We start from the raw sequence: 55,052 nt of genomic DNA, 5'->3' as shown, positions 1-55,052 counted from the left end.
CATGAGCGAGGGTGGCGAAGTTGTCGTCAGCCAGCACCATCTGCGAAGCCTCCTGAGCTGCTTCGGTGCCCTTGATGCCCATGGCGATGCCGATATCGGCACGTTTCAGCGCGGGAGCATCGTTGACGCCATCGCCGGTCATGGCAACGCGTTGGCCGCTGGCCTGCAGGCGTTCGACCAGACGCAACTTGTGGCCTGGGTCAGTGCGGGCAAACACATGGGTGTCGGCCAGCCGTGCCTCCAGCGCCGCATCGTCGAGCTGGTCAAGCTCGGCGCCCGTCAGCGGCGCACCGCCGCCGAGCCCCAGGCGCCGTGCAATTGCACCTGCGGTGGCGGCATGGTCACCGGTGATCATCTTTACCCCGATACCGGCGCGGTGGCACTCGGCGATGGCGCGGATGGCTTCCTCGCGCGGTGGGTCAATCATGCCCACCAGGCCGAGCAGGATGAAGTCGCCGTCCAGGTCGGCATATTCCAGCTGGCTTTGTGGCCGTCCCAGCGGGCGCATGGCCAGGCCGATCATGCGCAAACCCTGGCTGGCACCTTCATCCAAGTGTCGTTGCCACAAGCCTGGATCGAGCGGTTTAGCGCTACCGCCCTGCCACTGGCGATTGCACACTTCCAGCAGACGCTCGGGCGCACCGATCATGTAGATCAGACCGTGGCCACCATGATCGTGGTGCAGGCTGGCCAGGCAACGCCGCTCGGAACTGAACGGAATGCTATCGACGCGGGGGAGATTGGCGACCTCTCGCTCCGGGTTCAGCGCCAGCTTGCCGGCCAGCGTGAGCAGTGCCGCTTCGGTCGGGTCACCGGTGATGCACCACTGTTCGTCGCGCAGATGCAGGCTGGCGCTGTTGGCCAGCAGGCCGGCGCGGGTCAACTCACGCAGATCATCGGCGCTGTCCAGTGCGCAGAGCTGGCCGTCGTCACAATACACGCTGCCTAGTGGGGCATAGCCGATGCCGTCGACCTGATAACGATGCTCGCCGGTGAATACCTGCTGTATGGTCATTTCGTTACGGGTCAGGGTGCCGGTCTTGTCCGAGCAGATGGTGGTGACCGCGCCGAGGCTTTCCACCGCTGGCAGGCGGCGGATGATCGCGCTGCGGTCGGCCATGCGGCGAACGCCGAGGGCGAGGATGATGGTCAGCACCGCCGGCAGGCCTTCCGGAATCGCCGCCACGGCCAGGCCGACGGCGGCCAGCAGCATGTCTTCACTGGAATAGTCGCGTACCAGGGTGCCGAATATGAACGTTATGGCTGCCAGGGCCAGGATGATCAGCGTCAGTTGCCGGGCAAAGCGCGCCATGTCCGCGAGCAGAGGTGTCTGTAGGCTTTCTACATGGCCCAACAGGTGATTGATGCGACCAAGTTCGGTATGTGCTCCGGTGGCTACCACCAGGCCCGTGCCGCTGCCGGCGCTGACCAGCGTGCCGGAGTAGGCCATGCTATCGCGGTCGCCCAGGCTGGCTTCGATGTGGACGGCGACAGTGCGTTTGTCTGCCGGCACCGATTCACCGGTCAGTGCCGCCTCCTCGATGCGCAGGTCGCGGGTTTCGAGAAGCCGCAGGTCCGCAGGAACCCGGTCGCCAGCTTCTAGCAGCACCAGGTCGCCCGGTACCAGTTCCTCCGCTGGGATGTGCAGCACCTGGCCGTCGCGGCGTACCCGTGCCTTCAGCGTGAGCATGTTCTGGATTGCGTGCATGGCTTGTTCGGCCTTGCCTTCCTGAACGAAGCCTACTGCGGCGTTGATCAACACCACGGCGAAGATCACGCAGCTGTCGACCCACTCGCCCAGCAGCATGGTCGCCACGCCTGCGACAAGCAACACATAGATCAGCAGGTTGTGGAACTGCAGCGCAAAACGCCGCAGCGGACCTTTGCCGGGGCGTTGCGGCAGGCGGTTCTGGCCATGCTCGGCCAGGCGCCTGGCAGCTTCGCCGCTGTCCAGGCCGGCAGGATGACTGGCCAGGCGCTCCAGGCTTTCGGCGGCAGGCAAGGCATGCCAGTGAGTGCGCGGTGGAGCGTTCATGGTGGCCTCCTGTCTGAAGTCTCGGCATCAACAGTAAGCCCCGGGCGGGAAGCCATCTTGACTCTCGTCAGCTCTGCGACAGATTCGTCAGCAAAGATTGCTATGGCTTTGCCGATGCTCCGGCTATCAGTAGGATCGGATTTTTACCCGCTGGAGAGCTGTGATGCGGCCGAAGATGGATGCCTGTCTGGATGCGATCAACCAGGTAGTGCTGGGCAAGGATCATCAGGTGCGCCTGGCTCTGACCTGTCTGCTGGCACGTGGTCATCTGCTGATCGAGGACCTGCCCGGCATGGGCAAAACCACCCTGAGCCAGGCGTTGGCGCGAGTGCTGGGGCTTTCCTACCAGCGCATTCAGTTCACCTCGGACCTGCTGCCGGGCGACATTCTCGGCACTTCGGTGTTCGATAAGGACAGCGGGCAGTTCGTCTTCCATCCCGGGCCGATCTTCGCCGAACTGGTGTTAGCCGACGAAATCAACCGTGCCACACCGAAGAGCCAGAGTGCGCTGCTGGAGGCCATGGAGGAGGGCCAGGTGACCATCGAGGGCGCCACACGGCCGCTGCCGGAACCCTTCTTCGTCATCGCCACGCAGAACCCGGTCAGCTCCGGCGGCACCTTTTCGTTGCCGGAGTCGCAACTGGACCGCTTCCTGATGCGTTTATCGCTGGGCTACCCGGCGCGGGCGGCGGAAAAGTCGCTGCTGCTGGGCGAGGCACGACGTGATCTGCTGCCGCGCCTGGAGCCGTTGCTCAATCATGCCGAGCTCGCCGCCATCCAGGCGCTGATCCCCCAGGTGCGCGCCAGTGATGCGCTGGTGGATTACGTCTTGCGCCTGGTCGAGGCGACTCGCAGCGAGCCGCAGTTCGCCTGGGGCCTGTCGCCACGCGCCAGCCTGGCGTTGTTGGCGGCCGCGCGGGCCTGGGCCTTCCTGGCCCACCGCGACTATGTGATTCCCGAGGATGTGCAGGCCGTGTTGCCGGCGGTGGTGGGGCACCGTCTGCGCGAGCGGGCCGACCCGGCCGGGCATGGCGGCGGCACGCTGGTGCAATGGCTGCTGCGCGAGGTCGCGGCAGTCTGATGACGCTCAAGTCTCGTTGGCGCAACTGGATCGCCCGACGCATTCCGGCCGCGTCGCAGGTTCAGCTCAACCAGCGGCGCATCTTCATCATGCCGGATCGGGTCGGGGCGGCCTTTAGCGTGCTGCTGGTACTGATGCTGCTGGCCGGGATCAACTACGAAAACAGCCTGGCCTACGGCCTGACCTTTCTGCTGGCGGCGATTTTCGTGATCGCCATCCTGCACACCTATCGCAACTTCAGCGGCCTGATCCTCAAGGCCGGTGCCAGCGGCGCGGTGTTTCTCGGAGAGCCGGCGCGTTTTCGGGTGCGCCTGGAGAGTGCCAGGCACCCGCACCAGGCCATTGCCCTGGGGTGGCCGGAGCAGCCTCTACAGGTTCAGGATGTCCCGGCAGGTGGCGAGAGCGAATGCGAGCTCGGCCTGCCGACCCTGCGTCGTGGCTGGCTTCGCCCGCAGCGCATGCGCGTGGAGAGCCGCTTTCCGCTGGGCATTCTGGTGGCCTGGAGTTGGGTCGACCTGGATCAGGCTGTGCTGGTCTACCCGCGCCCGCTGGAGGGTGACCTGCCCCTGGCTGCGGGAGGCGGCGACGATGACGAGGAAGAGGGACTTCGCGCCAGCGGGCAGGGCGCCGATGACTACCAGGGTTTGCGCAGCTATCAGCCGGGCGACTCGCGCCGGCGTTTGCACTGGAAGGCTTTTTCTCGCGGCCAGGGCCTGCTGGTCAAGGATTTCGCCGCATTGAGCGGGCGCGATCTGTGGCTGGATTTCCAGGCGCTGGGCGGCGACATCGAGGCGCGCCTGTCGCTGCTGTGTCACTGGGTGCTGCAACTGGATGCCCGCCAGCAGGCTTATGGCCTGCGCCTGCCTGGTTTCGAGCGTTCGCCGGACTATGGCGATACCCATCGCGAGGCCTGCCTGCGAGCCCTGGCGCTCTATGGAGAACGGCCATGAGCGTGGCGCCGGGGATTCCTCGCATAGCCCTGACCTGGCTGCTGGTGGCCCAGGTGCTGGTGATTTTGCCATTGCTGTTGCACCTGCCGCCCTGGCTTGCCGTGCTTTGGCTGTTCTGTGCCGGCTGGCGCGTGCAGGTGTTTCGCATGCGCGCCGGCTTCCCCAGCGGTCTGGCACGCGCGGGCCTGATGCTGGCCACGGCCGCGGGTGTGTTCCTGTCCCGTGGCAGCCTGATCGGTCTGGATGCCGGGGCGGTGCTGCTGGTCGCGGCCTTCATCCTCAAACTGGTGGAACTGCGCAACCGCCGCGATGCGCTGGTGCTGATCTTCCTCGGCTTCTTCGTCGTGGTGGTCGGCTATCTGTTTGATGACGGCCTGTTGCCGGCGCTGTATAGCCTGCTGCCGATTACCGCGCTGCTGGCGGCACTGATCGGACTGCAGCAGAGCAGCCTGGCCACGCGTCCGCTGGCGACGTTGAGGCTGGCTGGCACCCTGATGCTGCAGGCTGTACCGCTGATGCTGGTGCTGTTCCTGTTCTTTCCACGCCTGGGCCCGCTATGGAGCCTGCCGACACCGCAGCGGGGCATCACAGGCCTGTCGGACAGCATGGCGCCGGCCGATGTAGCCGAGCTCAGCCGCTCGCCGGAATTGGCCTTCCGCGCCAGCTTCGAGGGTGCGCCACCGCCGCGCAGCGAGCTGTACTGGCGTGCCCTGACCCTGGATCACTTCGATGGTCGGCGCTGGTCGCAGGGCTGGGGCGCACAGCAATCGGCCGCGCCGCAATGGCGCAAGCAGGGTGAGGCGTTGTCCTACAGCATCATCATGCAGCCCAGTGGCAAACCCTGGCTGTTCGCCCTCGATGTGGGGCAGACCAGCCTGGCCAATACCCGGCAAATGAGCGACTTTCGCTTGCAACAGTCGCGTCCGGTGCTGCAGAGCCTGATGTACGAAGTGCAGTCCTGGCCGGCCGCCGTGCGCGAGGAACAGCTGCCCAAGGGCGTCATGCGCAGCAGTCTGCAGTTGCCCAAGGACGGCGATCCGCGCGCGCGGCAATGGGCTGCGCAGCTGCGCCGCGAGCATGGCGACGACGAGGCGCTGGTACGGGCGCTGCTGCTGCACTTCAACCAGCAGCCCTACGTTTACACCCTCAGGCCACCGCCGGTGGGGCTCGACAGTATCGATGAGTTTCTCTTCCGCACCCGGCGCGGCTTCTGCGCCCACTATGCCGGTGCCATGACCTTCGTGCTGCGCGCGGCGGGCATTCCGGCACGGGTGGTGGCGGGCTACCAGGGTGGCGAGTACAACTCGTCAGCCAATTACCTGGCTGTGCGCCAGTACGATGCTCACGCCTGGGTCGAGTACTGGCTGGCAGGGCGCGGCTGGGTCAGCGTCGACCCGACGTTCCAGGTGGCGCCGGAGCGTATCGAGATGGGATTGGAAGAAGCCTTGGCCGAAGAGGATGGCTTTCTCGATGACTCTCCCTTTTCACCGCTGCGCTACCGCCATCTGGAGTGGCTCAACGAGCTGCGTCTGACCTGGGATAGCGTCAACTACAACTGGCAGCGCTGGGTGCTCGGCTATCGCAGCGAACAGCAGCTGGGGTTGCTGAAACGCTGGTTCGGCACGCTGGACTGGCAACGCCTGGCACTGGTACTCCTGGGCTGCGGCGCGGCGGCACTGGGGCTGGTAGCCTTGTGGTTGTTCAAGCCCTGGCGGCGCGAGCGCGATCCGTTGCAGCGACAGCTACGCCGTTTCGAGTCGCTGTTGGCCCGTTATGGCCTGCAGCGCGGCAAGGGCGAAGGCGTGCGTGACTTTAGCGCGCGGGCGGCGACGCTGTTGCCACGCCAGGCGCAGGCACTGGATGAATTTGCCAGGGCCTTCGAGGCACAGCGCTATGCCGGCGCTCAGGCCGAGCCAGAGCGGCTTGCGGCCAGCCTGAAACGCCTGCGCAGCGAATTACCCTGGCGGTCACCGGGAGGGAGAAAGGCATGAATGCATTCGACACTCGACTCAACAGGCGCATCATCGAGTTGCAGGTGCGTCTGTACGCCTGTGGTGCCCGCATGCAGGCGCGCACGGATGACGAGGCCCTGCATGAGCTGCGCATCGCCGTCCGCCGCTTGCGCAGCTTGCTGCGTCCATTGCGCCAGGAGCCGCTCTGTGCCGCGCTGGAGCAGAGCGCAGGCGCATTGGGCAAGGCCAGCGGTCCGCTGCGTGATCTGGAAGTCCTGGCGGCCGAGCTGCGCCGCCTGGGCCAGAGCGAGGCGGCGCAACGGCGTCTGGCCGAGCGTGACGACGGCTATGCGCAACTGCTCGCCGGAGTGCCGTTGCAGCGCCTACAGATCCGTCTCGACGACTGGCCTCAGGATTACCGCGATGCTCACCGTGATGGCCAATGGCAAGCCGGTGCCAAGCAGGTGCGCCGCAATCTGGCCAGGCAGGTACGCAAATTGACTGCCGCCTTGCGCGATCCGAACCATGACCGCCATCGCCTGCGCCTGCTGATCAAGCGCCTGCGCTACTGTGCCGAGGCCTGGCCGGCCTATAGCGAGCTGAACTCATCGACCCTGCGGGCCTTGCGTCAGGCTCAGGGCGCGCTGGGTGACTGGCACGACCATCTGCAATGGCTGCTTCGCGCTCAGAGTGAGGCGGATCTGTGGCCTTGCGTCCAACACTGGCAAATCAAATTGCTCGCTGCGGAACGACAGGCGGATGAGTGCCTGGCCGAATTGACCCTGAAACTTTCCGAGTCCTGAGCCCATTACAGAGCATTTCCGGCGCTGATTTGGCCGCATAGTCCCTCCCGTGTGCGACTGCTTTTCACTAAGCTTGCAGCTGCCTGAAAGGAGATTGCGCATGACCTTCGCTGAACTGATCCACGCCGTCCATACCCGCCCCCAGCATGTCGTCGTCCCGCCCTTGTGGGGCCAGGGTCGAGCGACCTTCGGCGGCCTGGTGGCGGCGATGCTGTATGAAGCCATGCGGCTCAAGGTGCCGGCCGGTCGCCCGGTACGCTCGCTGTCCATCACCTTCGTCGGCCCCATGTTGATGGGTGAGGCGGTGGCCTTCGAGGTTGAAGTGCTGCGCGAAGGAAAATCCGTCAGCCAGATGCTCGGCCGTGCGGTACAGAACGGCGAGGTGGTGGCCATCGCCCAGGGCAGTTTCGGTGCGTCTCGTCGATCTGCGGTCAAGGTCGAGGCCGAGCCGGCGCCGGCGATGAAGGCTGTGGAGGAGTGCCAGGAATTGCCTTATCTGGCTGGTGTCACCCCAGAGTTCACACGCTTTCTGGCCATGCGCTGGGGGCAGGGCGGCATGCCGTTCAGCAACACGCCGTCGCGCCATATGGGCGGCTGGGTACGCCTGCGCAGTGACGTGAGCCATGACCGGGTCAGCGAAGCACATCTGTTGGCACTGGTGGATGCCTGGCCGCCGGCGGTGTTGTCCCACCTGAAGTCCCATGCGCCGGGCAGCTCGCTGACCTGGACCATCGAGTTCGTCCATCCGTTACCCAGCCTCACCACCCACGACTGGTGCCTGTACCAGGCCGAGATCGAGCACGCTCTCGATGGTTATGGCCACATCGCGGCGCGGCTGTGGACCAAAGACGGCCAGTTGCTGGCGCTGAGCCGGCAGACCACCACGGTGTTCGATTAAGTCTCGATCTGTGGCAGGTCGAAGAAGGCTCGGGCCGTAGCCGTACTGTGCGCTGCCAGGCTCTCCTGGCTTTCGCCGCGGTGCAGTGCGACCTCGCGCAATACCTCACCAAGAAAGGCCGGCTCGTTATGCCCGCTCTTCGGTTTGGGCCGCAGGCTGCGGGGGAGCAGGTAGGGCGCGTCGCTCTCCAGCATCAGGCGCCCCGCGGGGATGTCGCGCATCAGCGGATGCAGGTGGGTGCCGCGGCGCTCATCGCAGATCCAGCCGGTAATGCCGATATGCAGGTCGAGATCGAGATAGGCATACAGGCTGTCCTTGCCGGCGGTGAAGCAATGCACCACGGCGGCCGGCAACTGGTCGCGGAACTGCCGGAGGATGGCGACCAGGCGCTCACTGGCATCACGCTCATGCAGGAACACCGGTAGCTGAAGCTCCACAGCCAGAGCCAGCTGTTCCTCCAGGGCCTTTTCCTGCTGCGGTCGCGGCGAGAAGTCGCGATTGAAATCCAGCCCGCATTCACCCACGGCACGTACTGGCGCTTCACTGAGCAGGTCGCGCAGCTGCCGGGCACTTTCTGTATTCCACTGGCTGGCGTCGTGCGGGTGAACCCCGGCGGTACTGAACAGTCGGCTGCCGGTTCCATCCAGTTCCTGGCAGAAATGCAGCGCTTGCGCGCTTTCCTCCAGACTGGTTCCAGTCAGCACCAGTTGGCAGACGCCGGCCTCATAAGCGCGGGCGAGCACCGCATCACGCTCCCGAGCCAGGCTGGGATGGGTCAGATTGACGCCGATGTCGATGAGTTGCATGGTGCTACCTCAGTGGTTGAGCCGGCAGCATAGCAAAGCCGGCTTTTTATCAATAAAACAATCAAATACAGATGCTTGCATATGTCTATTAATGCTCTTTGTCAGCATGAGCTGGCCATTTGAAGCACCTTGTGCGAGGCTCCGCGCCCCGCGCGCTGGAACCATCTGTCGGCGGGATGCTCTTAGTCGCTCGGGTCTGCTCATGACCCGGCGCTCCCCGGAGGCTGGATGATTCGCACGCTGCTTTTCTTGCTCTGCTGCCTGGCAGTGTTGCCGGCCCATGCCCGCCTCAGCGGCTTGGGCGAGCACCCGGCGCAAGTGAGCAAGCAGCGCGACCTGGCGCAGATTCGCAAGAGTGGCGAGCTGCGAGTGTTGGTCAACCAGAGCCGCAACAGCTCGGGCGAGGTCAAGGGGCAGGCCATTGGCGTTGAATATCACCGTCTGCGGGCATTCGAGCAGTACCTCAATCGCAATGCCCGCGATGGTCGCAACCTGCGCATGAAGATCATCCCCAAGGCCAAGGACCAACTGCTTGCCGCCCTGCAAAAGGGTGAGGGCGATGTGGTCGCGCCGGGGGAGCTGATCGATGTGCATCCCGGCATGGGCGTCAGTGCCAGCCAGGCCATTCGCAGCGATGTACCGCTGGTCGTGGTTGGCAACCGCAATAACCGGCATTACCGCAAGCTGGACGATATGGCCGGGCGCAGTCTGGCACTGCCGCTGGGCAGCGCCGCAGGTGAAGCGCTGCGCGAGGTCAACCAGCGTCTGGCGCAACGCAAGCAACCGCCAATCGTGGTGGAGTGGGCCGACAGCAGCCTGGCGGTGGAGGATGTGCTGGAGATGGTCCAAGCCGGTATCTATCCCTGGACCGCTGTCGAACTGCCGATTGCCGAGCGCTGGCTCAAGGTCATGCCCAGGCTGCGCATCGAGCGCCATCTGGTGCTCAGCAAGGCGGGGGAGATGAGCTGGTTCGTGCGGCGTGATGCGCCGATGCTGCGCGCCAGCGTCGACCGTTTTCTCGCCAGCTACCGTATGCCCGATGACGTGGATTCGGCCTTCCAGCGGGTCTATCGGCGCTCCTACAAGGTGCGCAATCCGCTGGGACAGGCAGATCGTCAGCGCCTGGAGCGGGTCAGAGCTGTGCTGCAGAAGCATGGCGAGGAGCAGAACCTGGACTGGCTGCAACTGGCCGCGATGGCCTACAAGGAGTCCACGCTCAATCCGGCTGCACGCGGAGCCTCCGGTGCTACCGGGCTGATGCAGGTCACCCCCGGCGCCGCGCGCAGCGTAGGGGTCGGCAATATCCAGGGGCTGGACAACAATGTGCTGGCGGCGACGCGCTACATGGCTCGCATCCGCCGCGAGTTCTTCGCCAGCCGCCAAATCGATGATGTCGAGCGCAGGGCTTTTATTCTGGCGGCCTACAACATGGGGCCGCAGCGGGTGCAAAGCCTGAGAGCTGAGGCGCGCAGGCGCGGCCTCAATCCCAACCAGTGGTTCTTCCAGGTCGAGCGTGTGGCTATGGAGAAAATGGGCCTGGGCGTCGCCAGCTATGTGAATAGCGTGAACAAATACTATCTTGCCTATGATCGTGAGCGCTTTTTGCTGGAGCCTGCCCGCGCAAAGAATAGGTAAATCGAATAATTCGATTTGAATTAGCGCAAAAATGCGCTTTTAGTATCGATTAATTCGAATAGCATGTGCCTCACCAACACTACTCACCTGAAGGACCTGGCACATGAACAACCTGATCAAATCCCTGATGTCTTCCTCCGCCGGTTACGGCATTACGTTGCTGCGCGTGGTGACCGGCCTGACCTTTGCCGCCCACGGCGCGCAGAAGCTATTCGGCTGGTTCGGTGGCTATGGCCTGGAGGGCGTAGGCCAGTGGATGGAGAGTATCGGTATCACGCCCGGCTACCTGATGGCCGCGCTGGCCGGTAGCGCCGAATTCTTTGGTGGCCTGGCGCTGGTCGTCGGTCTGCTGGTACGTCCTGCGGCGCTGTCGCTGCTGGTGTCCATGCTGGTAGCCATGTTTGCCGTGCACTGGGCCAATGGCTTCTTCATCACCAACAATGGCTATGAGTACGCCATGATCCTCGGCCTGATCAGTGCTGTGCTGATGATCGAAGGCGCCGGCAAGCTGTCTCTGGACCGTCTGATTTCGCGTCAATAACGGCAACCATGAATAAAAAGGCCCGCATTGCGGGCCTTTTTGTGCTCAGGGCTTTTCTCGGGCCTGGGCCAGTTGTTCGGCTGCATCCAGGCGCAGCCTTTCGCGCTCGTCGAAGCGCTCTTCGGCCAGGCGTTGCAGGGCTTTCTGTCGGTCTTCAACGCTGAGGCCGCTATTGGCTTCGAGTTCGGCCTTCGCCTTACGATAATCGCTGAGCCGTTTCTGCCACTGTTGCCGTTGCCGATCGAGCGACTCCAGGCGCTCGGTGGCTTCGGCACCGACCAGTTGCAGGCGCAGCTGGCGAATCTGCTCGCTACTACCACCATTGGCTTGCAAAGCAGCGGTTTGCTGGCGCAGCTCACTTTGTAATTGCGGCACCAGCAGCGCCTGCATGTCTTCCGGCAGGCCCGCGCGCAGCTGATCCAGTGCATTGGCTTTCTGTTCATCGCTGAGGTTGGCGTCGTGTCGAATGGCCAAGCGCTCAAGGGTGAACTGGTTGTAAGCCTCTTCCTGAGCGAAAAATGCCTGGTGTGCTTCGGCGCTGAACAGTCGCGCACGCAGGGCCTGCACGGCCTGCTCGCGCTGGCGCATGGCATCCAGGTTGGCCATTTGCGGCAGATCCTGCTCCAGCTGTATCAATTGGCGCTTGTAATCCAGGTACTGCGCCAGCAAGGCCAGTGCCTGGCCCTCGGCCGGCTCCTGCAGTTGGTGCTGAATGTAGGCTTGCAGTCGAGCGATGCTGGTGTTCAGGCTCTCCTCGCCATAGGCGCTGAGGAAATAATCGAAGATGCGCCGGATATCCATGCTGACCAGCAAGTTGCCACTGTCATCGAGGCGAAACTGGCCATCGACCTGGGTGCCGGCAAAGGAGGGCGGTAGCGGAGTATTGGCGACCGCCTGCGGCGCAGATGGGCGCGCTTCGGCGGTCGCTGCGATGGCAGTCTGGGCCTCGTCTTGAGCGCTGAGCATGGGCGCCTTGGCTTCAGGCGTGTGGCGCTCGAGCGGGTTGAAATAGAGGGTGGCGGCGACACTGGCCCCGATCAGCAGGGGCGTGGCGAGCAATAGCGCTTTGTTCACGGCGAGACTCGTCGAGTGGAAAGTGCTCGGGGCCCGCAGGCCCCGATATCTGGCTCAGAGGCCGGCTTGCTTGAGGCGGTTGGCTTGCTGGCGGTAGACAGTCACCGGATCGGTCTCGAACAGGCTGGTCAGGCCGAACACCTGATTGACCTCGTCGAGGTGGTTCATCCGGTAGTTATCGCGGATTACCTTGCCCAAGTGAGAGCTGCAGCGACCGACCAGACCGTCGTTTGCCTCATCGAAGGTCAGGGAGCTGGCACCCAGCAGTAGGTCGCTCACATCAAACACATTGGTCAGCGGACTGGTACCACTCCATGAGTAGTAGCTGACGCCATTGACCTTGTAGGCCCCTTCGCCACAGGCGCTGGTGGGAATGCCCTGTGGGTACTTGGCATTGAACGCCGCGGCGCCCTGGCTGTTGAGAGACTCGAGCGAGCCCAGGGCATTCTGCGGCGAGGTGCTGGCGCTGCCGGAGAGGAAGTTGATCAACGCGCCCAGGCCATTGACGATGCCAGCCAGCAGGGTCTCACCGGCCGAGCCCGGCGGAATCTGGCGGAGGAAATCTGCGGTGTCAGAGCCTTTGTGCGGCGCGCCGACACTGGTGACCGAAGCGACCAGGTCAGGCCGAATGGCTGCTACGTAGCGAACAGTTGGGCCGCCGTGACTATGGCCAATCAGATTGACCTTGCCTTTACCGCTGATGGCTGCGATTTCCTCGACCTGTTCGAGCAATTCCTCGCCGCGCAGCTCGGAAGTATTCAGCTGGCTGACTTCGGTGATGTACACGCTGGCACCATCGGAACGCAGTGCGGACGGAATGCCGTACCAGTAGTCGATGCCGAGGATGCTGTCGAAGCCGAGCATGCCGTGGGTCAGGACGATCGGGTATTTGGTCTTGGTGTAGCCGGTGGAGCCGAACAGGCCTGCTTCGACCTGACCCGACAATACCAGGCTGGAACCGAGGCAGAGGGCGAGCAGTGTTTTCTTGTTATTCATGGGGCGCTCTCGAACGGTGATAGGCAGTGATCCTCCATGCGCTTAGCCATCCGCTCCCATCCTGGAAGCGGAACTTCAGCGACATGGGGTTGGGCAGGATCTGTGCCAGAACCTGAGCATTTCGAACGATGGCTCTAAACGGGCGTTTGTGGCGCAAGCCGCGCAGTGGCAGGGCTCTATCAGCCGCTACGGGTGTTACCGAGAGAAACAGTCAGGCCAGTGGCCAGGTGTCGATCTGCTGATAACGAGGGCCGATCATCGCGGAGTTGGAGCTGAACAGCGCGAACCGATCAACGTGCCAGGCGAAGCTGAACGCTGCTGGACTGGTTGGCTCGGTGGCATGCCTAGCCAGTGTCAGATGCGGGCGATAGGTGCGTTGTTCGCGCGTGAATCCACACCGCTGCAGCTGCTCCGCAAGCGCCTGCTGCAGTTGCATAAGAGCCATGGGAGGGCGGCTGGGCGCCAGGTGCAGAAGCCCGTCGTTCCAGATATCCAGGCGATCCAGGCGCAACTCGAATGCGCGATGCCTTTTAGTGTGATCGGCCGCAGCGCGCAGATCTGCCAGACGGGTTGTGGCTTGCTGACCAAGAAAGGCCAGCGTCAGGTGCAGGTCATGCTCGTGCACCCAGTTGCCAGAGCAAGGGAGTTGCTGTCGCCAATCCTGGATGCTCCGGGCTTGTGCAGAAGACACGGGGATGGCGAAGAACAGTCGTAGCGACTCGGGCATGCGGCCTCCTGGCTTGACAGAGCGGTGCTGGCGTTTCTAGCATCGCACCCCATAGCGCCGATTTAAGAGCAACTTGCGGGGCGCTGCCCGGTTGGGTGAATACCGCTAAAGCGCTGGCCGGTGTCGCCTCCCACCGCAGTCCGGCGGGACTATGAGGCTGAGACTGTATAAACATGAGTTGCCCACGCGCCCATCTGCATTTTTCCCCCTTGCCGCATGCCGCGGTCAATCGCCATCCCCATGTGCTGCTGGTTGGCAATCAGCAACCCAATCTGTTGAAAAACCTGGAAGGCTGGCCCAAGCACTGGCCGGCATCGCGCAATTTCCTGATCCGTTTTGTTGCCCCGTTGGCACAGCAGCTTGCAGCCATCCCAAGCGACAGTTACGACCTGGCGGTGGTTGGCCGCGAGTCCACGGTTGTGGATGCCGAGTTGATCGGGCAGTTGGTGCGGGTGGCCCGCCAGGGCGTGATCAACCTCAGGTAATGGCTGGATAGTCGATGGCGGTGATATAGAACGCCTGCTCACCGCCTGGGGTGTTCACTTGTACTTCAGCATCCAGCGCCTTGCCTACCAAGGCGCGGGCCAGCGGCGAGTCGATACTGATCAGCCCCAGCTTGAGATCGAGCTCATCCGGGCCGACGATGCGGTAGCGCACCTCGTTACCGTTTTCATCTTCCAACGTGACCCAGGCACCGAAGTAGACCTTGTTCGGGTCGGCGGGGCGACTATCGACAACCTTGAGGTTTTCCAGGCGCTTGGTGAGGAAGCGAACGCGACTGTCGATCTCGCGCAGCATCTTCTTGCCGTAAATGTATTCGGCGTTCTCCGAACGGTCGCCCAGGGCGGCGGCTTCACTTACGGCCTGGGTCACTTGAGGACGACGCACATGCCACAGCTCATGCAGCTCGGCGCGCAGGCGCGCCTCGCCTTCAGGAGTGATCAGCGGTGTTCCGGCGGTGCGCGGTGGACGATAACGGCTCATGGTACTGGTTGGTAGCAAAAGGGTTGGCCATTCTAGCAATGACCCTATTGCCTCACACCTCGCGCAGCACGGTCAGTGGCGATGCGTTCAAGGCCTTGCGCGTGCCCCAGAGGCCGGCTGCGCCAACCAGCAGTGCGCCGATCAGTGGCAAAACCAGCAGCCAGGGGTGCGGTTGCCACTGCAGATCCAGTGCATAGCGATAGAGCAGGAAACTGGCCAGCTCGCAACCCAGAGCCGCCAGCAAGCCACTGACGGCCCCCAGCAGGCCGAACTCGGTACGCCTGGCCTTGAGCAGCAGCCGGCGTTCGGCACCCAGGGCGCGCAGTAGAGCGCCTTGGCGCAGGCGCTCGTCTAGGGTCGCCTGCAAGCCGGCGAGCAATACGGCAATGCCGGCTGCCAGCACGAACAACAAGACGTACTCCACTGCCAGGCTGACCTGCGCCATGATGCTGCGCAGTTGTTCCAGCAGGGCCTCGACCTGCAGCAGGGTGACGGCAGGGAATTCTCGCGCCAGTTCGACCAACTGGCGTTCGCTCTGTGGCGGCAGGTAGAAACTGGTCAGGTAGGTGGCGGGCAGGTCTTGCAGCGTACCGGGCTGGAAGATCATGTAGAAGTTCGGCTGGAAGCTGTCCCATTCGACCTTGCGCAGGCTGCTGACTTGAGCCTCGCGCTCGATGCCACCGACATTGAAAGTCAGCCGATCGCCCAGTTGCAGTCCCAGGCTTTCGGCCAGTTTGGACTCAACCGAGACCCCCGGTAATTGCTCCGTCTGCGCGCTCTGCCACCACTGGCCGGTCAGGAGCGTATTGCCTTCCGGTAGGTCTTGTGACCAGGTCAGACTGAGATCGCGGCTCACCGCGCGCTCGCCCTGACTCTCCTTGCTGACGATGCCTTGCACCGGCTCGCCATTAATCAGGGTCAGGCGTCCGGCAACGATGGGGTAGAGCGGCAGCGCGTGTGTGGACAGGTCTTCGAGACGGGCGGCGAAGGCGTCTTTCTCGCCAGGCAGGACATTGAGCGCGAAGTGATTCGGTGCCTGCTCGGGTAGCTGGTTTTGCCATGTATCCAGCAGTTCGCCGCGCAACAGGGCGATCAGCGCCATGGCCATCAGAATCAGGCCAAAGGCCAGTGATTGCCCTGCAGCGGCCAGCGGGTGCCGAAGCAGCTGGCCCAGCCCCAGGCGCCAGGGTAGGGCTGCGCGTGCCAGAAGCTGGCGTAAGCCCTTGAGTGCAAGCAACAGCAGGCCACCGAGTAGCAGTGTGGCGATCAAGCCGCCGCCCAGCAATGCCAGGGTCAGTTTCCAATCCAGGCTAAGGCGCCACATGATCAGGGCCAGCGCCAAGAGCGCAGCGCCATAGACCAGCCAGGAGCTGGGCGGCACCGGTAGCAGGTCACGACGCAGCACCCGCAGTGGCGGTACGCGACCTAGTGCGGCCAGCGGCGGCAAGGCGAAGCCTGCCAGTGCCACCAAACCAACAGCGATGCCGGCCAGCGCGGGTGTAAGCCCCCCCGCGGGCACGCCCGGCGGTAGCAAACCTTGCAGCAACTGGAACAGCACCAGTTGCCCCAACCAGCCGAGCAGGGCGCCGCAAAGGCAGGCCAGCAGACCCAGGATGGCCAGTTGTAGGCCAAAAAGCCCAAGCGTTTGACGCCGTGAGAGGCCGAAGCAGCGCAGCAGGGCGCCAGTGTCGAAATGGCGCACGGCGAAACGGCTGGCAGATAACGCCACCGCGACGCCAGCGAGGAGTACGGCCGCCAGGCTGGCCAGATTCAAATAGCGCTCGGCGCGGCCCAGAGCGCCACCGATTTGCCGGTTACCGTCGCGGGCATCTTCCAGGCGCTGATGAGGCGCGGCGCCGTCTTCCACGATTTTTCGATACTCGGCCAGAAGCTGGGCATCGCCGCGCCAAAGCTCGCGAAAGCGCACACGACTGCCCGGTTGCACGACGCCGGTAGCCTCCAGATCGTCCAGGTGCATCAACACACGGGGTGTCAGGCTGTAGAAGTCGCCAGCTCGGTCTGGCTCATGGGTCAGTACCCGACTTAGGCGCAAGGGTAGGTTGCCGACTTCGATAGTGTCACCGACTTTGAGGTTCAGGGCCGCAAATAGACGAGCCTCCGCCCAGGCCTCACCCGGTTGCGGACCGGAACTCACCTGCTCGGCAGCGTAGGGCTCGGCGGCACTCTTCAGCTCGCCCCGTAGTGGGTAACGGCTGCTGGCTGCCTTGACGCTGGCCAGCTGAATGCCCTGGTCCGTGGCGATGACACTGGAAAACTCCACGACCTGGGCGTGAGCGAGGCCAAGTCGCTTGCCAGCTTCGATCTGCTCGGATGCTGCTGGGGAACTACCGCTGAGCACCAGGTCGGCACCGAGAAACTCTGTCGCGCGTAGCAGCATGGCGCCATTGAGACGAGCGCTGAAGTAGCCGATGGCAGTACTGGCGGCGACGGCGATCAGCAACGCGAAAAAGAGTACGCGCACTTCGCCGGCACGTGTCTCGCGCAATAACTGACGCCAGGCCAGGGGCAACAGACGAGGGTTCATCAGGGCTCCACGCAGTCGATCAGACGACCGGCTTCAAGCCGAATCATGCGCCGGCAGCGGTGCGCCAGGCGCTCTTCATGGGTCACTAGAACCAGAGTCGTGCCACGCTCCTGGTTGAGCTGGAACAGCAGATCGCTGATGTGCTCGCCCGTGTGGCTGTCGAGATTGCCGGTAGGCTCGTCGGCGAACAGAATCACCGGGTTTGCGGCAAACGCTCGCGCAATGGCCACACGTTGCTGCTCACCGCCAGAGAGTTGGCGAGGGAAATGGCTCAGACGGTGGGCAAGTCCGACCCGTTGCAGCAGATCGCCGGCCCGCTGGCGGGCATCGACGCGGCCTTCCAGTTCCAATGGCAGCATGACGTTTTCCAGTGCGCTGAGGTTGTCCAGCAACTGAAAGGACTGGAACACGAAGCCAACCTGCTCTGCACGTACCTGGGCGCGGCGGTCTTCATCCAGTGTGTGCAGGGCATTACCGGCCAGTTCGATTTCACCGGAGCTGGGCAGGTCGAGACCCGCCAAAAGGCCGAGGAGGGTGGATTTACCTGAGCCGGAGCTGCCGACTATGGCCAGACTATCGCCGGCCGCCAGCTCGAACGAGAGATCCTGCAGGATGGCCAGCTCGCCTTCCGTGCTGGGAACCACTTTGCTAAGGTGCCGCGCAGAAAGAATGCTTGCGCTCATGGAGAGTCCAATGCGTGCGATTTGGATGAGTGGTGCACTGACACTGATGTTGTGGGCTCAGAGCGCACTGGCCGGCACCGTACTGGTCGTTGGCGATAGTATCAGCGCGGCTTTGGGCCTGGATACCCGAGTGGGTTGGGTCTCTTTGCTGCAGGAACGTCTGGATGACGGCGGCTTCCAGTATCGGGTTGTGAATGCTTCGATCAGTGGCGAAACCAGTGCTGGCGGGCTCTCTCGCCTGCCAGCACTGCTTGCGCAACACTCTCCAGAAGTCGTGATTATCGAACTGGGCGGCAACGATGGCTTGCGCGGTCAGCCACCTGCGCAATTGCAACAGAATCTTGCTTCCATGGCTCTTAAGTCACGCGAAGCCGGCGCCCGCGTACTGCTTCTCGGCATGCAGCTGCCGCCCAATTATGGTCAGCGCTACACCCAGGCATTTGCCCAGGTATATAAAGATGTGGCGAGTAGTCAGCAGCTGGCATGGGTGCCGTTTTTCCTAGAGGGTGTCGGCGGTGTCCCGGGAATGATGCAGGCTGATGGTATCCATCCCACGGCCAAGGCTCAGCGGCGATTGCTGGATAACGTTTGGCCCAGCCTGGAAGACTTGCTCTGACGCTTTCCCGCCTCCAGCCTTTCAGCTATCGTGGCGCCCCTGCTCCGGAGCTCTGAATGCCGCGCCATCCCTGGTCCCTGTATGCCTATCACCTGGTTGTCCCTGACGACCAGCTTGATCTGTTCGCTTGTCGTGAGGCCAGGGTCCACTTGGTGGCTCGCCAGCTCGAGTTGGGCGAGTTTGCCGATAGAACGCTTTGCGGAGGGTTGCTGCCGGCGGCGCCAGTAATGCGTGAGCTTGATCGTCATGAGTTGCGTGACAAGCGGCTGTGCCCGGTCTGTCGGCAGATACTCGATGCTCAGCGGCGCGGTGAGCGGCCAGTCTGGCCACCAGCCTGAGCCCTCCCTGCCTTTACGGGAGCCGTGTACAATCGCTCTCTACATTTCCACCGCTTTGCCAGCAAGGATCTATTGATGTTGCCGCGTGCCCGTTTACTGTGCCTCGCCAGCCTACTCTGTGCTGGCTCTGCTGCTGCTCTTGAGTTGCCCATGCCGCCACCTGGCGAGGATATTGTTGGCCAGGTTCAGGTCGTCAAGGCGCGTTACGAGGACACGTTCGCTGACTTGGGCTCAGCCAATGATCTTGGCTATCTGGAAATGGTCGCAGCAAACCCCGGTGTCGACCCCTGGTTGCCGGGAGAAGGCGCAGAGATAATTCTGCCCACTCGCTTCATTCTGCCGCCGGGGCCGCGTGAAGGCATTGTTATCAATCTTGCTGAGTACCGTCTTTACTACTTTCCCAAAGGGCAGAACGTAGTTCATACCTTCCCCCTCGGAATCGGTCGTGAAGGCTGGGGCTCACCTATTGCCAATACCTCGATTATCGCCAAAACCCCCAACCCCGGTTGGACGCCGCCGGCTTCCATTCGTGCCGAGCATGCAGCGGAAGGCGATCCTCTGCCTGCCTATGTACCGCCAGGCCCGGACAACCCGCTGGGCCCGTTCAAATTTACCCTGGGCACGCCCGGCTACCTGATTCATGGTTCCAACAAAAAGTTCGGCATTGGCATGCGCGTCAGTCACGGCTGTTTCCGTATGCTCAATCACAATGTGCTCGAACTGGCCAAAATGGCACCCGTAGGGACCTCCGTGCGCATTATCAATGAGCCCTACAAGTTCGGTATCAGTGGTGGGAAGATCTATTTGGAGGCTCATGAGCCGCTGAGCGATACCGGCGAGGCTTCAATCGTGGACAAGCACACTGCGGTGATCAATACGCTGCTCAAACGCGACGATGCTGTAGGCAGCATGCGTCTCGACTGGGACATGGTGCGCGAGGTAGTGGCGGCCGAGGATGGCTTGCCGATTGAGATTGCCGTCCCACAGCAGTCTTTGGTCAGCCAGGACGTACCTCTCGATATCTAACCTGCAAAACTCAAAGGCCCGCCGAAGAGGAGCACTCTCGGCGGGCCTTTTTGTTGGCGTAATAAAAAAGCCGACCCGGAAGCCGGGTCGGCTTTTCAAAGCCTGAGCAAGGATTACTTGCGGCTGGCTTTTTCCAGCATGCGCAGAGCGCGCTCGTTGGCTTCGTCAGCAGTCATCTGAGCTTTCTGAGCGGCAGCCAGAGCCTCGTCGGCTTTGCGGTAGGCTTCGTCAGCACGAGCCTGAGCGCGGGCAGCAGCGTCTTCAGTAGCGGTCAGACGAGCTTCGGTTTCTTTGGATACGCTGCTGCAACCGGTAGCCAGAACAGCGGCCAGGGCCAGAGCGGAGAGTTTCAGAGCGTTGTTCATCGTATTCCCCTTAAGGTGGACTTTCCATGAAAGGCAATTTCCCGAACGCGGGAAATTAGCCGGGCACATACTACCCGTTACTTTTAGTAAGTAAACTGAGCCGACGCAAGTCGGAGAACTTTTTTTTCAGGCGTACAGGATTACGGATCTCCGCTGTTTAAAAAACATACAATCGGGTCGCTTGATACCTTTGGTCGCGCCCTCTAGAGCGCATGGCTAGCCTAACGCCAGCTTGTTAAGATCCCGCCGCACCTACGCTCACCTAATAAGGATGTTTGGATGTCGAAGCTCATCAAGTGGGGTTTAGTACTTGTTCTGGCGATTGCATTGCTGATCAAGGTCTCCCTCTGGTTATCGGTGCGTTCGATCATGAATGATGCGGTGGCCAAGCTCTCACCCTTTATGCTGATCAGCTATGAGGGGATTACTTCATCGTTCGATGGGAGGGTCGGTGTAGAAGGGCTCAAAGCTCGCCTGCCGATGTTCGATGATGAAGTGCGTGTCGCCCATGCCGAACTGAAGTTCGACGGACTGCGAAGTCTGCTGGCATTCAAGGAAAAACTGGCCGAAGGCAAGTTTCCGGAGCAGATGGCGGTCAATCTCAAAGGCCTTGAAATTGATGTGCATGGTCCGCTGATGGAGTTGATCCACAGCGCACCACAGGAAAGAAATCTGTACTCAGCCTTGTCCAGTGCGGCTTGTGGTCGCTCCAGCATCATTGGCGTCGATGAGTTGCTGGATATGGGCTATCGGACGCTGGAAACAGACAGCCACTTCTCTTATCTCTTTCAGCCTGGCGCACAGACGCTGACGTTCAGTTTGAACGCCGATACCCGTGATATGGGGGATTACCGCATCAGTCTATCGCTGGCCAACATGTCGGATAAGCCTGGTGATTTGCGCGCGAACCCGCCACGGGTGTCGAGCATTACCCTGGAGTTCAATGACAACCAGTACTTGCGCAAGGTCAATGAATACTGTGCGGCCAAGCTTGGTCAGTCGAAGGCTGAATACCTACAAACCGCTATCGATCATTTGGACAGCTCTTTACGAGCCCAGCGCATAGCCCTGGATTCTGCCCTTCTGGATGCTCTGAAAAATTACTACGCAGACCCGCAGGCACTGCGCATCGAGCTTGCCCCAAGCGAGGGAGCAGCTCTGGATGGCCTGCAGTTTTTCGAGGAGTCAGATGTAATCGCTATGCTGCGACCTGTCTTGTTGGTCAATCATCAAGCCATATCGCCACTGACCTTCACCTGGGTTGAGCCCGCCAAAGTCGCTCGGATGGATCCAAACGAGCTGGTCAGAGCTGAAACTCAGCCAGAAAATAACCAGACGCAGTATGAGTTCGTCAGAGTCGACAGCCTTCGCGATCATGCGGGCAAACGGCTACAGTTCATTACTTATGACGGCACTTACTACCAGGGTGTGCTGCACAAGGTAGAAAACGGCAAGGTTTATCTCAGTGTCCAGTTTGGAACTGGGTCTGCTGAAATGTTTCTTCGCCTGGAAAAGATAGATAAGGTACGGGTTCTGCTGTGAAAACCGTTGAGGAGATGAAATGAGCGCGGGGCTGTCCATTCACCACGATCAGGCTGGCCATCAGTTCGAGACTGTTGTCGATGGTCATCGTGCCTATCTGGCCTATATGGATCTGGGCAAGCAAACGCTCGATATCTATCGGACTTTCGTGCCCAACGCTTTGCGCGGACAGGGTATTGCCGCCGCACTGACCGAACAGGCTCTGGAGTACGCAGAGTCCATGGGGTACACGGTCATTCCGTCCTGCTCCTACGTGGAGCGCTACCTGGAGCGCCGTCAACGGCACCAAGCTAAGCATTGATAAAGCGTCAGACAAAAACGCCGGGCATAGCCCGGCGTTTTAGTTTTGCTTCCAGAGTCAGGCGCGCTGACGAGCCGGCAGCACATCCTTGAGTTTGCCATGCATGCTGCGCAGGGTCTTCTCCGTGGCATCCCAGTCGATGCAGGCATCTGTGATGGAAACCCCGTATTTGAGATCGCAGAGATCCTTGGGGATAGACTGATTGCCCCATCCCAGATGGCTCTCCACCATCAGGCCGACGATCGAGTTGTTGCCTTCAAGAATCTGGTTGGCCACGTTTTCCATGACCAGTGGCTGCAGTGCCGGATCCTTGTTGGAGTTGGCATGACTGCAGTCGACCATGATGTTCGGGCGAATTTTCGCCTTCGCCAGCTCCTGCTCGCAGACTGCAACGCTGACCGAATCGTAGTTGGGTTTGCCGTTACCACCGCGCAGTACAACGTGACCATAGGCATTGCCCTTGGTGGTGACGATGGAGACGCCGCCTTCCTGATTGATGCCGAGGAAGCGGTGCGGGCTGGACACCGATTGCAATGCGTTGATGGCCACTGTCAGGCCGCCGTCGGTTCCGTTCTTGAAGCCAACGGCCGAGGACAGACCGGAAGCCATTTCCCGGTGTGTCTGAGACTCGGTAGTGCGGGCGCCAATGGCAGACCAGCTGATCAGATCCTGCAGGTACTGAGGGGAGATCGGATCCAGTGCCTCGGTGGCAGTTGGCAGCCCCATCTCTGCCAGGTCAAGCAGAAGCTTGCGACCAATATGCAGGCCGTCCTGGATCTTGAATGAGTCGTCCAGGTAGGGATCGTTGATCAGGCCTTTCCAGCCGACTGTGGTGCGCGGCTTTTCAAAGTACACACGCATCACTAGAAACAGGGTGTCAGACACTTCAGCGGCGAGAACCTTCAGGCGCTCGGCGTACTCATGAGCAGCCTTGATGTCGTGGATGGAGCAGGGGCCCACCACGACAAAAAGACGATGGTCTTTGCCATCGAGGATGTCACGGATAACCTGGCGGCCATGGGCGACAGTGCGCTGGGCTGCTTCGGTCAGGGGGATTTCGCGCTTGAGCTGCGCCGGCGTGATCAGGGTTTCGTTGGAGGAAACGTTGAGATCGTCAATCGGTAAATCAGCCATCGTGGTACTCGTCAGGTCACGGGAGCCGAGCGCCTCTGGCGGGCGAAATCTGTGGGCGCAGCGGGGGACGGGAACCTTAACGCGTTCAGGGGCCGCTAGACAATGGCCGCACTAATGGAAATGGCCCTGAGGGAAGTCGGCAGCGTGCATCGAGATCCATTCACGGGCAATGTTTTCGAGCTCAAGTGAACAGCCCATTTCCTGTTCACGCTGATGACGATAGTGCTCGATCTGGCAGACCTGTTCGACCATTCGGGCACGAAACAGGGTTTCTTCATCAATAAAGGCAATGCCCACCAGATAGCCTTCACTGAGCTTGCGGCACCAGGCGACCACACCCGGATAGCGCGCTTGTTCGCCGAGCAGAGGGATGCGCAACTCCACTGCCGTGCCTTTGCGAAAGCCTTTCTCGGAATTGCATGCCACTCCGCCCAGGCTGATATTGTGTAGCCGCTGCCGGGGCAGAAAAGCATGTTTACGCTGAACCAGTTCTACCGGCATATCGCTTGGGTGACGCAAAAAACGTCGCATTTCGAATACTCCGGATGCCATGCCTTTGACATCACTGACGAACAGTATAGTGCCCAGTCTCGAACTGACAGATTTCGACGCCGACCGCCTATTGTTGGATCTGCCAGGGAGAAGCCTGCTCATATTTACCAGCATAGGCTGTGCCAGCTGCCGCTGGGCCCGGCTAAAGCTACCGACCATGCCGTTAGCGGTTGATCGCTTGTGTTGGGTGGACGCCGCTGAGAACGGCGGCTTGGTGCAGCGCTATGGTGTGTTTCATCTGCCCAGCCTGTTTCTGATCGAGCATGGCCAATTTCTTGGCGCTATCGCCTCCCGCTTGTCTCCAGACGGTCTCTCTGCAGCTCTGGAGCTGGCACAAACCCGAGAACCTGAGGAGTTGCCCTGATGCAGGATTCACGTCGGCCGCGTATCGGAATCATTGGCACGGGTGCCATTGGCGGCTTCTACGGCCTGATGCTGGCGCGGGCTGGTCATGATGTGCACTTTCTGTTGCGCAGTGAGTACGGCGTGATTGCCGAGCGCGGCCTTCAACTCAACAGTGCCGTTCACGGCCAACTGCATCTGCAACCTGTGCAGGCCTGGAATAGTGCGGATGACATGCCGCTATGCGATTGGCTGCTGGTCGGTGTTAAAACCACGGCCAATGCCGAACTTGCACCGCTCATTGCCCGCCTGGCAGCAGCCAACGCGAAAGTCGTGTTGCTGCAAAACGGCTTGCAGGTGGAGGAACAACTGCGACCGCTTCTACCTGACTCGCTGCATTTGCTGGGTGGGCTGTGCTTCATCTGCACGCACCGTAGCGCCCCTGGGATTATCGAGCACCAGGCATTGGGCGCGGTCAATCTGGGTTATCACTCCGGCCCGGATGCATCATCGGAGACTGCTCGGAGCCTGGTAGAGGAGGGCGTCGCTCTGTTTCGTTCGGCAGGCATCGAGTCCACGGCGATGGATGACCTGACCAGCGCTCGCTGGCAGAAGCTGGTCTGGAATGTGCCTTATAACGGCTTGTCGGTGTTGCTTGATGCAGGCACAACGAGGCTGATGGCCAATACCGATAGCCGCCAGCTGATCGAAGACCTCATGCAGGAGGTGATGCAGGGCGCTGCCGCTTGCGGATACAGTTTGCCGGCCGACTATCCCCGTCAGCTTCTGACGGCCACGGAGCGCATGCCCGACTATCTGCCGAGCATGTACCATGACTTTACCCATAAGCGTCCCCTGGAGCTTGAGGCTATTTATGCCGCGCCCTTGGCTGCGGCCGCCGCGTCCGGGTGTAAGCTGCCCAAAATGCGCATGCTGCTGCAAGCGCTGCGCTTTATCGACGCAAGCTGAGGTGCGCATGAGCAAAGGGCTTGGTGACAAACTGGTACTGGCGATCTCTTCTCGGGCGCTGTTCGACCTGAGTGAAAGCCATCGAGTCTACGAAAGTGAAGGCGTCGAAGCTTATCGCCAGTATCAGATCGATCACGAAGATGAGGTGCTGGCTCCGGGGGATGCATTCCCCTTGGTGCAGAAGCTACTCGCGCTCAATGCCCAGTTGGAGTTGGCACGCGTAGAAGTTGTGCTGGTGTCACGCAACAGCGCCGACACCGGCCTGCGGGTGTTCAATTCGATCCAGCATTATGGCCTGGGGATTTCCCGGGCGGCGTTTGTGGGTGGGCGCAGTCCTTACCCCTACCTGGCGGCGTTCGGCAGCCACCTGTTCCTTTCCACTCACGCAGAGGATGTGCGCAGCGCTCTGGATGCGGGCTTTGCCGCCGCAACCATTCTGTCCGGGGGCGCGCATCGTGCGGCCAGTGCCGAACTGCGCTTCGCGTTCGATGGTGACGCGGTGCTGTTCTCTGACGAGTCCGAACGGGTCTACCAGACTGGCGGACTGGAGGCCTTCCAGAGTCACGAGAAGGCTTCTGCGCGCGAGCTGCTTGGTGGCGGTCCTTTCAAGCCTTTCCTCTATGCCCTGAATCGCCTGCAGCGGGAGTTTTCCGAGGACCTTTGCCCTATCCGCACGGCCCTGGTTACCGCGCGTTCCGCTCCAGCCCATGAGCGGGTCATTCGCACCCTGCGTGAATGGGATATTCGCCTCGATGAGTCGCTGTTCCTTGGCGGCCTGGACAAGGCAGCCTTTCTCGAAGCCTTTGCGGCCGATGTGTTCTTTGATGACCAGCCAGGCCATTGCGAGAAAACTCGCGAGGTGGTGGCCACCGGGCATGTGCCCCACGGTGTGAGCAACGAGTTGCAGCCTTAAGCCAACGTCTGGCGCTGCTAAGCTCTCAGCAAGGCCGCTACTGGGATGCCTGGGAGGCCATCATGTTGCGCTCGATTCTCTACGCTACCGACCTGGGACTGTATGCGCCTTATGTGCTGCAGCACGCACTGTCCCTAGCTCGGGCTTTCAATGCCGAGTTGTATGTTGTGCATGCTGTTGAGCCGCTAGGGTTGTTCGCCGAGTCGGTCCTGCAAACCTATCTGGATGAAAGCACGCTGCAGGAGTTACGCAGCAAGGGGCTTGCCACCGTGATGGCCAGCATTGAGCAACGTGTGCTGGAAGGCTTCTGCGACGAGATGGGGGAGGCGCATCAGGACATGCAGATGATCCGTAACGTACGGGTGGCGCAAGGCGATCCGGCACAGGTGATCCTGGATGAAGCCCGGAAACTAGGGGTCGATCTGCTGGTCGTAGGGAGTCATAGCCACGGCGCTGCTCAGGACATTCCACTGGGTAGAACGGCTGCGCGCCTGCTGCAGCTTTCAGAGACGCCGGTGTACTTGGTGCCCATGCTGCAACATCGCTAAGTACGCCTGTTGGCAGTCGTTAGACGAACGGCATGCATGGCTCTGGAAATCGTCTAGTTTTATATTTCAAACCATAGATATGGTTATATGGCTGTGCTGTGAAATTCAGCCAGCGACTATCTGCTTTGAGGGACACCTATGAAGCTGCAGCAATTGCGCTACATCTGGGAAGTGGCGCACCACGATCTCAACGTCTCTGCCACCGCGCAGAGCCTCTATACCTCGCAGCCAGGCATCAGCAAGCAGATCCGACTGCTCGAAGACGAGCTAGGCGTCGAAGTATTTGCCCGCAGTGGCAAGCACCTGACCCGTGTCACGCCGGCCGGCGAGCGGATCATCACCACCGCAGGGGAAATCCTGCGCAAGGTTGAGAGCATTAAACAAATTGCCCAGGAGTTCTCCAACGAGAAGAAAGGCACGCTATCCATCGCCACCACCCACACACAGGCACGCTATGCGCTGCCTCCGGTCATCAGCAGCTTCATCAAACAGTACCCGGAAGTAGCGCTGCACATGCACCAGGGGACGCCGATGCAAATCGCCGAGATGGCGGCAGATGGCACTGTGGATTTCGCCATTGCTACCGAGGCGCTGGAGCTGTTTGGCGATCTGGTCATGATGCCGTGCTATCGCTGGAACCGGTGCGTGATCGTGCCGCAAGGACATCCGCTGACCAAGCTGCCGAAGCTGAGCCTGGAGGCCTTGGTGGAACACCCGCTGGTGACCTACGTGTTCGGTTTTACCGGTCGCTCCAAGCTGGATGAGGCCTTCAGTCATCGTGGCCTGACGCCCAAGGTGGTGTTCACTGCGGCCGATGCAGACGTTATCAAGACCTATGTGCGCCTTGGGCTTGGCGTGGGTATCGTGGCGCGCATGGCGGTAGACGAAAAGCTCGACAGTGACCTGGTGGTACTCGACGCCAGCGATTTGTTCGAAGCGAGCGTGACCAAGATTGGTTTCCGTCGCGGCACCTTCCTGCGCGGATTCATGTGCGACTTTATTGAGAAGTTTGCCCCGCACCTGACGCGAGAAGTTATGAGCAAGGCCGTGCAATGTCACAGCAAGGGCGAGTTGGACGAGCTGTTTGAGGGGGTGGACCTACCCACCTATTGATTGCAAAAAAGAGCCCGGCAATGCCGGGCTCTGACTTTCAACTCTTGGCAATCACGTTGCCGGCGTGCAGACCGCACTCTTTCTGAGTTTCCTCTTCCCACCACCAACGTCCTTCGCGTTCATGCTGATTGGGCAACACTGGGCGTGTGCAGGGTTCGCAGCCAATACTAATGAAGCCGCGCTCATGCAGGCTGTTATAAGGCAGTTCGAGCATGCGGATATAGGCCCAGACCTCTTCGCTGCTCATCTGTGCCAGCGGATTGAACTTGTACAGCGGCTTGTCCTGCGTGGAGAAGGCGCTATCGACTTCGATGACGTTTACATGGCTGCGGGTGCCGGGGCTTTGGTCGCGGCGCTGGCCGGTGGCCCAGGCGGTGACCGTACTCAGCTTGCGCTTGAGCGGCTCGATCTTGCGGATGCCACAGCACTCGCCGTGGCCATCCTTGTAGAAGCTGAACAGGCCTTTTTCGCGCACGAACTCCTGCAACTTATGCGCGTCCGGGCTCATCACTTCGATGGATATGCCGTAGTGCTCGCGGACCTTTTCGAGAAAGCGATAGGTCTCCGGGTGCAGTCTGCCGGTGTCCAGCGTGAATACCTTGACCTGCTTATTGAGCTTCCAGGCCATATCCAGCAGGACCACGTCTTCGGCACCGCTAAAGGAGATCCACAGATCATCGCCGAAGTGCTCGAAGGCCAGCTTGAGAATGTCCTGAGGGGATTTGTTGGCGTAGCTCGCTGCCATTTCGGCGGCATTGAAAGTTGGGCTCATCGGGCAGGCTTCCTGGTCGGCGGCGCTGAAGCGCTCTGTGGCCGGCGATGTTAACAAAGATGCCGATATGCTGATAAATAACTAAATAGGAGTTCGACTACTGCTCTCCGATATAAGCGACGCGTTGCGCAGCCTTTGGGGACTCGCTAGAGTGCCGGCTCTCTTCTCTCAGACTGCTAGGAGTCGCCCGTGGAAATCGCCTGCCTCGACCTCGAGGGTGTACTGGTTCCGGAAATCTGGATCGCCTTCGCCGAAAAAACCGGAATCGAAGCGCTCAAGGCCACTACCCGGGACATTCCCGACTACGACGTGCTCATGCAGCAGCGCCTGCGCATTCTCGATGAGCATGGCCTGAAGCTGAAGGATATTCAGGAGGTCATCGCCACGCTTAAGCCGCTGGAAGGCGCTGTCGAGTTTGTCGACTGGCTGCGCGAGCGCTTCCAGGTCGTGATTCTGTCCGACACCTTCTACGAGTTCTCCCAGCCGCTGATGCGTCAGCTGGGCTTCCCGACCCTGCTGTGCCACAAGCTGATTACCGACGAAACCGATCGTGTTGTCAGCTATCAGCTGCGTCAGAAAGACCCCAAACGCCAGTCGGTCATCGCCTTCAAGAGCCTCTACTACCGGGTGATTGCCGCAGGTGACTCCTACAACGACACCACCATGCTCAGCGAGGCTCACGCCGGCATTCTGTTCCATGCGCCGGAAAACGTGATCCGCGAGTTCCCGCAGTTCCCGGCAGTGCACACCTATGAAGACCTCAAGCGCGAGTTCATCAAGGCATCCAATCGTGAGCTGAGCCTGTAAGGCTTCGCTCAGACAAAAAGCCCGCTGCGATGCGGGCTTTTTTGTGGCGGATATGGGTTACATGCCTTCGAGGGTTCTGAGTAGTACCTGGATCTTGGTCAGCGACTCCTGGTACTCGGCTTGCCAATCCGAGTCCGCCACGATGCCGCCGCCGCCCCAGCAACTGACTACGCCATCCTTGATCAGCAGGCTGCGAATGGCGATGGAGCTGTCCAGTTCGCCACGTACATCAAGATAGAGCAGGGAGCCACAGTAAGGGCCGCGGCGTGTGGGCTCCAGTTCATCAATGATTTGCATCGCGCGGATCTTGGGGGCACCCGTGATGGAGCCGCCGGGAAAGCTACTGGCCAGTAGATCCAGTGCATCCTTGTTCGGTGCCAGCTCGCCGGTAACTGCACTGACCAAATGGTGCACGTTCGGATAGCTTTCCAGCGCGAACAGCTCTGGCACCCGAACCGAGCCGATCCGACAGCTGCGGCCCAGGTCGTTGCGCAGCAGGTCAACGATCATCAGGTTCTCGGCGCGATCCTTTGGGCTGCTCAGCAGCGCTTCGGCATGTACGCGGTCGTCATGTGCGGTGATTCCGCGCGGGCGTGTGCCCTTGATCGGGCGGGTCTCGACACGGCCCTGGCTGACCTTGAGAAAGCGCTCCGGCGACAAACTGAGGATGGCATCGCCGTTTTCCAGGCTCAGAAAGCCAGAAAAGGGGGTGGGGCAGGCCTGGCGCAACTTCAGATAAGCAATCCACGGATCGCCGCTGCAAGGTGCCTGGAAGCGCTGCGCATAATTCACCTGGTAGCAGTCACCAGCTTTGATATAGGCCTGTATACGCTCGATAGCCTGCTGATAGGTTCGGTCATCTTGATTGGCTTGAAAGGGCTGCTTGAGGTGAAACCCGGCAGAGTCCGCCGCAGGGGCTGCATCAAAAAGCTCAATCAGTCGTTGCCGTTCGGCAGGAGGTAGCGCTGGATGGAACATGAGCTGACAGGTCTGACGCTGGTGATCGCTGATCAGGGCCCAGGTGTAGAGGCCGAGCTGTGCTTCAGGCAGTTGCAAATCGTCGACGGCGTGTTGAGGCAGAGCTTCTAGATGACGGCCGAAGTCATAGCTGAGGTAGCCCAGCAACCCGCCGGTAAACGGCAGCTCGCAACCGCCAGGCGCCTCGCCATGCCCAAGTTGGTTCAGTCCATGACGTAGCCGCTGGAAGAAGCCTTGCGCAGTCTCTCCATCAGTCACCTGGAAACGCTCCTGCGGCCAGGCGCTGATCAGGTCGTAACGCCCGCGCTCGGCGTAGGGGCGACCTGCATCCAGCAGTATGGCGCCCGGAGCGTGGCGAACTCTGGCGAAATAATCGGCAGGGTCGGCACGATAGGGGAGGCGATGAAGCTGGCAAATGCTCATGGCGGTTAACTATGGGAGGGTGTGGCGATTGTAGGTGGATGTTGACGTCGCCATGCAACGAAAAAAGCCCGGCCTGGGCCGGGCTTTCTGTCTGCACGACTTTAGTCGTTCTTGCTCTTCACGTGGCCGAACAGTTGCTGGGAAAAGTGCACGCGCTCTTCCGCCGTTTCCTGCTTGCCGGTTTTGGCCAGTTCGGCGAGATGAGCCTCGACGGCGTGAGCGCGGTGGGTCAGGCCGCAGTCATTGGCGATCTGGATATTCAGACCCGGACGGGCATTGAGCTCCAGGATCAATGGGCCTTTCTCGACATCCAACACCATGTCGACACCGATATAGCCGAGGCCACAGAGCTCGTAGCAGCCGGCCGCCAGCTTCATGAAGCCGTTCCAGTTCGGTAGCTGTACGCCATCAACCGAGTTGGTGGTGTCAGGATGTTTGCTGATCTTGTTGTTCAGCCAGGTTCCGCGCAGGGTCAGCCCGGTGGCCAGGTCTACGCCGACGCCGATGGCGCCCTGATGCAGGTTGGCCTTGCCGTTGGACTGGCGGGTCGGCAGGCGCAGCATGGCCATGACGGGGTAGCCCATCAGCACGATGATGCGGATATCCGGAACGCCTTCGTAGCTGATGCTCTTGAAGATCGGGTCCGGAGTCACCCGGTACTCGATCAGGGCGCGGTCTCGATGCCCACCCAGGGAATAGAGGCCCGTCAGAATGCTGGAAATCTGGTGCTCGATTTCCTCGTGACTGATGATCTTGCCCGAGACCGTCTTGAAGCGATCCTCGAAACGGTCGGCAACCACCAGGATACCGTCGCCACCGGCGCCCTGGGCAGGCTTGATCACGAAGTCACTGCGGCCACCGATAATCTCGGAGAGCTTGTCGATCTCTTTTTCGGTGGAAATGATGCCGTACATTTCCGGCACATTGATGCCGGCAGCCAGCGCACGCTCCTTGGTGATGATCTTGTCATCCACGATGGGATACAGGTGACGCTTGTTGTACTTGAGCACGTAGTCCGCGTTGCGGCGGTTGATGCCCATGATGCCCTTGGCTTCCAGAGCCTTCCACGTCTTGATCATGCCAAACATGGCTCAGTCCTTCAGAAAGGCTTTGAAGCGGAACAGTTCGGTCAGGCGGTAGCCGCGGTAGCGACCCATGGCCAGCATAAAGCCCACCAGAATCAGCAAGACAGCCGGGAAGGTAAAGACGAAGTAGCTCAGTTCCGGCACGCTCATCAGCAGGTGCGCCAGCGAAGCGGCAAACAGGGTGCCGACGGCGACCTTCATGGCATGGCTGCCACCGCGCTCTTCCCAGGTGATGGACAGGCGCTCGATGGTCATGGTCAAGATGACCATCGGGAACAGGGCGACCGAAAGACCGCGCTCAAGGCCCAGCTTGTGGCTGAACAGGCTGATGGTGGCAATCAGCACCACTACGAAAGTGAGCACGACAGACAGGCGCGGCAGCATTTGCAGCTTCAAGTGCTCAAGGTAGGAGCGCAGCATCAGGCCCAGTGCGGTAATGATGGTGAAGAAGACGATGCCGTAGCCCAGCTGCATTTCGCGGAAGGCGAGGGCGATCAGCACCGGGGTGAAGGTGCCCAGGGTCTGCAGGCCTACCAGGTTGCGCAGCACCAGGATCACCAGCACGCCGATGGGGATCATGACCATGATCATGAAGGTCTGCTGGGTCTGGAGCGGCAGGCCGTACAGAGAGTATTCGAGGAAATCGACGTCAGTGTTTTCGTCGGTGAGCTTGGCCAGGCGGATGGCGTTCATCTCGCTGTTATTCAGGGTGAAGCTGACCTGTGCCTTCTTGCCGCCATCGATACTGATCAGTGGCTCGTCACCGGTCCACCACACCACGCGATCGGCCGGCAGGCCCTGCTGGCCGGTTTCAGGATTGAAATACAGCCAGTTCTCGCCATTGAAACTACGCAGCCAAAGCTCCGGGCTTTGCTGGATCTCGGTGGCCAGGCGAATGGTATGTACGCGCTCCATCGGCACATGCGCGATGGACAGCAACAGGTCGATAACCTTGGCCTTGTTGGCAGAGGATGCATCGCCGCCAAGCAGTAGCTTCACGTTGTCATCATTGACATTGTTAACACGTTTGATGGCTTCGCTGATGAAGGTTTCAACATCCGCAGAATGCTGACGGATAGGGGCTAGCAGGGCTTCGGCGGCAATTTTCTCTGCGCCTTCCACTTCGATGCTGTCGCGGAAAATAGGGCCTTTGGCCTTGGCGGGCTCACCGCTGTAGCGCTTGGTCAGCACCAGGCGGTAGTAGAGGGTTTGTTTGCCGTTGGCACGTCGAGCCGACCAGGTCAGCTTGCGGTTGCCGTCGACGCGGTTGACGCTCACGCCATAATTATTGGAGATGAAACTCTCATTGAGGCTCACGTAGTCCTGGTTAAGCGGTGGCACGAACATCTGCACCTTCACCGGCTCACGCGGATTGGCCTGAAATTCGACCTTGGCGTCGATATTCCACAGGTCGTCAGTCTCATCTTCGGTCACCGGAATGCCGAGGATGAAGATCTGGTATGCCGTGATCAGAACGCCCAGCGTCACCAGCAGGGTGATGAGGACTTTCAGATGCAAAGTGAGAGAGCGCATGAGAGTTACTCGGCAGAGTTTGCGTCAGAGGAGCAGCCGGGTTTGCCGGCAGCGTATTTGAGGCTAGGGTCGACTACTGCATCCAGGCGTTTGAGCGCCTCGGAACCGATCAGCAGCGGGTACTGGAACGCACTGCGGTCGGTCAGGTTGACCTCTATAGTGTGATGGGTTTGGCCCATGCATACAGATAATTCAATCACCGGGCGGGCGGTGTAGCTCTTCCCGCTTTCCGCATCATAGTCGCCAGCACGACGCTTGATTTTGCTGATTCGAGCCAGTGGTCGCTCAATAGGTTGCTCGTGAGCATCATCGATCGCCAGGTAAAAGCGTACCCAAGTCTCGCCATCGCGCTTGAAACGCTTGATATCACGAGCACTCAGCGAGGCGGTCTTGGCACCGGTATCGAGTTTGGCGGCCACTTCAAGATTGAGGTCGTCCAGCCGGACATATTCATTCAGGCCATACACAGTCTTGTCGGCAAAACTTAGGCCGGGAAGAAGGCTGCAGCTGAATAGGAGGACGGAGGGCTTGAGTCGCATAAATCCTTGTACGGTCGCGTCGTCGGGCGGCAGCGGGCAAACAGCCGGCAGATGGAGTCTAGCAGGCTCGGCGCAATGATTGGCCGGTAGAAGCGGGCGGCATTCTAGCATGGGCTTTTTCTGGCTTAACAGCGGCTTAAGAGCGTTTCTGCAGGTTGTTTAAGCGGTTGTGTGTTCGACCGAGCCCTGGCAAATTGTTGACAATGTTAGCCTTGAGATTGACCTAAATCGCTCGAGGGCGTATTTTTTCACCATCAAATGCTTAGCGTGTCGACAATATGCTCGAGAACCTCGAAATCGACAAAATCAGCCCGGATGATACGGAAACCCTTTCCGAGCATGTGTTCCGCAGCATCCAGGCGGCTATCGTGCGCGGAGATATTGCTCCCGGCAGCAAGATCTCCGAGCCCGAGCTGGCGCGTACCTATGGCATCAGCCGCGGCCCGTTGCGCGAGGCTATTCACCGCCTGGAAGGTCAGAAGCTGCTGGTGCGCGTCCCCCATGTGGGTGCGAGGGTCGTGTCACTGAGCCATGCCGAGCTGATCGAGCTCTATGAAATACGTGAGTCACTGGAAGGCATGGCCTGCCGCTTAGCCGCCGAGCGCATGAGTCACGCTGAAATTGGAGAGCTGCGCCGCGTGCTTGACCTGCATGAGCAGGACGCCGCCTTCAAGGCCGGCGTCGGTTACTACCAGCAGGAAGGCGACTTCGACTTTCACTACCGCATTATCCAGGGCAGTGGCAATCAGACCCTGGCGCGCATGCTCTGTGGCGAGCTGTACCAGCTGGTGCGGATGTATCGCCTGCAGTTTTCCGCGACCCCCAACAGACCGCATCAGGCCTTTGCCGAGCATCATCGCATTCTCGATGCCATTACCGAGCGTGACGGCGAGTTAGCCGAGCTGCTGATGCGCCGGCATATCGCCGCCTCCAAACGCAATATCGAACGTCACTATCTGGCCGCGCAACAGGCCGGGCAGGGCGCCGCTCCTAAACCATCGAAATCCCGAGGTGAGTCATGACCCAAGCCACTCCCGGCCAGCGTTTCCGCGACGCCATCGCCAGCGAACATCCGCTGCAGGTGATCGGTGCGATCAACGCCAACCATGCGTTGCTGGCCAAACGCGCCGGTTTCAAGGCCATCTATCTGTCCGGTGGTGGTGTGGCAGCCGGCTCCCTGGGGCTGCCAGACCTGGGGATCAACACGCTCGATGACGTACTCACTGACGTGCGCCGCATCACCGATGTCTGCGACCTGCCGCTGCTGGTCGACATCGACACAGGCTTCGGCCCCAGCGCCTTCAATATCGAGCGCACTGTGAAGAACCTGATCAAGGCCGGTGCCGCCGCCGCCCACATCGAGGACCAGGTTGGCGCCAAGCGCTGCGGTCACCGTCCAGGCAAGGAAATCGTCTCCACCGAGGAGATGGCCGACCGCGTCAAGGCCGCTGCCGATGCCAAAACCGACCCCAACTTCTTCCTGATCGCCCGCACTGACGCGATCCAGGCCGAGGGCGTGGATGCCGCCATCGAGCGCTGCCTGCGCTACGTCGAGGCCGGCGCCGATGCGATCTTCGCCGAGGCGGCCTACGACCTGCCGACCTACGAGCGCTTTGTGAAAGAGCTGAATGTACCGATCCTGGCGAATATCACCGAGTTCGGCGCTACTCCGCTGTTCACTCGCGACGAACTGGCCTCGGTCGGCGTGGCCATCCAGCTCTACCCGCTGTCCGCCTTCCGCGCCGCCAACAAGGCTGCCGAGGCTGTCTATACCTCGATCCGCCAGAACGGTCACCAGAAGGATGTTATCGACATCATGCAGACCCGCATGGAGCTGTATGACCGCATCGGCTACCACGCCTTCGAGCAAAAGCTCGACGCACTGTTCGCCGCGAATAAAAAGTAATCGAGCCTTAAAAAGAACAAGACTGAGGAGACTCCGATGAGCACGCCTGAGACCACCGGCTTCAAACCCAAGAAATCCGTAGCCTTGTCCGGCACCGCCGCCGGCAACACTGCCCTGTGCACCGTCGGCCGTACCGGCAACGACCTGCACTACCGCGGCTATGACGTGCTCGACTTCGCCAACCGCTGCGAATTCGAGGAAATCGCCCACCTGCTGGTCCACGGCAAACTGCCCAACGTGGCCGAACTGGCTGCCTACAAGGCCAAACTGAAGGCCCTGCGCGGCCTGCCGGCCGGCGTGAAAGCCGCCCTGGAGCAGCTGCCGCCGTCCGCCCACCCGATGGACGTGATGCGCACCGCCACTTCCGTGCTGGGCTGCCTGTCGCCGGAGAAGGAAGACCACAACCATCCGGGCGCCCGCGACATCGCCGACAAGCTGATGGCTTCCCTGGGTTCGGCCCTGCTGTACTGGTACCACTTCAGCCACAACGGCAAGCGCATCGACGTGGAGACCGACGACGACTCCATCGGCGGCCACTTCCTGCACCTGCTGCACGGCGAGAAGCCCCGCGCATCCTGGGTGCGCGCCATGCACACCTCGCTCAACCTGTACGCCGAGCACGAGTTCAACGCCTCGACCTTCACCTCGCGCGTCATCGCCGGCACCGGCTCCGACATGTACTCCTGCATCACCGGCGCGATCGGCGCGCTGCGTGGTCCGAAGCACGGCGGCGCCAACGAGGTGGCCTTCGAGATCCAGAAGCGCTACGACAACCCGGACGAAGCCGAGGCCGACATCCGCGCCCGCGTTGAGCGCAAGGAAGTGGTGATCGGCTTTGGCCACCCGGTCTACACCGTGGCCGACCCGCGCAACAAGGTGATCAAGGAAGTGGCTCGCGAGCTGTCCGTCGAGCAGTCCAACACCAAGATGTACGACATCGCCGAGCGCCTGGAAACCATCATGTGGGACATCAAGAAGATGTTCCCCAACCTCGACTGGTTCAGTGCCGTGAGCTACCACATGATGGGCGTGCCCACCGCCATGTTCACGCCGCTGTTCGTCATCGCGCGCACCGCAGGCTGGTCCGCCCATGTCATCGAGCAGCGCATCGACGGCAAGATCATTCGCCCGAGCGCCAACTACACCGGCCCGGAAGACCTGAAGTTCGTCGAACTCAAGGACCGCAAATAAATGAACAAGCTCTACCGTGAACGCCTGGCCGGCACCGACCTGGATTATTTCAACGCCCCTGCGGCGGTGGAGGCGATCCAGGCCGGCGCCTGGGCCAAGCTGCCCTACACCAGCCGCGTGCTGGCCGAGCAACTGGTGCGCCGCTGTGAGTCGGAGCTGCTGACGCCCGCTTTGGAGCAGCTGATCTACCGCAAGCGCGATCTGGACTTCCCCTGGTACCCGGCGCGCGTGGTTTGCCACGACATCCTCGGCCAGACCGCGCTGGTCGACCTGGCCGGCCTGCGTGACGCCATCGCCGAGCAGGGCGGCGACCCGTCCAAGGTCAACCCGGTGGTGCCAACCCAGCTGATCGTCGACCACTCGCTGGCCGTGGAAGCGCCCGGCTTCGACCCGGATGCCTTCGAGAAGAACCGAGCCATCGAAGACCGCCGCAACGAGGACCGCTTCCACTTCATCGAGTGGACCAAGACCGCGTTCAAGAACGTCGATGTGATCCCGGCCGGCAACGGCATCATGCACCAGATCAACCTGGAGAAAATGAGCCCGGTGATCCAGGCGCGTGGCGGCGTGGCTTTCCCCGACACCTGTGTCGGTACCGACTCGCACACCCCGCACGTCGATGCCCTGGGCGTGATCGCCATCGGCGTCGGCGGCCTTGAAGCCGAGACCGTAATGCTCGGCCACCCGTCGATGATGCGCCTGCCCGACATCGTCGGCGTCGAGCTGACCGGCAAGCGCAAGCCCGGCATCACCGCCACCGACATCGTCCTGGCCATCACCGAGTTCCTGCGCAAGGAGCGTGTGGTCGGCGCCTATGTCGAGTTCTTCGGCGAGGGCGCGGACAGCCTGTCGATCGGCGACCGCGCGACCATCTCCAACATGTGCCCGGAATACGGCGCCACCGCCGCGATGTTCTACATCGACGGCCAGACCATCGACTACCTCAAGCTCACTGGCCGCGAGCCGGAGCAGGTCGCGCTGGTCGAACGCTACGCCAAGACCCTGGGACTGTGGAGCGATGCGCTGAAGACCGCCGAGTACGAGCGCGTGCTGAGCTTCGACCTGAGCACCGTGGTGCGTAACCTGGCCGGCCCGTCCAACCCTCACAAGCGCCTGCCGACTTCCGTCCTGCAGGAGCGCGGCATAGCCAGCGAAGCCCAGCTGGCCGCGGCCAAGGCCGAGGAAGCCCAGGGTTTGCTGCCGGACGGCGCGGTGATCATCGCCGCCATCACCAGCTGCACCAACACCTCCAACCCGCGCAACGTAGTCGCCGCCGGCCTGCTGGCGAAGAAGGCCAACGAGCTGGGCCTGGTGCGCAAGCCCTGGGTCAAGACTTCCTTCGCCCCGGGTTCGAAAGTCGCCAAGCTGTATCTGGAAGAAGCTGGCCTGCTGCCGGAGCTGGAGAAGCTCGGCTTCGGCATCGTCGCCTACGCCTGCACCACCTGTAACGGCATGTCCGGTGCGCTGGATCCGGTGATCCAGCAGGAAATCATCGACCGCGACCTGTATGCCACTGCCGTGCTCTCCGGTAACCGTAACTTCGACGGCCGTATCCACCCCTACGCCAAGCAGGCCTTCCTGGCCTCGCCGCCGCTGGTCGTGGCCTACGCCATCGCCGGTACCGTGCGTTTCGATATCGAACAGGACGTGCTGGGCACCGACAAGGCCGGTAACCCCATCACTCTGAAGGATTTGTGGCCGAGCGATGAGGAGATCGACGAAATCGTCGCCTCCAGCGTCAAGCCGGAGCAGTTCAAGCAGATCTACATTCCGATGTTCGACCTGGGCAGCGTGCAGGAGGCGGAAAGCCCGCTGTACGACTGGCGCCCGATGTCGACCTACATCCGCCGTCCGCCGTACTGGGAAGGCGCCCTGGCTGGCGAGCGTACCCTCAAGGGCATGCTGCCGCTGGCGATCCTGCCGGACAACATCACCACCGACCACCTGTCGCCATCCAACGCCATCCTGATGGACTCGGCCGCCGGCGAGTACCTGCACAAGATGGGCCTGCCGGAGGAGGACTTCAACTCCTACGCCACCCACCGCGGCGACCACCTGACCGCGCAACGTGCGACCTTCGCCAACCCGCAGCTGGTCAACGAGATGGCCGTGGTCGACGGGCAGGTGAAGAAGGGCTCGTTGGCCCGCGTCGAGCCGGAAGGCAAGGTCATGCGCATGTGGGAAGCGATCGAAACCTACATGAACCGCAAGCAGAACCTGATCATCATCGCCGGTGCCGACTACGGTCAGGGCTCGTCCCGCGACTGGGCGGCCAAGGGCGTGCGCCTGGCCGGTGTGGAAGTGATCGTGGCCGAAGGCTTCGAGCGCATTCACCGCACCAACCTGGTTGGCATGGGCGTGCTGCCGGTCGAGTTCAAGCCGGGTACTACCCGACTTACGCTGGGCCTGGACGGCACCGAGACCTATGACATCAAGGGTGAGGTATCGCCGCGCTGCGATCTGACCCTGGTGGTCAACCGCCGCAACGGCGAAGTGGTCGAAGTGCCGGTGACCTGCCGCCTGGACACCGCTGCCGATGTCAGCGTGTACAAGGCCGGTGGCGTGCTGCAGCGCTTCGCCAAGGACTTCCTCAAGGGCGAGGTCGCCTGAGGTCAGGGCTGAAGCCCCCTATCCCGATGGGAGAGGGGGCTTGTCCACTGCCGGCTTGTAATCCGGGGATAGCGGTGTCTCAGATTCCCCGGATTTCATCCGGGCTACTTCCATCATTCAGCCAGGACGCAAGCATGGCTCATCAACCCCAGATCAGAGTTCCCGCTACCTATATCCGGGGTGGCACCAGCAAGGGCGTGTTCTTCCGCCTGCAGGACCTGCCGCAGAGCTGCCAGGTACCGGGCGCGGCCCGCGACCAGCTGTTCATGCGCGTGATCGGTAGCCCCGACCCATACTCGGCGCATATCGACGGTATGGGCGGTGCCACCTCGTCGACCTCAAAGTGCGTAATCCTGTCCGAGAGCAGCCAGCCCGATCACGACGTCGACTACCTCTATGGCCAGGTTTCCATCGACAAGGCCTTTGTCGACTGGAGCGGCAACTGCGGCAACCTATCGACTGCCGCCGGCGCCTTCGCCATCCATGCCGGCCTGGTCGATCCGGCGCGCATTCCCGAGAACGGCGTATGCGTGGTGCGTATCTGGCAGGCCAATATCCAAAAAACCATCATCGCTCATGTGCCGGTAACCGCTGGCCTGGTCCAGGAAACCGGCGACTTCGAGCTGGACGGGGTGACTTTTCCGGCGGCTGAGATCGTGCTGGAGTTCCTCGATCCGTCCGATGATGGCGAGGGTTCGATGTTCCCTACCGGCAATCTGGTCGATGACCTGGACGTACCAGGCGTCGGCACCTTCAAGGCGACCATGATCAGCGCCGGCATCCCCACCGTATTCGTCAACGCCGAGGACATCGGCTACCAGGGCACCGAGCTGCGCGAGGCCATCAACGGGGATCCAGCGCAGCTGGCACGTTTCGAGCAAATCCGCGTGGCCGGCGCACTGCGTATGGGTCTCATCAAAACGCCGGAAGAGGCGGCCACCCGCCAGCACACGCCAAAGATCGCCTTCGTGTCCCCGCCCAAGAGCTACCGGGCTTCCAGCGGCAAGCAAGTGGATGCCGGCGAGGTCGATCTGCTGGTGCGCGCGTTGTCCATGGGCAAGCTGCATCACGCGATGATGGGCACCTGTGCAGTGGCTATCGGCACAGCGGCGGCCATTCCCGGCACTCTGGTCAATCTGGCTGCCGGCGGCGGCGAGCGTGAGGCAGTGCGTTTCGGCCATCCATCCGGCACCTTGCGAGTCGGGGCTCAGGCTCGACTGGTCGACGGCGAGTGGACGGTAACCAAGGCAATCATGTCGCGCTCGGCGCGGATCCTGATGGAAGGTTGGGTGCGCGTGCCGGGCGATTCATTCTGAATCTCAAAAGCTAGAAAAGGCTCGAACTTAGCGAGCCTTTTCTCATTGAATCAATGGATTACAACGTTTACTTAAAGCGACGCTCAACACCTTTTTCCACCAGAATCTTGGCGGAGATCTCTTCGACGGAGAAGTGCGTTGAATTGATGAAGGGCATGTTTTCGCGACGGAACAGGTTTTCCACCTCGCGCACCTCGAACTCGCACTGGGCAAAGCTGGCATAGCGACTATTGGGTTTGCGCTCATGCCGAATGGCAGTGAGGCGATCTGGGTCGATAGTCAAACCGAACAGTTTGTGTTTGTAGGGCTTGAGTGCGTTCGGCAACTGCAGGCGCTCCATGTCTTCTTCGGTCAGCGGGTAATTGGCTGCGCGAATGCCGTATTGCATGGCCATGTACAAACAGGTTGGCGTCTTGCCGCAGCGTGAGACCCCAACCAGGATCAGGTCAGCCTTGTCGTAATAGTGGGTACGGGCGCCGTCATCGTTATCCAGGGCAAAGTTGACGGCCTCGATACGCTCCATGTAATTACTGTTGCTGGCGATGGAATGGGATTTGCCTACCGAGTAAGAGGAGTGCTCGTTCAGTTCGGCCTCCAGTGGCGCCAGGAAGGTCGAGAAAATGTCGATCATGAAGCCTTCGGACTGAGCCAGAATGTCGCGAATCTCATGATTGACCACGGTATCGAAGATAATCGGCCGTGCGCCATCCTTCTCGGCCGCATTATTGATTTGCTGTACCATGGCGCGCGCCTTGTCCACGCTGTCTATATAGGGGCGTGTGAGCTTGGTGAAGCTGATGTTTTCGAACTGGGCCAGCAGGCTCTGGCCCAGGGTTTCGGCCGTAATGCCAGTGCCGTCAGAGATAAAGAAAGCGGTTCGTTTCATTTGCGCCAAAGGCCTTAAGTCAGGAGCGATTCTTGGCTATCATAGGCCCCCTTTGCCGGGCCCGTACTGGCTGGCATTGTGACTTATTTCCTTGCGGCAAGGCCAGGCTGGCCGGGCCAAGTACAGTGGAGAGTTCACCTTGGTTGAGTACGTAGTTTCCCTCGATAAGCTCGGCGTCCACGATGTGGAGCATGTAGGGGGCAAAAACGCATCCCTGGGCGAAATGATCAGCAACCTGGCAGGTGCAGGCGTCTCGGTTCCCGGTGGTTTCGCCACTACCGCCCAGGCCTACCGTGACTTTCTTGAGCAGAGCGGTCTGAATGACCGCATCCATGCCGCTCTCGATACGCTGGACGTGGATGACGTCAATGCCCTGGCCAAAACCGGCGCGCAGATCCGTCAGTGGGTCATGGAGGCCGAATTCCCCGAGCGCCTGGATCGCGAAATCCGCGAGGCCTTTGCTCTCATGGCCGTGGGGAACGACAACATGGCTGTCGCCGTGCGTTCTTCGGCTACCGCAGAAGACCTGCCTGATGCCTCTTTTGCCGGCCAGCAGGAGACTTTCCTGAACATCCGTGGCGTGGATAACGTGATTCGCGCCGCCAAGGAAGTGTTTGCATCCCTGTTCAACGATCGCGCCATTTCCTACCGCGTGCACCAAGGCTTCGATCACAAGCTGGTCGCCCTGTCTGCCGGCGTGCAGCGCATGGTGCGCTCGGAAACTGGTACCGCCGGCGTGATGTTCACCCTGGACACCGAATCCGGCTTCCGCGACGTGGTATTCATCACCGGCGCCTACGGTCTCGGTGAAACTGTGGTGCAAGGGGCCGTCAACCCTGACGAGTTCTACGTTCACAAATCCACCTTGCAGGCTGGGCGCCCGGCGATTCTGCGCCGCAACCTGGGGAGCAAGGCGATCAAGATGGTCTATGGCGACGAGGCCAAGGCTGGCAAGTCGGTGAAAACCGTGGAAGTGGACCGCGCTGACCGCGCGCGCTTCTGCTTGACCGACGCCGAAGTCAGCGAACTGGCCAAACAGGCCATGATCATCGAAAAACACTACGGCCGCCCGATGGACATCGAGTGGGCCAAAGATGGCGACGACGGCAAGCTGTATATCGTCCAGGCTCGTCCCGAAACGGTGAAGAGCCGCGCTAGCGCCACCGTGATGGAGCGCTACCTGCTGAAAGAAAAAGGCACCGTACTGGTAGAAGGTCGTGCCATCGGTCAGCGCATCGGCGCCGGCAAGGTTCGTGTGATCCACGATGTATCCGAAATGGACAAGGTACAGCCGGGCGACGTGCTCGTCTCCGACATGACTGACCCAGACTGGGAGCCGGTGATGAAGCGCGCCAGCGCCATCGTCACCAATCGCGGCGGTCGTACCTGCCACGCGGCGATCATCGCTCGTGAGCTGGGTATTCCGGCCGTGGTCGGTTGCGGCAACGCCACCCAGGTGCTGCAGGATGGCCAGGGCGTGACCGTGTCCTGCGCCGAAGGCGATACCGGCTTCATCTTCGAAGGCGAGCTGGGCTTCGATATTCGCAAGAACTCGGTCGATGCCATGCCCGAGTTGCCGTTCAAGATCATGATGAACGTCGGCAATCCGGATCGCGCTTTCGACTTCGCCCAGCTGCCCAACGAGGGCGTGGGCCTGGCCCGCCTGGAGTTCATCATCAACCGCATGATCGGCGTGCACCCCAAAGCGCTGCTGAATCACGCGGCACTGCCGGCAGAGATCAAAGAGAGCGTCGACAAACGCATCGCCGGCTACGACGATCCGGTCGGTTTCTATGTCGAGAAACTGGTCGAGGGTATCAGCACCCTGGCCGCGGCCTTCTGGCCGAAGAAGGTCATCGTGCGCCTGTCGGATTTCAAATCCAACGAATATGCCAACCTGATTGGCGGCAAGCTGTACGAGCCGGAAGAAGAAAACCCGATGCTCGGCTTCCGTGGCGCTTCGCGCTACATCAGCGAATCATTCCGCGACTGCTTCGAGCTGGAATGCCGTGCGCTGAAGAAAGTACGCAACGAGATGGGCCTGACCAACGTCGAGATCATGGTGCCGTTCGTACGCACTCTCGGCGAGGCCAGCCAGGTTGTGGACCTGCTGGCGGCCAATGGTTTGGCCCGCGGCGAGAACGGTCTGAAAGTCATCATGATGTGCGAGCTTCCCTCCAACGCACTGCTCGCAGATGAATTCCTCGAGTTCTTCGACGGCTTCTCCATTGGCTCCAACGACCTGACTCAGCTGACCCTGGGCCTGGATCGCGACTCCGGGATCATCGCGCACCTGTTCGATGAGCGGAATCCGGCCGTGAAGAAGCTGCTGGCCAATGCGATTGCCGCCTGCAACAAGGCTGGCAAGTACATCGGCATCTGTGGCCAGGGGCCGTCCGACCATCCGGATCTGGCCAAATGGCTGATGGAGCAGGGCATCGAAAGCGTCTCCCTGAACCCGGACTCGGTCCTGGAAACCTGGTTCTTCCTGGCCGAAGGCCAACAGGCCTGAGCGCAAGCCCGTCAGTAACAAGGGCGGGGTTCAACCCGCCCTTTTTTGTGCGTGATCGAAGATGCAAAGCAGTAGCGATCTGTTTCCCGTTGCCCTGGTGGCTGCCGAGTTGCGTGGCGACCTGAGCGAAGATGTCTATCGGCTCAAGCCGGGCAACAGCCCTGACCCATCGGTGGAGCTGGCGCTGACCCGCCTGGGGCTGGCTAGCCAAGAGAGCCGTGGCGCCCCCGTCATTTTGCTGCATGGCAGCTTTTCCAATCGACGCTTCTGGTATTCGCCTCGCGGCATCGGGCTGGGCGCCCATCTGGCGCGCAACGGTTTCGATGTGTGGATCGCCGAGATGCGCGGACATGGTCTGTCGCCCCGCAATCAGGCGTACAAGCACAACACGGTGGCCGACTACGCCCGCTATGATCTGCCCGCCATTGCCGCGTTTGTTCGCGAGCAGAGCGCGCAGGTGCCGCACTGGATCGGCCACTCGCTGGGCGGCATCACCCTGGCGGCGGCATTGGGAGGCGGCTATCTGGACCAGCACAGCGCCGCGTCGACAGCGTTGTTCGGTAGCCAGATCAGCCGCATCTACTGGCCGCTCAAGGTGCCGCCGGTAGAGTGGTGCAGCCGCCTGTTGCTCAAAGGCTTCCATCACGTGTCCGGCTCGCGCTTCAAACGCGGCCCTGAAGACGAGCCCATCGGCCTGGCCCTGGAAAGCCTGCGCTGGCACCGCCTGTTCGGACGCTTCGGCGATGCTGAGCGGGACTGGTGGGCAGGATTGGCGGAAAGCCGCGTTCCCTTGCTGGCCGTTGCGGCGGCGGGCGACCTACAGGATCCTACCTGGGCCTGCCGTAAGCTCTACGAGCAAGTCCATGCCGAACCACGCCGCTTTCTAGAGCTGGGGCGTGCCAAGGGTTTCAGCAGCGACTTCGGTCACGTCGAGATGCTGGTCAGCAAGGAGGCGCAAGCCGAGGTCTGGCCGCTGGCAGAATACTGGCTGCGGAACCTAGAGCTACCAGCGGAAGTCCTGGCTAAAGGCGACTGAAACCCAGGCGAACAGCTCTAGCCCGCTTGCGGGCAGTCGTTAGCGCCGCCATGCTGAGCGACATGATCTTTCACGTTTCCCACCAAAGGAGTTTTGCCATGCATTACGTCACCCCCGACCTGTGCGATGCCTATCCGGACCTGGTTCAAGTCGTCGAGCCAATGTTCGCCAATTTTGGCGGCCGCGACTCCTTCGGTGGCGAGATCGTCACCGTCAAATGCTTCGAGGACAACTCGCTGGTCAAATCCCAGGCCGACCAGCCGGGGCAGGGCAAGGTACTGGTGGTGGACGGCGGCGGCTCTCTGCGGCGTGCGCTGCTCGGTGACATGATTGCCGAGAAGGCCGCCAAGAATGGCTGGGAAGGCATGGTGATCTACGGTTGCGTGCGTGACGTGGACGTACTGGCACAGACCGAGCTGGGCGTACAGGCGCTGGCAAGTCACCCCATGAAAACCGATAAGCGCGGCCTCGGCGACCTCAACGTGGCAGTCACCTTCGGCGGCGTGACCTTCAAGCCGGGTCACTATGTGTATGCCGACAACAACGGCATCATCGTCTCGCCCGAACCGCTGAAGATGCCGGAGTAAGGCCGTACCACCTCTATGAGCGAGCAGATGCAAGCACACTCGGGCTTGGTCCAGGCGCTAGTGCTGGACGGCCGAGGCGGCGCACGCCATGTCGCCTACGATCAGCTGACGGATTTGCGTCTTGAAGAGACGGAAAGCCTCTGGCTGCACTGGGATCGCGGTCATCCGCAGACTGCCAGCTGGCTGCGCGAGCACAGCGATCTCGGCGAGTTTGCCTGCGATCTGCTACTCGAGGAAAACACCCGTCCCCGCCTGCTGAACTTACCCGACAATCGCCTGCTGCTGTTTCTGCGCGGCATCAACCTCAATCCCGGCGCAGAGCCCGAGGACATGGTGTCGATGCGCATCCACGCGCAGGCGCGCCGGGTGATATCCCTGCGCCTGCGGCCATTGCGCGCCACCGAAGAGCTGATCGCTCAATTTCAGCGCGGAGAAGGGCCGTGCAACGCTGCGGACCTAGTGCTTGAGCTTGCCTACCAGCTCACCGCGCGGGTTGAGGGGGTGCTCGACGAACTGGCTGACGAACTGGATACCGAAGAAGAACGCCTGGATGTCGACGAGCGCTATGTGCCGGACCATGACTCCATTCTGCACTTGCGCCGGCGTTCCGCAGGGCTGCGACGCTTTCTGGCCCCGCAGCGCGAGCTCTTCGCCCAGTTGGCTCGAAACGGTTTTGGCGACGTGGATCAGTGGAACGAGCTGAACAACCGACTCACACGCTATCTCGAAGAGCTGGAAATGGTCCGCGAACGGGTAGGCCTGGTGCTGGAGTCCGAAGACCGGCGCATGAGCGATAAGATGAACCGCACCATGTACCTGCTGGGCATCATCACCGGGCTGTTTCTGCCAATGAGCTTTCTCACCGGCCTGCTAGGTATCAATGTGGGCGGTATCCCCGGCAGTGAGAACGAGCATGGTTTTTTGCTGACTTGTGGTTTGATCGTTGCGTTGATCGTCTTCCAGCTCTGGCTTTTCCGCCGTCTGCGCTGGCTGTGAGTGTGACCCGTGGCGATATGGCCGCGTCTAGGCAACAAATTCGTGCGAGGTGTGCATGTACGATCCCTTTGAAGAGTCCCTGCGCGATTTGCTCAAGTCGTCATCGGTGGAACACGATGACGACGCAGCCCTGGGGCGTGTACTCAAGACCGCCAATCGCCAGGTCGGCGTTGGCGATTTGTTCGTGCTGCTCGGTCGCGGCCTGGAAGCCGCGATGATCGCGCTCAACAACGGTTCCGCCCATCTGGCACCTGTTTCCCGCCGTACTCGCCCCGCAAACAAGGCTGACTGAATATGGAATTTGATCCCTGGACTCAAAGTCTCGTTAATGCCATGAGCTCGGTGTGGGCTCCGATCGCCGGTTTCATTCCGCGATTCTTCGGCGCCTTGGTGGTCGTGCTGCTCGGTTTCGTGGTCGCCAAACTGCTGGATACCCTGTTATCCAAACTCCTGGCCAAAGTTGGCCTGGATCGTCTGATGGCTGGCACCGGCCTCAACAAGATGCTTTCCCGCGTAGGTATCCAAGTACCGGTATCGGTGCTGATTGGCAAAATTGTCTACTGGTTCATCCTGCTGATTTTCCTGATCACCGCAGCCGAGTCGCTGGGGCTCGACCGCGTGTCTTCCACCCTCGACGTGCTGGCCCTGTACCTGCCGAAGGTGCTCGGCGCAGCCGTGATCATGCTCGCCGGTGTCTTGCTCGCGCAGCTGGTCAGCAGCCTGGTACGGGGTGCAGCCGAGGGCGTGGGCCTGGAGTATGCCGCTGGCCTGGGCCGGATTGCCCAAGGCCTGGTCATTATCATCAGTATCTCGGTTGCCATCGGCCAGCTTGAGGTCAAGACCGACCTGCTCAACAACGTGATCGCCATCGTGCTGATTTCCGTTGGTCTGGCCATGGCGCTGGCACTGGGTCTTGGCAGTCGGGAGATCGCCGGTCAGATACTGGCTGGCATCTATGTACGAGAACTTTATGAGGTCGGGCAACAAGTAAAAATCGGCGAGGTCGAAGGGCAGATCGAGGAGATAGGCACCGTCAAGACGGTCCTGCTAACCGAAGAGGGAGAGCTGGTTTCGGTTGCCAACCGTACCCTGCTCGAACAGCGCGTCAGCAGCCGCTGAGGCGCCAACCCTGCTAATGTATGCGTCCAGCGCTGCCCGCGTTGCGGGTTGGCGCTGTCATTGATCTGACCAGTCGGCACGAGTCGTTTTGAACAAGGCCCAATCGCTTCCTACGCGGTATGACCCACGCGAGCTCTCGGACGAGGAGCTGGTGCAGCGCGCTCACGTCGAGCTATTCCACATCACCCGTGCTTATGAGGAGTTGATGCGGCGTTACCAGCGCACGCTCTTCAATGTTTGTGCGCGCTACCTGGGTAACGACCGTGATGCGGACGATGTTTGCCAGGAAGTGATGCTGAAAGTTCTATATGGTCTGAAGAACTTCGAGGGCAAGTCAAAGTTCAAGACATGGCTATATAGCATCACTTATAACGAGTGCATTACTCAGTACCGTAAAGAACGCCGCAAGCGCCGACTCATGGACGCGTTGAGTCTGGATCCGCTTGAAGAAGCTTCCGAAGAAAAAGCACCCAAACTCGAAGAGAAGGGCGGCTTGGATCGCTGGCTGGTACATGTCAATCCAATTGACCGGGAAATTCTAGTTTTACGTTTTGTTGCAGAGCTAGAGTTCCAAGAGATTGCTGACATCATGCACATGGGCCTGAGCGCCACCAAAATGCGCTACAAACGCGCCCTTGATCGCTTGCGCGAGAAATTCGCTGTCGAAAGCGAAACTTAATACCTGTTATTCACTCTCACTGCAGTGCGACTCATCGCCTCGTATCACAGCAGTGTGTGGATTTGTTACACTTGCTACCGAATTGTTCCCAGCCGCCGGCTTGGCAATTCAATCGTCTTTTTAGGGGATTTACGGATGAAACTGAAAAACACCTTGGGCATTGTCATTGGTTCGCTAGTGGCTACCACCTCTTTGAACGCTCTGGCCCAAGGCCAAGGCGCTGTTGAAATCGAAGGCTTCGCCAAGAAGCAGTACTTCGACAGCGCGCGCGAATTCGACAACGACGGCAACCTGTTCGGTGGCTCCATCGGTTACTTCCTGACTGATGATGTCGAACTGCGCCTGGGCTACGACGAAGTACACAATGCTCGTGCCCAAGACGGCCGCGACATCAAGGGCTCCAACACTGCACTGGATGCCCTCTATCACTTCAATGCACCGGGCGACAGCATTCGTCCGTACATCTCCGCCGGCTTCTCTGATCAGAGCATCGGCCAGAATGGTGCTAGCGGTCGTAATGGTTCCACCTTCGCCAATCTGGGCGGTGGCGCCAAGATGTACTTCACCGAAAACTTCTACGCACGTGCTGGCGTAGAAGCGCAGTACAACATCGATCAGGGTGACACCGAGTGGGCGCCTAGCGTTGGTATCGGTTTCAACTTCGGCGGTGGTTCCAAGCCTGCTCCGGTAGTCGAGCCGGCTCCGATCGTGGAAGAAGTGCCGCCGACCCCTGAGCCGGTTGAAACTGTCCGCGTTGAGCTGGATGTGAAGTTCGACTTCGACAAGTCCAAGGTCAAGGAAGAAAGCTACAGCGACATCCAAAACCTGGCTGACTTCATGAACCAGTACCCACAGACCACTACCACCGTAGAAGGTCACACTGACTCTGTGGGCACTGACTCCTACAACCAGCAGCTGTCCGAGCGCCGCGCGACTGCTGTTCGCGAAGTGCTGGTTAACCAGTACGGTGTAGGTGCCGATCGCGTTGACTCGGTGGGTTACGGTGAGTCCCGCCCGGTTGCTGACAACGCCACTGAAGCCGGCCGCGCAGTCAACCGTCGTGTTGAAGCTGCCGTAGAAGCTCAAGCCAAGTAACGGCGAAAGCGATGTAAAAAACCCGGCTCTGGCCGGGTTTTTTATTGTTCGTCATAAAAGCATCTCGCCTACGTCATAAGCCCGCCATCGTCCTGCGTTGCAATCGCGCTAAATGGCAGAGGGTCGATCGTATGCGGCTGAGCGTGGTGGGTGCAGGATATGTCGGGCTGGTCACCGCAAGCTGCTTCGCGGAAATGGGCAATCACGTCGTGTGTATTGAGCATGATCCCTTTCGAGTCGCTCGGCTGAGCAGGGGGGAGATACCAATTTATGAGCCTGGATTGGAACCCATGCTCAAAAGCCATCTGGCCAGTGGGCAGCTGAGTTTTACTGCAGATATGGCGGAGGGGGTGCGTGGAGCATCGGCCATTTTTATCGCAGTGGGAACGCCCACTGGAGAGGATGGCTCTGCTGATCTCAGTCATGTGCTGGCAGTAGCGGAACAGTTGGGGCAGTGCCTGACGTCTGCCGCCCTGATCGTGGACAAATCCACCGTGCCAGTGGGCACGGCGGAACGGGTTGAGCAACGCATCAACCAGCGTTTGGGCGAGCGGGGAATGAAGTTTCGGATCAGGGTTGCAAGCAATCCGGAGTTTCTCAAGGAAGGGAGTGCCGTCGAAGACTTTATGCGTCCTGACCGAGTCGTGCTGGGCTGCTCTGATACCGCCAGCAGTGAGCTTCTACGCCGTCTGTATGCTCCATTCTTACGCAACCATGAGCGCGGCTTGCAGATGAGTGTTCGGGCCGCAGAGTTCACGAAATATGCGGCTAATGCTTTTCTTGCGACCAAAATTTCGTTCATGAACGAAATGGCAGGGCTCTGTGCTCGCCTTGGTGTCGATATCGAAGATGTACGCCGTGGCATTGGTAGTGATCGGCGAATAGGCACTCACTTTATTTATGCGGGGTGTGGCTATGGCGGATCCTGCTTTCCCAAGGATGTGCGTGCACTGATCAGGACCGCAGAGTTACAAGGTTTCGAACCCGCCATTCTGCGCGCCGTAGAAGCGCGCAATGCTCTGCAGAAAACGCTGTTGCTTCAGGACTTGCGAGAGCATTTCAACGGTCACTTCCAAGGGCGGGTCGTCACCCTTTGGGGGCTGTCTTTCAAACCCGGCACAGATGATTTGCGTGAAGCGCCTAGCCTGGTGCTACTCGATGCGCTCTTGGCGGCCGGCGCCAGAGTCCAGGCCTGCGATCCTGTTGCCTGCAGTGGCGTGGCCAAACGTTATGCAGATGAACTGGCTAGCGGGCAGTTGAGGCTGGATGAGTCACCTTACGCCATGGTTGAAGGCGCTGATGCGCTGGTACTGGTGACCGAATGGAAACAGTTCCGGCAGCCGGACTTCGCTCGAGTGCGCAGGTTGATGCGCATGCCGGTGTTGTTCGATGGTCGCAATATTTACGATCCGTCAGAAATTGCTGAACAGGGCTTTCTTTATCGTGGGGTAGGGCGACCGCAGGCCGGTCATTGTAAGGCCAGTGCGGCGTGATTAGACTGGGCGGCACTTTTTGCTGTGCAATCGCAAGGAATCCCATGATCAAGAAATGCCTGTTCCCAGCCGCCGGCTACGGCACGCGCTTCCTTCCCGCTACCAAAGCCATGCCCAAGGAAATGCTGCCTGTCGTGAACAAGCCTCTGATCCAGTATGGTGTTGAAGAAGCCCTGGAGGCTGGTCTTACAGAAATCGCCATGGTCACTGGTCGCGGCAAGCGCGCCCTGGAAGACCATTTCGACATCAGTTATGAGCTTGAACATCAGATTCAGGGTACGGACAAGGAAAAGTATCTGGTCGGCATTCGCCGCCTGATCGATGAGTGCAGTTTTTCCTATACCCGTCAGGTCGAAATGAAGGGCCTCGGTCACGCGATTCTCAGCGGCCGTCCGCTGATCGGGGACGAGCCCTTCGCCGTGGTGCTGGCCGACGACCTGTGCCTCAACCTCGAGGGCGATGGTGTACTGCAGCAGATGGTCAAGCTTTACAACCAGTTCCGCTGCTCCATCGTTGCCATTCAGGAAGTGCCGAAGGAAGAGACCTTCAAGTACGGCGTGATCGCTGGCGAGATGATTCGTGACGACATCTTCCGCGTCAACAGCATGGTCGAAAAACCCAAGCCGGAGGACGCACCTTCCAACCTGGCAATCATCGGCCGCTACATCCTGACCCCGGATATTTTCGACCTGATCGAGAAGACAGAGCCGGGCAAGGGAGGGGAAATCCAGATCACCGATGCGTTGATGAAACAGGCCCAGGATGGCTGCGTGATTGCCTACAAGTTCAAGGGCAAGCGTTTTGACTGCGGTGGCGCAGAGGGCTACATCGACGCCACCAACTTCTGTTTCGAAAACCTGTATAAAACCGGCAAGGCCTTCTGAATCAGCGCGATCGAGCGAAGCCACCTGCGGGTGGCTTCGTTGTTTCAGGGAATAGGCATCGCCTCTGACCCCGGCCCCAGTGGCTGTCCATAGCTGAACTCTACGTAGTTACCGGCCGGGTCGCGCAGGCCGCAGTAGTAGCCCACCGGGTAGGGCTCAGAGCGGGGCGGCCAGATTAAACAGCCGGCCTCTGCCGCCCGTGCGGCTATTTCGTCGACTGTTTGCCGGCTTTCCACTGCGAACCCGAAGTGACTGTAGTCATCCCCTGCCAATTGCCGGTCTTTGCCTCCGGGCATGATGACAAAGATGAATTGGTGTTCCTTGCCTGGCTCGGCCATCCAGACGATCTTTGCGCCCTTGCCTGCACGTTCGTGGATAACCCGCATGTTGCAGAAGTCGCGATAGAACGCCACGCAGGATTCCAGATCAGGAACATGCAGAGCCACATGGGTCAGGGTGGGGCGCATAGCAAAACCTCCTTCGTGCACTCAGCCTAGTCTCCGGTATGCTGACGGTCTGCGAGGAGAATTGCCAATGACTCATGACTACGATCTGTTTGTAATCGGCGCCGGTTCTGGTGGCGTGCGCGCGGCACGTTTCGCCGCCAGCTTCGGTGCACGTGTAGCGGTGGCCGAAAGTCGCTATCTGGGCGGCACCTGCGTCAATGTCGGCTGCGTGCCTAAGAAGCTGCTGGTATATGGCGCGCATTTCCCGGATGACTTCGAGCAGGCCGCCAGTTACGGCTGGAGCCTTGGCGCGCCACAGTTCGACTGGCCAACGCTGATCGCCAACAAGAATCGTGAGATCCAGCGCCTCAATGGCATCTACCGCAACTTGTTGGTGAACAGTGGTGTCACGCTGCTGGAGGGCCACGCCCGATTGCTCGGCCCCCATGAAGTGGAGGTCAGCGGGCAACGCCACAGCGCCAGACACATTCTCATCGCTACCGGCGGCTGGCCGCAGGTGCCGGACATTCCCGGCAAGGAGCTGGCGACGACGTCCAACGAAGTCTTCTTCCTCGAGCATCTGCCCAAGCGCGTGCTGGTGGTAGGCGGTGGCTACATCGCAGTCGAGTTCGCCTCGATCTTCCACGGCATGGGCGCGCAGACCTCTCTGCTGTACCGCGGCGACCTGTTCCTGCGTGGCTTCGATGGCGCCGTGCGCCAGCACCTCAAGGAAGAGCTGGAGAAGAAAGGGCTCGATCTGCAGTTCAACAGTGATATCGAACGCATCGAACGCCAAGCAGACGGCAGCTTGCTCGCCGTGCTGAAAGACGGCCGCCAGTTGCCCACCGACTGTGTGTTCTATGCCACCGGCAGACGGCCGATGCTGGACAACCTGGGCCTGGAAAATACCGACGTCACCCTGGATGAAAAAGGATTCGTGGCCGTCGACGAGAACTACCGCACCGGCGAGCCTTCGATTCTCGCCCTCGGCGACGTGATCGGCAGAGTGCAGCTCACCCCTGTTGCGTTGGCCGAAGGCATGGCCGTGGCGCGTCAGCTGTTCCGTCCGCAGGAGTATCGGCCCGTCGATTACCAGAACATCCCGACTGCCGTGTTCAGCCTGCCGAACATCGCCACGGTTGGCCTGAGCGAAGAACAGGCCAGGGCAGGGGGGTACCAGGTAAAGGTTTTCGAGAGCCGTTTCCGGCCGATGAAGCTGACGCTGACTGAACAACAGGAGCGGACGCTGATGAAGCTGGTGGTGGATGCACAGAGTGATCGAGTTCTGGGCTGTCACATGGTGGGGCCGGAATCAGGTGAAATCGTCCAGGGGCTGGCCGTGGCGATCAAGGCTGGGGCGACCAAGCAGGTGTTTGACGAGACCCTGGGGATTCATCCGACGGCCGCAGAGGAGTTTGTTACCATGCGCGTCCCAGTCACCCGTTGAAGGCATCATGCAGCAACTCTTTTACCTTTCGGATCTGTTCGGCGTTGCCGTTTTTGCCATCACCGGCGCACTCATGGCCGGTCGCAAGTCCATGGATCTGTTTGGTGTGTTGGTCATCGCCATTATCACAGCGCTCGGTGGCGGCACGCTGCGCGACTTGATTCTGGACAACCATCCAGTCAGCTGGATTCGTAACGATACTTACATTCTTGTGGCTTCCGCTGCCGCCGTGGGCACGGTGCTCTGGGTGCGCCTGACCCAGCCGATTCACGAGCGCGGGTTGCTGATTGCCGATGCCTTTGGTCTGGCGGTATTCACGGTTATCGGCACGGAAGTCGCGTTGCAACACAACGTACCCTACAGCACCGCGTTGATCATGGGCGTGATGACCGGCGTAGCGGGCGGCGTGATGCGCGATGTGATTTGCAACGAAATCCCGCTGATTTTCCAGAAGGAAATCTACGCCACGGCTTGTCTGCTGGGTTCGCTGGTGTTCATTGGCTTACGGGAGTTGCAAACGCCACACTGGCTGGATACCGGAATTGCGATGCTGGTCGTGCTACTGACGCGTCTCGCAGCGATTCGCTGGCATTTGTCTCTGCCACGCTTTCACCTGCTCGACCGTGATTGAGCGGGGATCGGCAGAGAATCTATATTGACTGCGTCAGCCAAGCAGCGAGGTCGATGATGGAGCAAGACGTGTCGGCGCAGAGATTGCCGCCGCTGGATCAGCTGATTGCCTGCCATGAGTGCGACCTGCTGATTCATCATCCTCATCTCGGAGAGGAGCAACGAGCCAACTGTCCGCGCTGCGGCTACGAGCTGGTGGTACATCGTGCGCACATGCGACGTCGCTGCCTGGCCTTGGTACTGACAGCGCTGATTCTGTTCATTCCGGCTAATTTTCTGCCGATTATCAAACTCAACATCCTTGGTCAGAACGCGGCGGATACCGTGTGGAGCGGGGTAGTGGGGCTTTACCAGTCAGGCATGCAAGGTGTGGCGGTGGTGGTTTTTCTCTGCAGCATGCTGGTACCGCTGCTCAAACTGCTGTGTCAGCTGTTTGTCTTGCTAAGCCTTAGGCGACCTGGTTGGCAGCCGTCAGCGATTGGTTGTTATCGCATCTACCACCACATGCGCGAGTGGGGAATGCTGGAGGTCTATCTATTCGGCATCATCGTTTCCATCGTGAAGTTGATCGACATGGCGGAGCTGCATCTGGGCGTAGGCCTGGCCTGTTTCA

Annotated in this window: 55 protein-coding genes (2 of these 55 cut by a window edge); 37 read left to right on the top strand and 18 right to left on the bottom strand. The window is 60.7% G+C overall.

The window, feature by feature from the left end; all coding sequences use genetic code 11:
- Window positions 1-2,035, bottom strand: partial view of a cation-transporting P-type ATPase gene (locus tag ACF8C6_RS15825; protein ID WP_392500161.1) — the 5' portion only. The gene continues 647 nt to the left of window position 1, outside the view; the window shows 2,035 of its 2,682 coding nt (coding positions 1-2,035); it begins with the start codon at window positions 2,033-2,035; the stop codon falls past the left edge of the window.
- A gap of 163 nt (window positions 2,036-2,198) precedes the next feature.
- On the opposite strand from ACF8C6_RS15825, the gene ACF8C6_RS15820 reads away from it, so the two are divergent.
- The 5 genes from ACF8C6_RS15820 to ACF8C6_RS15800 all read left to right on the top strand — a co-directional run bounded on the left by ACF8C6_RS15820 (window position 2,199) and on the right by ACF8C6_RS15800 (window position 7,719).
- The gene (locus tag ACF8C6_RS15820; protein WP_277690453.1) at window positions 2,199-3,116 is read left to right on the top strand and encodes a MoxR family ATPase; all 918 of its coding nucleotides are present in this window, start codon (window positions 2,199-2,201) and stop codon (window positions 3,114-3,116) included.
- The gene (locus ACF8C6_RS15815; protein WP_392500160.1) at window positions 3,116-4,066 is read left to right on the top strand and encodes a DUF58 domain-containing protein; all 951 of its coding nucleotides are present in this window, start codon (window positions 3,116-3,118) and stop codon (window positions 4,064-4,066) included. The genes ACF8C6_RS15820 and ACF8C6_RS15815 overlap by 1 nt, the downstream gene beginning before the upstream one ends.
- A complete protein-coding gene (locus ACF8C6_RS15810; RefSeq protein WP_392500159.1) occupies window positions 4,063-6,057 on the top strand; it encodes a DUF3488 and DUF4129 domain-containing transglutaminase family protein in 1,995 nt (664 codons plus the stop codon). Before ACF8C6_RS15815 ends, ACF8C6_RS15810 begins: the two co-directional genes overlap by 4 nt.
- Window positions 6,054-6,821, top strand: coding sequence for a CHAD domain-containing protein (locus tag ACF8C6_RS15805; RefSeq protein WP_392500158.1), 768 nt, complete (start codon window positions 6,054-6,056; stop codon window positions 6,819-6,821). Before ACF8C6_RS15810 ends, ACF8C6_RS15805 begins: the two co-directional genes overlap by 4 nt.
- Before the next feature lie 100 nt (window positions 6,822-6,921).
- On the top strand, window positions 6,922-7,719 hold the full coding sequence (locus tag ACF8C6_RS15800) for an acyl-CoA thioesterase (RefSeq protein ID WP_392500157.1): 798 nt from the start codon (window positions 6,922-6,924) through the stop codon (window positions 7,717-7,719).
- On the opposite strand, the gene ACF8C6_RS15795 is transcribed toward ACF8C6_RS15800, so the two are convergent.
- Window positions 7,716-8,525, bottom strand: a complete 810-nt coding sequence (locus ACF8C6_RS15795) for a TatD family hydrolase (RefSeq protein WP_392500156.1) — start codon at window positions 8,523-8,525, stop codon at window positions 7,716-7,718. The two genes, ACF8C6_RS15800 and ACF8C6_RS15795, sit on opposite strands and share 4 nt — an antisense overlap.
- A gap of 228 nt (window positions 8,526-8,753) precedes the next feature.
- Between ACF8C6_RS15795 and ACF8C6_RS15790 the strand changes: the two genes are divergently transcribed.
- Both ACF8C6_RS15790 and ACF8C6_RS15785 read left to right on the top strand, forming a co-directional pair.
- Window positions 8,754-10,160, top strand: coding sequence for a transglycosylase SLT domain-containing protein (locus tag ACF8C6_RS15790; RefSeq protein ID WP_392500155.1), 1,407 nt, complete (start codon window positions 8,754-8,756; stop codon window positions 10,158-10,160).
- Between the two features lie 103 nt (window positions 10,161-10,263).
- Window positions 10,264-10,701, top strand: a complete 438-nt coding sequence (locus ACF8C6_RS15785; protein ID WP_277690460.1) for a DoxX family protein — start codon at window positions 10,264-10,266, stop codon at window positions 10,699-10,701.
- Between the two features lie 45 nt (window positions 10,702-10,746).
- Here the strand turns inward: ACF8C6_RS15785 and ACF8C6_RS15780 are convergent, their stop codons facing one another.
- From ACF8C6_RS15780 to thpR, 3 genes are all read right to left on the bottom strand, one after another.
- Window positions 10,747-11,775, bottom strand: coding sequence for a lipase secretion chaperone (locus tag ACF8C6_RS15780; RefSeq protein ID WP_392500154.1), 1,029 nt, complete (start codon window positions 11,773-11,775; stop codon window positions 10,747-10,749).
- A 54-nt stretch (window positions 11,776-11,829) separates the two neighbouring features.
- Window positions 11,830-12,771: a triacylglycerol lipase gene (locus ACF8C6_RS15775; protein ID WP_392500153.1), complete on the bottom strand. Its 942-nt coding sequence runs from the start codon at window positions 12,769-12,771 to the stop codon at window positions 11,830-11,832.
- A gap of 211 nt (window positions 12,772-12,982) precedes the next feature.
- Window positions 12,983-13,498, bottom strand: a complete 516-nt coding sequence (thpR, locus tag ACF8C6_RS15770) for an RNA 2',3'-cyclic phosphodiesterase (RefSeq protein WP_392500152.1) — start codon at window positions 13,496-13,498, stop codon at window positions 12,983-12,985.
- Window positions 13,499-13,671: 173 nt separating this feature from the next.
- Between thpR and ACF8C6_RS15765 the strand changes: the two genes are divergently transcribed.
- Entirely contained in the window at window positions 13,672-13,983 is a 312-nt protein-coding gene (locus tag ACF8C6_RS15765) for a class I SAM-dependent methyltransferase (protein ID WP_392500151.1), read from the top strand.
- Here the strand turns inward: ACF8C6_RS15765 and greB are convergent.
- Genes greB through ACF8C6_RS15750 form a run of 3 tightly spaced genes read right to left on the bottom strand, consistent with a single transcriptional unit; the run spans window position 13,976 to window position 17,710 of the window.
- The gene (gene greB / locus ACF8C6_RS15760) at window positions 13,976-14,482 is read right to left on the bottom strand and encodes a transcription elongation factor GreB (RefSeq protein WP_392500150.1); all 507 of its coding nucleotides are present in this window, start codon (window positions 14,480-14,482) and stop codon (window positions 13,976-13,978) included. The genes ACF8C6_RS15765 and greB overlap by 8 nt on opposite strands.
- 52 nt (window positions 14,483-14,534) lie before the next feature.
- Window positions 14,535-17,027 (bottom strand): ABC transporter permease, encoded by a 2,493-nt coding sequence (locus ACF8C6_RS15755; protein ID WP_392500149.1) that lies wholly within the window; start codon window positions 17,025-17,027, stop codon window positions 14,535-14,537.
- A complete protein-coding gene (locus tag ACF8C6_RS15750; protein ID WP_392500148.1) occupies window positions 17,027-17,710 on the bottom strand; it encodes an ABC transporter ATP-binding protein in 684 nt (227 codons plus the stop codon). The genes ACF8C6_RS15755 and ACF8C6_RS15750 overlap by 1 nt, the downstream gene beginning before the upstream one ends.
- A gap of 10 nt (window positions 17,711-17,720) precedes the next feature.
- Between ACF8C6_RS15750 and ACF8C6_RS15745 the strand changes: the two genes are divergently transcribed.
- From ACF8C6_RS15745 to ACF8C6_RS15735, 3 genes are all read left to right on the top strand, one after another.
- Window positions 17,721-18,326 carry an arylesterase gene (locus ACF8C6_RS15745; RefSeq protein ID WP_392500147.1) on the top strand — a complete coding sequence of 202 codons (606 nt, stop codon included), beginning with the start codon at window positions 17,721-17,723 and terminating at the stop codon, window positions 18,324-18,326.
- A 56-nt stretch (window positions 18,327-18,382) separates the two neighbouring features.
- A complete protein-coding gene (locus ACF8C6_RS15740) occupies window positions 18,383-18,664 on the top strand; it encodes a hypothetical protein (RefSeq protein WP_392500146.1) in 282 nt (93 codons plus the stop codon).
- Between the two features lie 75 nt (window positions 18,665-18,739).
- Window positions 18,740-19,690, top strand: a complete 951-nt coding sequence (locus tag ACF8C6_RS15735) for a L,D-transpeptidase family protein (RefSeq protein WP_392500145.1) — start codon at window positions 18,740-18,742, stop codon at window positions 19,688-19,690.
- A gap of 113 nt (window positions 19,691-19,803) precedes the next feature.
- Here the strand turns inward: ACF8C6_RS15735 and ACF8C6_RS15730 are convergent, their stop codons facing one another.
- Window positions 19,804-20,055, bottom strand: a complete 252-nt coding sequence (locus tag ACF8C6_RS15730; RefSeq protein ID WP_277690471.1) for an Lpp/OprI family alanine-zipper lipoprotein — start codon at window positions 20,053-20,055, stop codon at window positions 19,804-19,806.
- A 279-nt stretch (window positions 20,056-20,334) separates the two neighbouring features.
- Here ACF8C6_RS15730 and ACF8C6_RS15725 point away from each other — a divergent pair, with 279 nt between their 5' ends.
- Window positions 20,335-21,597 (top strand): hypothetical protein, encoded by a 1,263-nt coding sequence (locus ACF8C6_RS15725; RefSeq protein ID WP_392500144.1) that lies wholly within the window; start codon window positions 20,335-20,337, stop codon window positions 21,595-21,597.
- Window positions 21,598-21,616: 19 nt separating this feature from the next.
- A complete protein-coding gene (locus tag ACF8C6_RS15720) occupies window positions 21,617-21,898 on the top strand; it encodes a GNAT family N-acetyltransferase (RefSeq protein ID WP_392500143.1) in 282 nt (93 codons plus the stop codon).
- Window positions 21,899-21,955: 57 nt separating this feature from the next.
- On the opposite strand, the gene ACF8C6_RS15715 is transcribed toward ACF8C6_RS15720, so the two are convergent.
- Both ACF8C6_RS15715 and ACF8C6_RS15710 read right to left on the bottom strand, forming a co-directional pair.
- Window positions 21,956-23,032, bottom strand: a complete 1,077-nt coding sequence (locus ACF8C6_RS15715; RefSeq protein WP_392500142.1) for a 3-deoxy-7-phosphoheptulonate synthase — start codon at window positions 23,030-23,032, stop codon at window positions 21,956-21,958.
- 111 nt (window positions 23,033-23,143) lie between these two features.
- Complete coding sequence (locus tag ACF8C6_RS15710) at window positions 23,144-23,563, bottom strand: PilZ domain-containing protein (protein WP_277690475.1); 420 nt, start codon at window positions 23,561-23,563, stop codon at window positions 23,144-23,146.
- Window positions 23,564-23,582: 19 nt separating this feature from the next.
- Here ACF8C6_RS15710 and ACF8C6_RS15705 point away from each other — a divergent pair, with 19 nt between their 5' ends.
- From ACF8C6_RS15705 to cysB, 5 genes are all read left to right on the top strand, one after another.
- Window positions 23,583-23,948 carry a thioredoxin gene (locus tag ACF8C6_RS15705; protein WP_392500141.1) on the top strand — a complete coding sequence of 122 codons (366 nt, stop codon included), beginning with the start codon at window positions 23,583-23,585 and terminating at the stop codon, window positions 23,946-23,948.
- Entirely contained in the window at window positions 23,948-24,895 is a 948-nt protein-coding gene (locus ACF8C6_RS15700) for a putative 2-dehydropantoate 2-reductase (protein ID WP_392500140.1), read from the top strand. The genes ACF8C6_RS15705 and ACF8C6_RS15700 overlap by 1 nt, the downstream gene beginning before the upstream one ends.
- A gap of 7 nt (window positions 24,896-24,902) precedes the next feature.
- On the top strand, window positions 24,903-25,808 hold the full coding sequence (locus ACF8C6_RS15695) for a 5'-nucleotidase (RefSeq protein WP_392500139.1): 906 nt from the start codon (window positions 24,903-24,905) through the stop codon (window positions 25,806-25,808).
- Window positions 25,809-25,870: 62 nt separating this feature from the next.
- Window positions 25,871-26,356, top strand: coding sequence for a universal stress protein (locus ACF8C6_RS15690; protein WP_392500138.1), 486 nt, complete (start codon window positions 25,871-25,873; stop codon window positions 26,354-26,356).
- 138 nt (window positions 26,357-26,494) lie between these two features.
- Window positions 26,495-27,469 (top strand): HTH-type transcriptional regulator CysB, encoded by a 975-nt coding sequence (gene cysB, locus ACF8C6_RS15685; RefSeq protein ID WP_392500137.1) that lies wholly within the window; start codon window positions 26,495-26,497, stop codon window positions 27,467-27,469.
- A gap of 37 nt (window positions 27,470-27,506) precedes the next feature.
- Here the strand turns inward: cysB and ACF8C6_RS15680 are convergent, their stop codons facing one another.
- Window positions 27,507-28,241: a phosphoadenylyl-sulfate reductase gene (locus tag ACF8C6_RS15680; RefSeq protein ID WP_392500136.1), complete on the bottom strand. Its 735-nt coding sequence runs from the start codon at window positions 28,239-28,241 to the stop codon at window positions 27,507-27,509.
- A 189-nt stretch (window positions 28,242-28,430) separates the two neighbouring features.
- Between ACF8C6_RS15680 and thrH the strand changes: the two genes are divergently transcribed.
- Entirely contained in the window at window positions 28,431-29,048 is a 618-nt protein-coding gene (thrH, locus tag ACF8C6_RS15675; RefSeq protein ID WP_277690482.1) for a bifunctional phosphoserine phosphatase/homoserine phosphotransferase ThrH, read from the top strand.
- A 57-nt stretch (window positions 29,049-29,105) separates the two neighbouring features.
- On the opposite strand, the gene pabB is transcribed toward thrH, so the two are convergent.
- The 4 genes from pabB to ACF8C6_RS15655 form a co-directional block, all read right to left on the bottom strand.
- Window positions 29,106-30,449: an aminodeoxychorismate synthase component I gene (pabB, locus tag ACF8C6_RS15670; protein WP_392500135.1), complete on the bottom strand. Its 1,344-nt coding sequence runs from the start codon at window positions 30,447-30,449 to the stop codon at window positions 29,106-29,108.
- A gap of 101 nt (window positions 30,450-30,550) precedes the next feature.
- The gene (locus tag ACF8C6_RS15665) at window positions 30,551-31,537 is read right to left on the bottom strand and encodes an alpha-L-glutamate ligase-like protein (RefSeq protein ID WP_392500134.1); all 987 of its coding nucleotides are present in this window, start codon (window positions 31,535-31,537) and stop codon (window positions 30,551-30,553) included.
- A 3-nt stretch (window positions 31,538-31,540) separates the two neighbouring features.
- The gene (locus tag ACF8C6_RS15660; protein WP_392500133.1) at window positions 31,541-33,067 is read right to left on the bottom strand and encodes an inactive transglutaminase family protein; all 1,527 of its coding nucleotides are present in this window, start codon (window positions 33,065-33,067) and stop codon (window positions 31,541-31,543) included.
- 5 nt (window positions 33,068-33,072) lie between these two features.
- On the bottom strand, window positions 33,073-33,606 hold the full coding sequence (locus ACF8C6_RS15655; RefSeq protein ID WP_392500247.1) for an ATP-dependent zinc protease: 534 nt from the start codon (window positions 33,604-33,606) through the stop codon (window positions 33,073-33,075).
- 278 nt (window positions 33,607-33,884) lie between these two features.
- On the opposite strand from ACF8C6_RS15655, the gene ACF8C6_RS15650 reads away from it, so the two are divergent.
- From ACF8C6_RS15650 to prpF, 5 genes are all read left to right on the top strand, one after another.
- A complete protein-coding gene (locus ACF8C6_RS15650; RefSeq protein ID WP_392500132.1) occupies window positions 33,885-34,628 on the top strand; it encodes a GntR family transcriptional regulator in 744 nt (247 codons plus the stop codon).
- Window positions 34,625-35,512, top strand: a complete 888-nt coding sequence (gene prpB / locus ACF8C6_RS15645; protein ID WP_392500131.1) for a methylisocitrate lyase — start codon at window positions 34,625-34,627, stop codon at window positions 35,510-35,512. Before ACF8C6_RS15650 ends, prpB begins: the two co-directional genes overlap by 4 nt.
- Before the next feature lie 36 nt (window positions 35,513-35,548).
- Entirely contained in the window at window positions 35,549-36,703 is a 1,155-nt protein-coding gene (gene prpC / locus ACF8C6_RS15640) for a 2-methylcitrate synthase (RefSeq protein ID WP_392500130.1), read from the top strand.
- Complete coding sequence (gene acnD / locus ACF8C6_RS15635; protein WP_392500129.1) at window positions 36,704-39,313, top strand: Fe/S-dependent 2-methylisocitrate dehydratase AcnD; 2,610 nt, start codon at window positions 36,704-36,706, stop codon at window positions 39,311-39,313. It begins immediately after the preceding gene.
- Window positions 39,314-39,447: 134 nt separating this feature from the next.
- The gene (gene prpF, locus ACF8C6_RS15630) at window positions 39,448-40,629 is read left to right on the top strand and encodes a 2-methylaconitate cis-trans isomerase PrpF (RefSeq protein WP_392500128.1); all 1,182 of its coding nucleotides are present in this window, start codon (window positions 39,448-39,450) and stop codon (window positions 40,627-40,629) included.
- A 67-nt stretch (window positions 40,630-40,696) separates the two neighbouring features.
- Here prpF and ACF8C6_RS15625 read toward each other — a convergent pair whose 3' ends face one another.
- On the bottom strand, window positions 40,697-41,515 hold the full coding sequence (locus ACF8C6_RS15625) for a pyruvate, water dikinase regulatory protein (RefSeq protein WP_392500127.1): 819 nt from the start codon (window positions 41,513-41,515) through the stop codon (window positions 40,697-40,699).
- 139 nt (window positions 41,516-41,654) lie between these two features.
- On the opposite strand from ACF8C6_RS15625, the gene ppsA reads away from it, so the two are divergent.
- The 10 genes from ppsA (at window position 41,655) to galU (ending at window position 51,916) form a co-directional block, all read left to right on the top strand.
- Window positions 41,655-44,027 carry a phosphoenolpyruvate synthase gene (gene ppsA, locus ACF8C6_RS15620; RefSeq protein WP_392500126.1) on the top strand — a complete coding sequence of 791 codons (2,373 nt, stop codon included), beginning with the start codon at window positions 41,655-41,657 and terminating at the stop codon, window positions 44,025-44,027.
- Window positions 44,028-44,088: 61 nt separating this feature from the next.
- A complete protein-coding gene (locus ACF8C6_RS15615; RefSeq protein ID WP_392500125.1) occupies window positions 44,089-45,063 on the top strand; it encodes an alpha/beta fold hydrolase in 975 nt (324 codons plus the stop codon).
- A gap of 98 nt (window positions 45,064-45,161) precedes the next feature.
- On the top strand, window positions 45,162-45,650 hold the full coding sequence (gene rraA / locus ACF8C6_RS15610) for a ribonuclease E activity regulator RraA (protein WP_277690494.1): 489 nt from the start codon (window positions 45,162-45,164) through the stop codon (window positions 45,648-45,650).
- 15 nt (window positions 45,651-45,665) lie between these two features.
- Window positions 45,666-46,646, top strand: coding sequence for a zinc transporter ZntB (locus tag ACF8C6_RS15605; protein ID WP_392500124.1), 981 nt, complete (start codon window positions 45,666-45,668; stop codon window positions 46,644-46,646).
- Window positions 46,647-46,701: 55 nt separating this feature from the next.
- Complete coding sequence (locus tag ACF8C6_RS15600; RefSeq protein ID WP_392500123.1) at window positions 46,702-46,938, top strand: CrfX protein; 237 nt, start codon at window positions 46,702-46,704, stop codon at window positions 46,936-46,938.
- 2 nt (window positions 46,939-46,940) lie between these two features.
- Window positions 46,941-47,765 (top strand): mechanosensitive ion channel domain-containing protein, encoded by an 825-nt coding sequence (locus tag ACF8C6_RS15595; protein ID WP_392500122.1) that lies wholly within the window; start codon window positions 46,941-46,943, stop codon window positions 47,763-47,765.
- Window positions 47,766-47,853: 88 nt separating this feature from the next.
- Complete coding sequence (gene sigX / locus ACF8C6_RS15590) at window positions 47,854-48,444, top strand: RNA polymerase sigma factor SigX (RefSeq protein WP_392500121.1); 591 nt, start codon at window positions 47,854-47,856, stop codon at window positions 48,442-48,444.
- A gap of 135 nt (window positions 48,445-48,579) precedes the next feature.
- The gene (locus tag ACF8C6_RS15585) at window positions 48,580-49,539 is read left to right on the top strand and encodes an OmpA family protein (protein WP_392500120.1); all 960 of its coding nucleotides are present in this window, start codon (window positions 48,580-48,582) and stop codon (window positions 49,537-49,539) included.
- A 131-nt stretch (window positions 49,540-49,670) separates the two neighbouring features.
- Window positions 49,671-51,032: a UDP-glucose dehydrogenase family protein gene (locus tag ACF8C6_RS15580; RefSeq protein WP_392500119.1), complete on the top strand. Its 1,362-nt coding sequence runs from the start codon at window positions 49,671-49,673 to the stop codon at window positions 51,030-51,032.
- A 44-nt stretch (window positions 51,033-51,076) separates the two neighbouring features.
- Window positions 51,077-51,916, top strand: a complete 840-nt coding sequence (gene galU / locus ACF8C6_RS15575; protein WP_392500118.1) for a UTP--glucose-1-phosphate uridylyltransferase GalU — start codon at window positions 51,077-51,079, stop codon at window positions 51,914-51,916.
- 44 nt (window positions 51,917-51,960) lie between these two features.
- Here the strand turns inward: galU and ACF8C6_RS15570 are convergent, their stop codons facing one another.
- Complete coding sequence (locus tag ACF8C6_RS15570; protein ID WP_392500117.1) at window positions 51,961-52,383, bottom strand: VOC family protein; 423 nt, start codon at window positions 52,381-52,383, stop codon at window positions 51,961-51,963.
- Between the two features lie 67 nt (window positions 52,384-52,450).
- Between ACF8C6_RS15570 and gorA the strand changes: the two genes are divergently transcribed.
- The 3 genes in view from gorA to ACF8C6_RS15555 are tightly spaced (at most 53 nt apart) and all read left to right on the top strand, a layout consistent with a single transcriptional unit that may run on beyond the window.
- On the top strand, window positions 52,451-53,809 hold the full coding sequence (gene gorA, locus ACF8C6_RS15565; protein WP_392500116.1) for a glutathione-disulfide reductase: 1,359 nt from the start codon (window positions 52,451-52,453) through the stop codon (window positions 53,807-53,809).
- 7 nt (window positions 53,810-53,816) lie between these two features.
- Window positions 53,817-54,440 carry a trimeric intracellular cation channel family protein gene (locus tag ACF8C6_RS15560; RefSeq protein ID WP_392500115.1) on the top strand — a complete coding sequence of 208 codons (624 nt, stop codon included), beginning with the start codon at window positions 53,817-53,819 and terminating at the stop codon, window positions 54,438-54,440.
- A gap of 53 nt (window positions 54,441-54,493) precedes the next feature.
- On the top strand, window positions 54,494-55,052 hold the 5' portion of the coding sequence (locus ACF8C6_RS15555; protein ID WP_392500114.1) for a paraquat-inducible protein A. Its footprint extends 98 nt past the window's final position; 559 of the gene's 657 nt are visible here — the first part of the coding sequence; the start codon lies at window positions 54,494-54,496; its stop codon lies beyond the right edge, outside the window.

Source organism: Pseudomonas sp. zbq_18 (assembly GCF_043102245.1).
Classification (GTDB): domain Bacteria; phylum Pseudomonadota; class Gammaproteobacteria; order Pseudomonadales; family Pseudomonadaceae; genus Aquipseudomonas.
Note: the sequence above shows the minus strand (reverse complement) of the source record. Positions and strands in the feature narration are given on the sequence as shown.

What these genes read in the sequence shown, in the direction of transcription:
- ACF8C6_RS15820 (WP_277690453.1), top strand. Translation starts at nt 2,199, where the DNA reads ATGCGGCCGAAGATGGATGCCTGTCTGGATGCGATCAACCAGGTAGTG.
- pabB (WP_392500135.1), bottom strand. Translation starts at nt 30,449, where the DNA reads ATGAGCATTTGCCAGCTTCATCGCCTCCCCTATCGTGCCGACCCTGCC.
- acnD (WP_392500129.1), top strand. Translation starts at nt 36,704, where the DNA reads ATGAACAAGCTCTACCGTGAACGCCTGGCCGGCACCGACCTGGATTAT.
- prpC (WP_392500130.1), top strand. Translation starts at nt 35,549, where the DNA reads ATGAGCACGCCTGAGACCACCGGCTTCAAACCCAAGAAATCCGTAGCC.
- ACF8C6_RS15755 (WP_392500149.1), bottom strand. Translation starts at nt 17,027, where the DNA reads ATGAACCCTCGTCTGTTGCCCCTGGCCTGGCGTCAGTTATTGCGCGAG.
- ACF8C6_RS15660 (WP_392500133.1), bottom strand. Translation starts at nt 33,067, where the DNA reads ATGCGCTCTCTCACTTTGCATCTGAAAGTCCTCATCACCCTGCTGGTG.
- ACF8C6_RS15775 (WP_392500153.1), bottom strand. Translation starts at nt 12,771, where the DNA reads ATGAATAACAAGAAAACACTGCTCGCCCTCTGCCTCGGTTCCAGCCTG.
- ACF8C6_RS15785 (WP_277690460.1), top strand. Translation starts at nt 10,264, where the DNA reads ATGAACAACCTGATCAAATCCCTGATGTCTTCCTCCGCCGGTTACGGC.
- ACF8C6_RS15815 (WP_392500160.1), top strand. Translation starts at nt 3,116, where the DNA reads ATGACGCTCAAGTCTCGTTGGCGCAACTGGATCGCCCGACGCATTCCG.
- ACF8C6_RS15720 (WP_392500143.1), top strand. Translation starts at nt 21,617, where the DNA reads ATGAGCGCGGGGCTGTCCATTCACCACGATCAGGCTGGCCATCAGTTC.
- ACF8C6_RS15800 (WP_392500157.1), top strand. Translation starts at nt 6,922, where the DNA reads ATGACCTTCGCTGAACTGATCCACGCCGTCCATACCCGCCCCCAGCAT.
- galU (WP_392500118.1), top strand. Translation starts at nt 51,077, where the DNA reads ATGATCAAGAAATGCCTGTTCCCAGCCGCCGGCTACGGCACGCGCTTC.
- ACF8C6_RS15665 (WP_392500134.1), bottom strand. Translation starts at nt 31,537, where the DNA reads ATGTTTGGCATGATCAAGACGTGGAAGGCTCTGGAAGCCAAGGGCATC.
- ACF8C6_RS15715 (WP_392500142.1), bottom strand. Translation starts at nt 23,032, where the DNA reads ATGGCTGATTTACCGATTGACGATCTCAACGTTTCCTCCAACGAAACC.
- ACF8C6_RS15725 (WP_392500144.1), top strand. Translation starts at nt 20,335, where the DNA reads ATGTCGAAGCTCATCAAGTGGGGTTTAGTACTTGTTCTGGCGATTGCA.
- ACF8C6_RS15625 (WP_392500127.1), bottom strand. Translation starts at nt 41,515, where the DNA reads ATGAAACGAACCGCTTTCTTTATCTCTGACGGCACTGGCATTACGGCC.
- ACF8C6_RS15795 (WP_392500156.1), bottom strand. Translation starts at nt 8,525, where the DNA reads ATGCAACTCATCGACATCGGCGTCAATCTGACCCATCCCAGCCTGGCT.
- gorA (WP_392500116.1), top strand. Translation starts at nt 52,451, where the DNA reads ATGACTCATGACTACGATCTGTTTGTAATCGGCGCCGGTTCTGGTGGC.
- ACF8C6_RS15650 (WP_392500132.1), top strand. Translation starts at nt 33,885, where the DNA reads ATGCTCGAGAACCTCGAAATCGACAAAATCAGCCCGGATGATACGGAA.
- ACF8C6_RS15710 (WP_277690475.1), bottom strand. Translation starts at nt 23,563, where the DNA reads ATGCGACGTTTTTTGCGTCACCCAAGCGATATGCCGGTAGAACTGGTT.
- ACF8C6_RS15700 (WP_392500140.1), top strand. Translation starts at nt 23,948, where the DNA reads ATGCAGGATTCACGTCGGCCGCGTATCGGAATCATTGGCACGGGTGCC.
- rraA (WP_277690494.1), top strand. Translation starts at nt 45,162, where the DNA reads ATGCATTACGTCACCCCCGACCTGTGCGATGCCTATCCGGACCTGGTT.
- ACF8C6_RS15595 (WP_392500122.1), top strand. Translation starts at nt 46,941, where the DNA reads ATGGAATTTGATCCCTGGACTCAAAGTCTCGTTAATGCCATGAGCTCG.
- prpB (WP_392500131.1), top strand. Translation starts at nt 34,625, where the DNA reads ATGACCCAAGCCACTCCCGGCCAGCGTTTCCGCGACGCCATCGCCAGC.
- ACF8C6_RS15680 (WP_392500136.1), bottom strand. Translation starts at nt 28,241, where the DNA reads ATGAGCCCAACTTTCAATGCCGCCGAAATGGCAGCGAGCTACGCCAAC.
- ACF8C6_RS15810 (WP_392500159.1), top strand. Translation starts at nt 4,063, where the DNA reads ATGAGCGTGGCGCCGGGGATTCCTCGCATAGCCCTGACCTGGCTGCTG.
- prpF (WP_392500128.1), top strand. Translation starts at nt 39,448, where the DNA reads ATGGCTCATCAACCCCAGATCAGAGTTCCCGCTACCTATATCCGGGGT.
- greB (WP_392500150.1), bottom strand. Translation starts at nt 14,482, where the DNA reads ATGAGCCGTTATCGTCCACCGCGCACCGCCGGAACACCGCTGATCACT.
- ACF8C6_RS15790 (WP_392500155.1), top strand. Translation starts at nt 8,754, where the DNA reads ATGATTCGCACGCTGCTTTTCTTGCTCTGCTGCCTGGCAGTGTTGCCG.
- ACF8C6_RS15745 (WP_392500147.1), top strand. Translation starts at nt 17,721, where the DNA reads ATGCGTGCGATTTGGATGAGTGGTGCACTGACACTGATGTTGTGGGCT.
- cysB (WP_392500137.1), top strand. Translation starts at nt 26,495, where the DNA reads ATGAAGCTGCAGCAATTGCGCTACATCTGGGAAGTGGCGCACCACGAT.
- ACF8C6_RS15735 (WP_392500145.1), top strand. Translation starts at nt 18,740, where the DNA reads ATGTTGCCGCGTGCCCGTTTACTGTGCCTCGCCAGCCTACTCTGTGCT.
- ACF8C6_RS15765 (WP_392500151.1), top strand. Translation starts at nt 13,672, where the DNA reads ATGAGTTGCCCACGCGCCCATCTGCATTTTTCCCCCTTGCCGCATGCC.
- ACF8C6_RS15695 (WP_392500139.1), top strand. Translation starts at nt 24,903, where the DNA reads ATGAGCAAAGGGCTTGGTGACAAACTGGTACTGGCGATCTCTTCTCGG.
- ACF8C6_RS15655 (WP_392500247.1), bottom strand. Translation starts at nt 33,606, where the DNA reads ATGCGACTCAAGCCCTCCGTCCTCCTATTCAGCTGCAGCCTTCTTCCC.
- ACF8C6_RS15730 (WP_277690471.1), bottom strand. Translation starts at nt 20,055, where the DNA reads ATGAACAACGCTCTGAAACTCTCCGCTCTGGCCCTGGCCGCTGTTCTG.
- ACF8C6_RS15615 (WP_392500125.1), top strand. Translation starts at nt 44,089, where the DNA reads ATGCAAAGCAGTAGCGATCTGTTTCCCGTTGCCCTGGTGGCTGCCGAG.
- ACF8C6_RS15570 (WP_392500117.1), bottom strand. Translation starts at nt 52,383, where the DNA reads ATGCGCCCCACCCTGACCCATGTGGCTCTGCATGTTCCTGATCTGGAA.
- ACF8C6_RS15740 (WP_392500146.1), top strand. Translation starts at nt 18,383, where the DNA reads ATGCCGCGCCATCCCTGGTCCCTGTATGCCTATCACCTGGTTGTCCCT.
- ACF8C6_RS15580 (WP_392500119.1), top strand. Translation starts at nt 49,671, where the DNA reads ATGCGGCTGAGCGTGGTGGGTGCAGGATATGTCGGGCTGGTCACCGCA.
- ACF8C6_RS15690 (WP_392500138.1), top strand. Translation starts at nt 25,871, where the DNA reads ATGTTGCGCTCGATTCTCTACGCTACCGACCTGGGACTGTATGCGCCT.
- ACF8C6_RS15805 (WP_392500158.1), top strand. Translation starts at nt 6,054, where the DNA reads ATGAATGCATTCGACACTCGACTCAACAGGCGCATCATCGAGTTGCAG.
- ACF8C6_RS15585 (WP_392500120.1), top strand. Translation starts at nt 48,580, where the DNA reads ATGAAACTGAAAAACACCTTGGGCATTGTCATTGGTTCGCTAGTGGCT.
- thpR (WP_392500152.1), bottom strand. Translation starts at nt 13,498, where the DNA reads ATGCCCGAGTCGCTACGACTGTTCTTCGCCATCCCCGTGTCTTCTGCA.
- ACF8C6_RS15705 (WP_392500141.1), top strand. Translation starts at nt 23,583, where the DNA reads ATGCCTTTGACATCACTGACGAACAGTATAGTGCCCAGTCTCGAACTG.
- ACF8C6_RS15605 (WP_392500124.1), top strand. Translation starts at nt 45,666, where the DNA reads ATGAGCGAGCAGATGCAAGCACACTCGGGCTTGGTCCAGGCGCTAGTG.
- ACF8C6_RS15560 (WP_392500115.1), top strand. Translation starts at nt 53,817, where the DNA reads ATGCAGCAACTCTTTTACCTTTCGGATCTGTTCGGCGTTGCCGTTTTT.
- ACF8C6_RS15600 (WP_392500123.1), top strand. Translation starts at nt 46,702, where the DNA reads ATGTACGATCCCTTTGAAGAGTCCCTGCGCGATTTGCTCAAGTCGTCA.
- ACF8C6_RS15750 (WP_392500148.1), bottom strand. Translation starts at nt 17,710, where the DNA reads ATGAGCGCAAGCATTCTTTCTGCGCGGCACCTTAGCAAAGTGGTTCCC.